At 37.5% G+C, this 57,671-nt stretch carries 60 protein-coding genes (1 of these 60 running past the window's edge); 44 read left to right on the top strand and 16 right to left on the bottom strand.

Going from position 1 to position 57,671, the window contains the following annotated elements; all coding sequences use genetic code 11:
* The 3 genes from cdaS to F7732_RS05135 all read left to right on the top strand — a co-directional run.
* Positions 1-584 carry the 3' portion of a sporulation-specific diadenylate cyclase CdaS gene (gene cdaS / locus F7732_RS05145; protein WP_151572757.1) on the top strand. The gene continues 16 nt to the left of window position 1, outside the view, so only the last 584 of its 600 coding nucleotides appear in the window; the start codon falls outside the window, past its left edge; the stop codon is at positions 582-584.
* Positions 585-752: 168 nt separating this feature from the next.
* Positions 753-2,345 (top strand): catalase, encoded by a 1,593-nt coding sequence (locus F7732_RS05140; RefSeq protein ID WP_151572755.1) that lies wholly within the window; start codon positions 753-755, stop codon positions 2,343-2,345.
* 175 nt (positions 2,346-2,520) lie between these two features.
* Complete coding sequence (locus F7732_RS05135) at positions 2,521-4,599, top strand: penicillin-binding transpeptidase domain-containing protein (RefSeq protein WP_151573659.1); 2,079 nt, start codon at positions 2,521-2,523, stop codon at positions 4,597-4,599.
* A 31-nt stretch (positions 4,600-4,630) separates the two neighbouring features.
* On the opposite strand, the gene F7732_RS05130 is transcribed toward F7732_RS05135, so the two are convergent.
* Complete coding sequence (locus F7732_RS05130; protein WP_151572753.1) at positions 4,631-4,828, bottom strand: hypothetical protein; 198 nt, start codon at positions 4,826-4,828, stop codon at positions 4,631-4,633.
* Positions 4,829-4,985: 157 nt separating this feature from the next.
* Between F7732_RS05130 and F7732_RS05125 the strand changes: the two genes are divergently transcribed.
* A complete protein-coding gene (locus F7732_RS05125; RefSeq protein ID WP_151572751.1) occupies positions 4,986-5,318 on the top strand; it encodes a hydrolase in 333 nt (110 codons plus the stop codon).
* A gap of 110 nt (positions 5,319-5,428) precedes the next feature.
* Here the strand turns inward: F7732_RS05125 and F7732_RS05120 are convergent, their stop codons facing one another.
* The gene (locus F7732_RS05120) at positions 5,429-5,638 is read right to left on the bottom strand and encodes a hypothetical protein (RefSeq protein ID WP_151572749.1); all 210 of its coding nucleotides are present in this window, start codon (positions 5,636-5,638) and stop codon (positions 5,429-5,431) included.
* A 203-nt stretch (positions 5,639-5,841) separates the two neighbouring features.
* On the opposite strand from F7732_RS05120, the gene F7732_RS05115 reads away from it, so the two are divergent.
* The 11 genes from F7732_RS05115 (at position 5,842) to F7732_RS05060 (ending at position 15,550) form a co-directional block, all read left to right on the top strand.
* Positions 5,842-6,918, top strand: coding sequence for a hypothetical protein (locus F7732_RS05115; protein ID WP_151572747.1), 1,077 nt, complete (start codon positions 5,842-5,844; stop codon positions 6,916-6,918).
* Complete coding sequence (locus tag F7732_RS05110) at positions 6,905-9,070, top strand: molybdopterin oxidoreductase family protein (protein ID WP_151572745.1); 2,166 nt, start codon at positions 6,905-6,907, stop codon at positions 9,068-9,070. Before F7732_RS05115 ends, F7732_RS05110 begins: the two co-directional genes overlap by 14 nt.
* Positions 9,071-9,075: 5 nt before the next feature.
* On the top strand, positions 9,076-9,636 hold the full coding sequence (locus F7732_RS05105; RefSeq protein WP_066444816.1) for a 4Fe-4S dicluster domain-containing protein: 561 nt from the start codon (positions 9,076-9,078) through the stop codon (positions 9,634-9,636).
* Between the two features lie 13 nt (positions 9,637-9,649).
* Positions 9,650-10,174 carry a Rieske (2Fe-2S) protein gene (locus F7732_RS05100; RefSeq protein ID WP_066444818.1) on the top strand — a complete coding sequence of 175 codons (525 nt, stop codon included), beginning with the start codon at positions 9,650-9,652 and terminating at the stop codon, positions 10,172-10,174.
* Positions 10,175-10,354: 180 nt separating this feature from the next.
* Positions 10,355-10,666, top strand: coding sequence for a hypothetical protein (locus F7732_RS05090; protein ID WP_151572743.1), 312 nt, complete (start codon positions 10,355-10,357; stop codon positions 10,664-10,666).
* Positions 10,653-10,937, top strand: a complete 285-nt coding sequence (locus tag F7732_RS05085) for a hypothetical protein (protein ID WP_151572741.1) — start codon at positions 10,653-10,655, stop codon at positions 10,935-10,937. Before F7732_RS05090 ends, F7732_RS05085 begins: the two co-directional genes overlap by 14 nt.
* A 210-nt stretch (positions 10,938-11,147) precedes the next feature.
* Positions 11,148-12,458: a NarK family nitrate/nitrite MFS transporter gene (locus F7732_RS05080; protein ID WP_151572739.1), complete on the top strand. Its 1,311-nt coding sequence runs from the start codon at positions 11,148-11,150 to the stop codon at positions 12,456-12,458.
* A 199-nt stretch (positions 12,459-12,657) separates the two neighbouring features.
* A complete protein-coding gene (locus F7732_RS05075; RefSeq protein WP_151572737.1) occupies positions 12,658-13,296 on the top strand; it encodes a sensor histidine kinase in 639 nt (212 codons plus the stop codon).
* A 44-nt stretch (positions 13,297-13,340) separates the two neighbouring features.
* A complete protein-coding gene (locus tag F7732_RS05070; protein ID WP_151572735.1) occupies positions 13,341-13,994 on the top strand; it encodes a response regulator in 654 nt (217 codons plus the stop codon).
* Positions 13,995-14,009: 15 nt separating this feature from the next.
* Positions 14,010-14,444, top strand: coding sequence for a GAF domain-containing protein (locus F7732_RS05065; protein WP_151572733.1), 435 nt, complete (start codon positions 14,010-14,012; stop codon positions 14,442-14,444).
* Between the two features lie 11 nt (positions 14,445-14,455).
* On the top strand, positions 14,456-15,550 hold the full coding sequence (locus tag F7732_RS05060) for a PAS domain-containing sensor histidine kinase (protein WP_151572731.1): 1,095 nt from the start codon (positions 14,456-14,458) through the stop codon (positions 15,548-15,550).
* A gap of 92 nt (positions 15,551-15,642) precedes the next feature.
* Here F7732_RS05060 and chrA read toward each other — a convergent pair whose 3' ends face one another.
* From chrA to fbpA, 4 genes are all read right to left on the bottom strand, one after another.
* A complete protein-coding gene (chrA, locus tag F7732_RS05055; RefSeq protein ID WP_151572729.1) occupies positions 15,643-16,821 on the bottom strand; it encodes a chromate efflux transporter in 1,179 nt (392 codons plus the stop codon).
* A 13-nt stretch (positions 16,822-16,834) separates the two neighbouring features.
* Positions 16,835-17,146, bottom strand: a complete 312-nt coding sequence (locus tag F7732_RS05050; RefSeq protein ID WP_151572727.1) for a PadR family transcriptional regulator — start codon at positions 17,144-17,146, stop codon at positions 16,835-16,837.
* A 270-nt stretch (positions 17,147-17,416) separates the two neighbouring features.
* Positions 17,417-17,551 carry a hypothetical protein gene (locus F7732_RS23210; protein ID WP_275670914.1) on the bottom strand — a complete coding sequence of 45 codons (135 nt, stop codon included), beginning with the start codon at positions 17,549-17,551 and terminating at the stop codon, positions 17,417-17,419.
* A gap of 26 nt (positions 17,552-17,577) precedes the next feature.
* Entirely contained in the window at positions 17,578-17,730 is a 153-nt protein-coding gene (gene fbpA, locus F7732_RS05045) for a Fur-regulated basic protein FbpA (RefSeq protein ID WP_151572725.1), read from the bottom strand.
* Between the two features lie 183 nt (positions 17,731-17,913).
* Here fbpA and F7732_RS05040 point away from each other — a divergent pair, with 183 nt between their 5' ends.
* From F7732_RS05040 to F7732_RS05005, 8 genes are all read left to right on the top strand, one after another.
* Positions 17,914-18,249, top strand: a complete 336-nt coding sequence (locus F7732_RS05040; protein ID WP_151572723.1) for a MerR family transcriptional regulator — start codon at positions 17,914-17,916, stop codon at positions 18,247-18,249.
* A gap of 196 nt (positions 18,250-18,445) precedes the next feature.
* Positions 18,446-19,204: a threonine/serine exporter family protein gene (locus F7732_RS05035; RefSeq protein WP_151572721.1), complete on the top strand. Its 759-nt coding sequence runs from the start codon at positions 18,446-18,448 to the stop codon at positions 19,202-19,204.
* A 15-nt stretch (positions 19,205-19,219) separates the two neighbouring features.
* Complete coding sequence (locus tag F7732_RS05030; RefSeq protein WP_151572719.1) at positions 19,220-19,660, top strand: threonine/serine exporter family protein; 441 nt, start codon at positions 19,220-19,222, stop codon at positions 19,658-19,660.
* 76 nt (positions 19,661-19,736) lie between these two features.
* Positions 19,737-21,455: an ABC transporter ATP-binding protein gene (locus F7732_RS05025; protein WP_151572717.1), complete on the top strand. Its 1,719-nt coding sequence runs from the start codon at positions 19,737-19,739 to the stop codon at positions 21,453-21,455.
* 200 nt (positions 21,456-21,655) lie between these two features.
* Complete coding sequence (locus F7732_RS05020; RefSeq protein ID WP_151572715.1) at positions 21,656-22,531, top strand: carbon-nitrogen hydrolase family protein; 876 nt, start codon at positions 21,656-21,658, stop codon at positions 22,529-22,531.
* Positions 22,524-23,201, top strand: a complete 678-nt coding sequence (locus F7732_RS05015; RefSeq protein WP_151572713.1) for a GNAT family N-acetyltransferase — start codon at positions 22,524-22,526, stop codon at positions 23,199-23,201. The genes F7732_RS05020 and F7732_RS05015 overlap by 8 nt, the downstream gene beginning before the upstream one ends.
* Positions 23,202-23,428: 227 nt before the next feature.
* Positions 23,429-24,334, top strand: a complete 906-nt coding sequence (locus F7732_RS05010; protein WP_151572711.1) for an HD domain-containing phosphohydrolase — start codon at positions 23,429-23,431, stop codon at positions 24,332-24,334.
* A 12-nt stretch (positions 24,335-24,346) separates the two neighbouring features.
* The gene (locus F7732_RS05005; protein ID WP_151572708.1) at positions 24,347-24,667 is read left to right on the top strand and encodes an 8-amino-7-oxononanoate synthase; all 321 of its coding nucleotides are present in this window, start codon (positions 24,347-24,349) and stop codon (positions 24,665-24,667) included.
* 341 nt (positions 24,668-25,008) lie between these two features.
* Here the strand turns inward: F7732_RS05005 and F7732_RS05000 are convergent, their stop codons facing one another.
* Complete coding sequence (locus F7732_RS05000; RefSeq protein ID WP_151572706.1) at positions 25,009-25,518, bottom strand: hypothetical protein; 510 nt, start codon at positions 25,516-25,518, stop codon at positions 25,009-25,011.
* A 392-nt stretch (positions 25,519-25,910) separates the two neighbouring features.
* A complete protein-coding gene (locus F7732_RS04995) occupies positions 25,911-26,426 on the bottom strand; it encodes a hypothetical protein (RefSeq protein ID WP_151572704.1) in 516 nt (171 codons plus the stop codon).
* Between the two features lie 281 nt (positions 26,427-26,707).
* On the opposite strand from F7732_RS04995, the gene F7732_RS04990 reads away from it, so the two are divergent.
* The 5 genes from F7732_RS04990 to F7732_RS04970 all read left to right on the top strand — a co-directional run bounded on the left by F7732_RS04990 (position 26,708) and on the right by F7732_RS04970 (position 32,136).
* Positions 26,708-27,919, top strand: coding sequence for a C40 family peptidase (locus F7732_RS04990; RefSeq protein WP_151572702.1), 1,212 nt, complete (start codon positions 26,708-26,710; stop codon positions 27,917-27,919).
* 452 nt (positions 27,920-28,371) lie between these two features.
* A complete protein-coding gene (locus tag F7732_RS04985; RefSeq protein ID WP_151572700.1) occupies positions 28,372-28,770 on the top strand; it encodes a GntR family transcriptional regulator in 399 nt (132 codons plus the stop codon).
* Complete coding sequence (locus F7732_RS04980; RefSeq protein ID WP_151572698.1) at positions 28,754-29,653, top strand: ABC transporter ATP-binding protein; 900 nt, start codon at positions 28,754-28,756, stop codon at positions 29,651-29,653. The genes F7732_RS04985 and F7732_RS04980 overlap by 17 nt, the downstream gene beginning before the upstream one ends.
* On the top strand, positions 29,628-31,586 hold the full coding sequence (locus F7732_RS04975; protein WP_151572696.1) for a DUF6449 domain-containing protein: 1,959 nt from the start codon (positions 29,628-29,630) through the stop codon (positions 31,584-31,586). Before F7732_RS04980 ends, F7732_RS04975 begins: the two co-directional genes overlap by 26 nt.
* Positions 31,587-31,614: 28 nt before the next feature.
* Positions 31,615-32,136 (top strand): RNA polymerase sigma factor, encoded by a 522-nt coding sequence (locus tag F7732_RS04970; RefSeq protein WP_151572694.1) that lies wholly within the window; start codon positions 31,615-31,617, stop codon positions 32,134-32,136.
* Between the two features lie 104 nt (positions 32,137-32,240).
* On the opposite strand, the gene F7732_RS04965 is transcribed toward F7732_RS04970, so the two are convergent.
* Positions 32,241-32,477, bottom strand: coding sequence for a hypothetical protein (locus F7732_RS04965; RefSeq protein ID WP_151572692.1), 237 nt, complete (start codon positions 32,475-32,477; stop codon positions 32,241-32,243).
* 177 nt (positions 32,478-32,654) lie between these two features.
* Between F7732_RS04965 and F7732_RS04960 the strand changes: the two genes are divergently transcribed.
* Positions 32,655-33,377 (top strand): class I SAM-dependent methyltransferase, encoded by a 723-nt coding sequence (locus F7732_RS04960; RefSeq protein WP_151572690.1) that lies wholly within the window; start codon positions 32,655-32,657, stop codon positions 33,375-33,377.
* A 77-nt stretch (positions 33,378-33,454) separates the two neighbouring features.
* Here F7732_RS04960 and F7732_RS04955 read toward each other — a convergent pair whose 3' ends face one another.
* Positions 33,455-34,063 (bottom strand): hypothetical protein, encoded by a 609-nt coding sequence (locus F7732_RS04955; protein WP_240056541.1) that lies wholly within the window; start codon positions 34,061-34,063, stop codon positions 33,455-33,457.
* 530 nt (positions 34,064-34,593) lie between these two features.
* Here F7732_RS04955 and pssA point away from each other — a divergent pair.
* On the top strand, positions 34,594-35,286 hold the full coding sequence (pssA, locus tag F7732_RS04950; RefSeq protein ID WP_066444906.1) for a CDP-diacylglycerol--serine O-phosphatidyltransferase: 693 nt from the start codon (positions 34,594-34,596) through the stop codon (positions 35,284-35,286).
* A gap of 92 nt (positions 35,287-35,378) precedes the next feature.
* Here pssA and F7732_RS04945 read toward each other — a convergent pair whose 3' ends face one another.
* Positions 35,379-35,747 (bottom strand): nucleotide excision repair endonuclease, encoded by a 369-nt coding sequence (locus tag F7732_RS04945; RefSeq protein WP_151572688.1) that lies wholly within the window; start codon positions 35,745-35,747, stop codon positions 35,379-35,381.
* Positions 35,748-35,833: 86 nt separating this feature from the next.
* Positions 35,834-37,876, bottom strand: a complete 2,043-nt coding sequence (locus F7732_RS04940) for a molybdopterin-containing oxidoreductase family protein (RefSeq protein ID WP_151572686.1) — start codon at positions 37,874-37,876, stop codon at positions 35,834-35,836.
* 372 nt (positions 37,877-38,248) lie between these two features.
* Between F7732_RS04940 and F7732_RS04935 the strand changes: the two genes are divergently transcribed.
* Complete coding sequence (locus F7732_RS04935; RefSeq protein WP_151572684.1) at positions 38,249-39,616, top strand: MATE family efflux transporter; 1,368 nt, start codon at positions 38,249-38,251, stop codon at positions 39,614-39,616.
* A gap of 411 nt (positions 39,617-40,027) precedes the next feature.
* Here F7732_RS04935 and F7732_RS04930 read toward each other — a convergent pair whose 3' ends face one another.
* Positions 40,028-40,243 carry a methionine aminopeptidase gene (locus F7732_RS04930; protein WP_151572682.1) on the bottom strand — a complete coding sequence of 72 codons (216 nt, stop codon included), beginning with the start codon at positions 40,241-40,243 and terminating at the stop codon, positions 40,028-40,030.
* 203 nt (positions 40,244-40,446) lie between these two features.
* On the opposite strand from F7732_RS04930, the gene F7732_RS04925 reads away from it, so the two are divergent.
* From F7732_RS04925 to F7732_RS04905, 5 genes are all read left to right on the top strand, one after another.
* On the top strand, positions 40,447-41,205 hold the full coding sequence (locus tag F7732_RS04925; protein ID WP_151572680.1) for a TerC family protein: 759 nt from the start codon (positions 40,447-40,449) through the stop codon (positions 41,203-41,205).
* A gap of 284 nt (positions 41,206-41,489) precedes the next feature.
* On the top strand, positions 41,490-41,840 hold the full coding sequence (locus F7732_RS04920; protein WP_151572678.1) for a DUF485 domain-containing protein: 351 nt from the start codon (positions 41,490-41,492) through the stop codon (positions 41,838-41,840).
* A complete protein-coding gene (locus F7732_RS04915) occupies positions 41,837-43,363 on the top strand; it encodes a solute symporter family protein (protein ID WP_151572677.1) in 1,527 nt (508 codons plus the stop codon). Before F7732_RS04920 ends, F7732_RS04915 begins: the two co-directional genes overlap by 4 nt.
* A gap of 329 nt (positions 43,364-43,692) precedes the next feature.
* On the top strand, positions 43,693-45,570 hold the full coding sequence (htpG, locus tag F7732_RS04910; protein ID WP_151572676.1) for a molecular chaperone HtpG: 1,878 nt from the start codon (positions 43,693-43,695) through the stop codon (positions 45,568-45,570).
* A 497-nt stretch (positions 45,571-46,067) separates the two neighbouring features.
* Positions 46,068-46,550, top strand: coding sequence for a GNAT family N-acetyltransferase (locus F7732_RS04905; RefSeq protein WP_151572675.1), 483 nt, complete (start codon positions 46,068-46,070; stop codon positions 46,548-46,550).
* Between the two features lie 140 nt (positions 46,551-46,690).
* On the opposite strand, the gene F7732_RS04900 is transcribed toward F7732_RS04905, so the two are convergent.
* Positions 46,691-47,878 (bottom strand): MFS transporter, encoded by a 1,188-nt coding sequence (locus tag F7732_RS04900; protein ID WP_151572674.1) that lies wholly within the window; start codon positions 47,876-47,878, stop codon positions 46,691-46,693.
* A 236-nt stretch (positions 47,879-48,114) separates the two neighbouring features.
* Here F7732_RS04900 and F7732_RS04895 point away from each other — a divergent pair, with 236 nt between their 5' ends.
* From F7732_RS04895 to F7732_RS04870, 6 genes are all read left to right on the top strand, one after another.
* A complete protein-coding gene (locus F7732_RS04895; protein ID WP_151572673.1) occupies positions 48,115-48,321 on the top strand; it encodes an IDEAL domain-containing protein in 207 nt (68 codons plus the stop codon).
* Between the two features lie 85 nt (positions 48,322-48,406).
* Positions 48,407-49,432 carry a DmpA family aminopeptidase gene (locus F7732_RS04890; protein ID WP_151572671.1) on the top strand — a complete coding sequence of 342 codons (1,026 nt, stop codon included), beginning with the start codon at positions 48,407-48,409 and terminating at the stop codon, positions 49,430-49,432.
* A 121-nt stretch (positions 49,433-49,553) separates the two neighbouring features.
* Positions 49,554-51,047: a spore germination protein gene (locus tag F7732_RS04885; protein ID WP_151572669.1), complete on the top strand. Its 1,494-nt coding sequence runs from the start codon at positions 49,554-49,556 to the stop codon at positions 51,045-51,047.
* Positions 51,048-51,071: 24 nt separating this feature from the next.
* Complete coding sequence (locus F7732_RS04880; protein WP_151572667.1) at positions 51,072-52,157, top strand: GerAB/ArcD/ProY family transporter; 1,086 nt, start codon at positions 51,072-51,074, stop codon at positions 52,155-52,157.
* The gene (locus F7732_RS04875) at positions 52,154-53,233 is read left to right on the top strand and encodes a Ger(x)C family spore germination protein (protein ID WP_151572665.1); all 1,080 of its coding nucleotides are present in this window, start codon (positions 52,154-52,156) and stop codon (positions 53,231-53,233) included. The genes F7732_RS04880 and F7732_RS04875 overlap by 4 nt, the downstream gene beginning before the upstream one ends.
* Positions 53,234-53,419: 186 nt before the next feature.
* On the top strand, positions 53,420-54,418 hold the full coding sequence (locus F7732_RS04870; protein ID WP_151572663.1) for a Gfo/Idh/MocA family protein: 999 nt from the start codon (positions 53,420-53,422) through the stop codon (positions 54,416-54,418).
* A gap of 231 nt (positions 54,419-54,649) precedes the next feature.
* Here the strand turns inward: F7732_RS04870 and F7732_RS04865 are convergent, their stop codons facing one another.
* Complete coding sequence (locus F7732_RS04865; RefSeq protein ID WP_151572661.1) at positions 54,650-55,678, bottom strand: SLC13 family permease; 1,029 nt, start codon at positions 55,676-55,678, stop codon at positions 54,650-54,652.
* 99 nt (positions 55,679-55,777) lie between these two features.
* Entirely contained in the window at positions 55,778-55,945 is a 168-nt protein-coding gene (locus F7732_RS22535) for a hypothetical protein (protein ID WP_161598836.1), read from the bottom strand.
* Between the two features lie 256 nt (positions 55,946-56,201).
* Between F7732_RS22535 and F7732_RS04860 the strand changes: the two genes are divergently transcribed.
* Together F7732_RS04860 and F7732_RS04855 are read left to right on the top strand one after the other, a co-directional pair.
* On the top strand, positions 56,202-56,462 hold the full coding sequence (locus F7732_RS04860; RefSeq protein ID WP_151572660.1) for a hypothetical protein: 261 nt from the start codon (positions 56,202-56,204) through the stop codon (positions 56,460-56,462).
* Positions 56,463-56,579: 117 nt separating this feature from the next.
* Entirely contained in the window at positions 56,580-57,476 is an 897-nt protein-coding gene (locus tag F7732_RS04855; protein ID WP_161598835.1) for a TetR/AcrR family transcriptional regulator, read from the top strand.
* Positions 57,477-57,671: the final 195 nt, after the last annotated feature.

The raw sequence follows: 57,671 nt of genomic DNA, 5'->3' as shown, positions 1-57,671 counted from the left end.
AACAATATAAAAATGATGTCGATCGCTATATCGTGAGTATTAAAGATCAACTGCTAAAATTATCTGGTACGTGGAATGTACAAAGCTGCTGTATATTGGAAGATTTTGAACTGCTCCAAAAACAAGTTATGGAAGCACACAACCTTGCTTCCACTTACTATTTACAATCATACCTTTTGCCATATACAGATGAAGCTGCGACATTAAGTCTGGCTGCTCAACATTTATCAGAGCGTAGGCACGGAGGCTTGATTGTTATTGAAAGAAAGGAAGATGTAACAGCCTATATGCATAACGGCATTGAAGTGGGGGCGAAAGTAAGCTACACAATGCTGGAAACAATTTTTTATGATGGCAATCCCCTGCATGATGGTGCCGTTCACATTCGAAAAGATGAAATTCTTTCTGCGGGTAACATATTGCCCGTTGCCAAATCAGAGCAGCAAGGAAAGAAGATTGGTACGCGGCATCGAGCAGCTATTGGCATTTCCGAAGTAACCGACGCAATTGCAATAGTTGTATCAGAAGAAACCGGTCGAATATCTTTTGCCTTACAAGGCAAGCTTTATACAGTGCGTAACTAATGTAATACGTTTACTTGTATTAAATGTAAAATGTCTAGCTCCAGTTAACTTTAACTGGAGTTTTTTCTGTTTGGATGAATCTTTAATAAAAGAGATAAAAGGAAATCTAATACATAAAATTTCATCTTACTGGAAATACTGTTATTAGTTACTAAAGGAGGAATAGACATGGATCATCAGAATGCTGAAAATCTAAATGAAGAAACAGCTGAAACATTAACGAACAGACAGGGCCATCCGATCACAAACAACCAAAATATGCGTACAGTAGGAAATCGTGGGCCAGCTACTCTTGAAAATTACGATTTTATTGAAAAGATTAGCCACTTTGACCGCGAACGTGTGCCTGAACGGGTCGTTCATGCCCGCGGTGCTGGTGCACATGGCTATTTTGAAGCATACGGAACATGTGGAAACGAGCATGTATCGAAATATACACGCGCCAAGCTTTTTCAGGAAAAAGGCAAGAAAACACCTGTTTTCGTGCGTTTTTCATCCGTTATACATGGCGGTCACTCGCCCGAGACATTGCGTGATCCACGCGGATTTGCTGTTAAATTTTATACAGAAGATGGAAATTGGGATTTGGTAGGGAATAATTTAAAAATATTCTTTATCCGTGATGCCGTGAAATTTCCTGATATGATTCATGCCTTTAAACCTGATCCTATTACAAATATTCAAGACAGTGAACGCTTCTTTGACTTCTGTTCTAATTCACCGGAAACCTTTCATATGGTAACCTTTGTATATTCACCATGGGGAATTCCAGCTAACTATCGCATGATGCAAGGCTCTGGTGTCAATACATATAAATGGGTCAATGCAGAAGGAAAAGCTGTGCTGGTGAAATACCACTGGGAACCAAAGCAAGGCATTAAAAATTTGACTCAAAAAGAAGCAGAGGAAATCCAAGCGAAGAATTTCAATCATGCTACACAAGATTTATATGATGCCATTGAAAAGGAAGATTATCCTGAATGGGAGCTACTTGTTCAAATCATGAGTGATGATGATCATCCTGAACTGGATTTTGATCCGCTTGACGATACGAAGCTTTGGCCGGAAGATCAATTTCCATGGATGCCAGTCGGCAAAATGGTCTTAAACAAAAACCCAGAGGATTATTTTACTGAAGTAGAACAGGTTGCATTTGGTACAGGTGTATTAGTTGATGGACTCGATTTTTCTGATGATAAAATGCTTCAGGGCAGAACATTCTCATACTCAGATACACAGCGATACCGTGTCGGTGCCAATTATTTGCAGCTGCCAATCAATGCGCCGAAGAAAAGGGTAGCAACAAACCAGCGCGGCGGGCAAATGCAGTATAAGGTTGATTTAGCACCAGGGCAAAATCCGCATATAAATTACGAACCTTCTACTTTAGGCGGTTTAAAAGAAGCAAAGCAGTCCGGCAAGGAATATACACCGAAAGTGGAAGGAAATCTTGTAAGAGAATCGATCGATAGACAGAGCAATACGAAACAAGCAGGCCATACGTACAGAAGCTTCGAACAATGGGAAAAAGATGAGCTAATATCAAACCTTGTCAATGATTTATCTGACTGTGATCCCCGTATTCAGGAAAAAATGATACAGCTGGCAGAAGAAGCTGACGAAGAATATGGACGCAGATTGCGCGAAGGGATTGTCAGCAAACCGAAGGATGGCACTTCTCATAAGCCTTTAGGAAATATTAATGGAGATAAAGCACCAGAACAAGCAATTAATAAAGGTCATGAAGCAGATCCTTATTAAATAGAAAGACGAGAGGAAAGCTGAGGGTGAAATTCCTTAGCTTTTTTTGGTTTTCGGGTGTACAATTAGGAAAAGTATGGCATTTAATTGGTAGGATTTATAAATTAAATATATAAATAGGTGTGTTTAAGGGGGAAGTTTCTTGGCTGAAACAAAAAGAGAAAAGAAAAGTCAGATGCCATTTCGTATCAACTTGTTATTCTTTGCTGTTTTTTTTCTATTTTCGATTTTAATCGTCCGCCTGGGAATTGTGCAGATTGTAAATGGAGAATCGTATAAACTCGAGGTGGAAAGTACCGAGGATGTAACAGTTTCTGATCCTGTGCCGCGCGGCAGAATGCTCGACCGCCATTTTAATATTATCGTCGATAATGTACCAAAGAGTGCGATTACCTATACAAATTCCAATGAAAAACAACAGGATATACTTGAAGTTGCCGAGAACCTGTCACTCTTAATAGACCAGCCTGTCGATAAAATTAGAGAAAGAGAAAAGAAAGATTTTTGGATTATGAGAAATCCGGAGCGTGCAAAAGAAAAAATTACAGAGGAAGAATGGGAAGAATTCGAAAACAATGAACGATCTGATAAGGAATTATATCAGCTTCAAATAGATAGAATTACAGATGAAGATCTAAAGGGACTGTCACTAGAAGATTTAGAGGTCTTGGCTATTTTTAGAGAGCTGACGAGCGGATATGCTTTTACAAAGCAGATTGTTAAAAATGAAGATGTCAAACCGGAGGAATATGCTGCAGTAAGTGAAAACCTTGCTTATTTGCCTGGAATAGATACAACTACTGACTGGGATCGAACCTATAACTTTGGCAATACATTAAAATCAGTTTTAGGCGGAATTACAGATTCATCGGAAGGGCTGCCGAAAGAAAGACTTGACTATTACTTATCAAGAGATTACAGCCTTAATGACAGGGTTGGCAAAAGTTATTTGGAGCTCCAATATGAAGAAGTATTGCATGGGCAAAAGGCAAAGGAAAAAGTCATAACAAAAGGAGGAAAGCTTCTCGGAACCGAAACACTTACTGAAGGGTCGAGAGGAAAAGATTTAGTGCTTTCTGTTGATATGGAGCTTCAGCAGAAAATTGAGAAAATAATTGAAGAGGAAATGATCAAGGCAAAAAATAGCGGCAGAACTCGGCTGCTTGACCGGGCATTTGTCGTGTTAATGGATCCCTATACAGGAGAAATCCTAACTATGGCAGGCAAACAGCTGGTGAGAAATAAAGAAACAGGAAAACAGGAAATGCAGGATTATGCACTTGGAAACATCTCCTCAGCATATGGAGTTGGCTCTGCGGTTAAAGGAGCAACTGTCTTAACAGGATTTAAAACAGGTGCTATTAATCAAAATACCGTGTTTTATGATTCACCAGTGAAAATTAGGGATACTCCTTTAAAAAGTTCTTGGTTTAATGGGAGTTTCCAAGGCAATATGAGTGTCTTAAGGGCTTTGCGAAAATCATCCAATGTCTATATGTTTAAGACAGCAATGGCCATTGGTGAGGGAAATTATGTCTATGACCAGCCGCTTACACTAAGAAATAAGCGTGCTTTTGAAGATATGCGGGACGGGTTTAGTGAATTTGGTCTTGGTGTGCGAACAGGAATTGATTTGCCTAATGAGATTCCAGGCTATATTGGGCAAGATAGACTGCCGGGAAAACTGCTTGACCTAGCGATCGGACAGTTTGATACCTATACACCTATGCAGCTGGCTCAATACGTATCTACTATTGCAAATGGAGGGTACCGTATTCAGCCAAGAATGGTAAAAGAAATAAGAGAATCATCAATTGATGGGGAAACGCTTGGACCAATCATTCAGGAGATGCAGCCAACTATATTAAACAAATTAGAGATGACAGAAAATGAGATTGGGATTGTGAAGGAAGGGTTTAGACAAGTTATGAACAACCCTGACGGTACTGCTTATAGAGCGTTTGCCAATGCACCTTATGCACCTGCGGGGAAAACAGGAACAGCTGAGGCCTTTTATGATGGACCGGATCGAAAAAAAGGAGATCCGCTGATTCCGGTAATGAATTTAAGTCTCGTCGCATATGCACCATATGACAATCCAGAGATCGCCATGTCGGTTGTCGTGCCATGGGCATATGAAGGAGAAACAGGTCATACAGCCAATTATGATATTGGCCGGAGAGTATTAGATACGTACTTTGCGTTGAAAAATGACCAGACAGAATCGGTCAAAGATGAATCAGAAGACCAGTAAAGAAGACCAGGGATTTTTTCCTGGTCTCATCTTATTCATGGTGTTTCCTCGGAAGGACCTGTCTTCCCTTAACCATGAATTTACTCCATAACTTTTTCAGTTTTATTAAAACACTATCTGTCTGTCGCTCCGTTTTTAATAGCTTTCGATAGAAAAAGAAATGTATAGCTTCCTCCAAAAGAATGAGAAACAGAAAGAGACCTCCAATCAGCATAAGCCAAAATGTCATCTCAATACCTCCTTATCTTTCATCCTATTGGAATTACAGGGATATTATGCAGCATTCTATTGCTATTTTCCCTATCCGATTCTTTCATAAACAGTCCAGGTTTAGTTATTTACTAGAAGGGAATAAAAAAGTATAGATCTTGATGAGGAGGATCGACATGACAGAACTACTGAAAACCTATTATATCGATATTGAGAACAGAGTCATTCATCAAACACCAGAAGCAGCAGAATGGCATTTTAAAATATTTGCTCCAGAAGAAGAGGCTGCTAAAATAAGTGACGAATTACGCAAAAACTATAATGCCGACTTGAAAACATATGTTAGATCTCATATTCCATTTTTAGAATATCATCATGACCCGCAAAATGATGAATATGATGAAGCAATAGAGAAAGTCTACGAAATGATTTATCGATTTGGTGATGAAGAAGCAAAAGAACATATTGAGCGGATGGGGATATTATCCGAAGAGCAAAAGCAGTCCTAATAGGGACTGTTTTTTTTCATGGAGAGATGATCTGACCTAGCTAATCAGCAGGGTGAAAAGGTTAACGAAAGCAAGCTGTTTTATATATGATCACCAGTCAATCGTTAGGTTTAAAAATAAATAAACAATAAAAAAGAACCATCATGATCTTCATCTAATGAATGGTTCTTGTGTTTTATTCGGTATAACGTTTCATTTTTTGTCTTTGTTTTTCTCGTACTCATATCTGTTCCAGCAAACGGACTGCGGCTTTGCTCGGGATTCCGTCTTCCTTCACGAACTAACTTTTCTCTTTTCTTTTTAGCAGCTGATTTGGCCATTAAATCCCACTCCTTTAATTTCGTTAGTCATATTTTACCATAAACAAAACCGAATTACATAGATCAGCAAAAAATAATTAAGGCACAGTAAATTAAGGGTTTTTCTCAAAAGAGATAGGGAAGTTCCCCGATATGGCGACAGCTCTTTCTCCTATACAATGAAATTATAAAGTATGTGAAGGTTGTAACAAGGAGGAGTAAACATGGAAACAGCCAAAACTGAGAAAGCTGTTACTTCAATTAATCAGGCATTTGCTTCAAGGTTCGCAAAATCAATGTTTCTTTCTGTAATAGGGCTTGCAGTACTATCATTTATCGGAACGAGAATGTTTACACATGTCGACTTAAATTTATACGGATACATGGTTGGTACGATCATATTTTTAGGAGGCTTCTTTTATCGCTTTATTGCTTGGGGAGAACGCCCGCCAACAAAAATCATTATTAAAAAGGGAATCAGGCTGCTTTTTAGAAAATCAACACCAAAAACATCTGTAGAACAGCTGGCAACCTACCGATTTATCTGGAATAGGGGAATTTACCGATGGACACAGCACATCATGATGGGCTGGGGAGTAATCTTGTCTTGTCTCGTCACATTTCCGCTAGTGTTCGGCTGGATGTACTTCACAATGGATGAGAACGGGATGTACAACATCATTCTAATGGGCATTCAAATTTTGACAGTGCCAGCGGATGGATTGATCGCTAACTTTTCTTATAATGCACTAAACATCTCAGCAACCATGGTCATTGTAGGAGTTTGCATGGCGCTTTACCGCCGTTTAAAAAATATGCAGGCACGGGCAGAACAAAAATTTCTATACGACTTTCTTCCATTATATATGCTGCTCTTTATCAGCATAACCGGATTAGCTCTTACATTCAGCAATGTATTCCTGCATGGATTTGGACACCCGGTTATGTCGCTCATTCATCAGTGGTCGGTCATAATCACCTTGATTTACTTGCCATTTGGTAAGCTTGCACATATTCCGTTTAGACCGTTAAGTGTCTTTGCAAGAAACTATCGAGAGCATTATATGGAAGCTGCACCAAAGCAATGTAAGGTTTGCGGCAGTGAATTCGTATCAGCAGAACAATCAAATGACGTTATAAATGTGCTTCAGACAAATCATATTCAATTTCAGACAGAGGATGGTCATCATCTTGCAGAGCTTTGTCTGCCATGCAGAAGGAAATACCGAATGGCGCAGTTTTCAGGGTTTCCTACTCACGAAGTAAAGGTTAAGGAGGCAAACCAAAATGCAAAGGGATAAGTTTTTTAAAGAAATCGAAAATGTGTATCACCCGAATGAAAAATTAATTAAAACACATTGCAGTTATTGTGGAATGCAGTGCGGCATGAACCTCCGTGTTAATACATCTACAAATAAAATCATTGGGGTTGAACCGAGATATGACTGGCCGGTTACAGTTGGAAAAATGTGTCCAAAAGGGGTTACAGCTTACCAGCAGACGAATCATGATGATCGCCTATTAAAACCGCTTATCCGTGATGATGCATCTTTAAAAGGAACAACAAAGGGTTTTAGAGAAGCCAGCTGGGATGAGGCATACGACCTGATCGCGAAAAAATTCACAGAACTTCAAGAGAATTACGGGAAAGACAGTTTATCCGTTTTTAGCGGAGTGTCAATGACAAATGAAAAATGTTATCTGACAGGTAAATTTGCACGTGTTGCACTGGGAACAAAATATATCGATTATAATGGGCGCTTCTGTATGTCAAGTGCTGCCGGCGGTTTCCTAAGATCATTTGGGGTCGACCGCGGTTCTACCCTGCCTTGGACAGATATACATGAAACAGATTGCTTATTCATCGCAGGCAGTAATACAGCAGAATGTCATCCGACCTCTATCTTCCGCTTGTGGAATGTACAGGAAAGAGGCGGTTATATCATCGTTGTTGATCCAAGGGAGACACCAATTGCCAGAAGAGCGGATGTGCATTTGGATATTCGTCCTGGTACTGATTTAGCGCTCGCAAATGGAATCCTTCATTTATTAATTGAAAATGGATATACTGATGAACAATTTGTGAACAATCACACAAATGGTTTTGAAGAAACAAGAGAGCTTGTTAAAGAATTTACTCCGGAATATACGAGTGAAATTACTGGTGTTGATCAGGAAAAGATTATTCAAGCAGCGGAAATCTACGGTAAAGCTCCTAATGCGGTTGTTATGTTTGCAAGGGGAATTGAACAGCAGCATAAAGGTGTTGACAATGTTTCTGCATATACAAACATGGCGCTTGTAACAGGTAAAATCGGCAGACCTAAATCAGGAGTAGCGACATTTACTGGACAGGGAAATGGTCAGGGCGGCCGTGAACATGGACAAAAATCAGACCTTCTGCCAGGTTACCGTAAAATTACGAATCCTGAACATGTTAAAGAAGTTTGCCAATTCTGGGGAATCTCAGAAGATGAAATGCCAAAGGCTGGTGTTTCTGCATACGAACTCTTTGAATTGATGGCTAAGAAGGAAATTCGCGGTTTATATCTGCTCTGTTCAAACCCAGCTGTATCCGCTCCAAATTTAAACTTTGTCAGAGAAACACTGAAAAATTTAGATTTCATGGTGTGTGCAGATTTCTACCTATCCGAATCAGCTGAATTTGCTGATGTGATCTTGCCATCTGTTACCTGGTCAGAAGATGAAGGTACGACAACCAACCTGGAAGGCAGAATTATTAAAATTAATAAAGCGCAAGAGCCTGTTGGAGAATCAAAGCCAGATTGGCAAATGCAGGTTGAGCTAGCAGAACGACTGGGAAGAGGGAAGTATTTCTCCCATCTAAAAACGGCCAGAGATGTTGCGGACGAATTTCGGGCAGCTTCTAAAGGCGGCTACGCGGATTACTACGGAGCAACGTGGGAAAAAATCGAAAAACAAGATGGAGTCTTTTGGCCATGTAAAGATGAAGAAGATGAAGGAACCCCCCATATGTTCCTTGATAAAAAATTTTATCACTCTGATGGAAAAGCTAAGATTTGCGCATTGCCATATCGAAAGTCAGCAGAGGAACCAGATGAAACCTATCCGCTGCGAATGACAAATGGCCGCGTAGTCTATCACTATCTATCTGGTAATCAAACGAGAAGAATTCCTTTTCTGCGTGATATGTGCCCGGAACCTTTTATAGAGGTTCATCCGCAAACAGCTGAAAAATATAAGATCTCCCATGAAGAAGAGGTACGTCTTTACACAAGAAGAGGAGAAGCGTTTTACAAGGTTAAAATAACGGAGGCAATTCGTCCTGATACGGTCTTTGTGCCTTACCATTTCGGCCATGAAAAATCTATCAATCTACTTACGATTGCTGCACTGGATCCTATGAGCAGAATGCCTGAATTTAAAGTTTGTGCAGCCCAAATCGAAAAGCTTGATCGAGAGAAGGTGTAACAGCAATGAAAAAGAGACTTTATATAGAGCTTGAAAATTGTATAGGCTGCAGATCTTGTTTAGCAGCCTGTACACAGTGCGGAGGGCATGAAGAAAGAAACAGAAACTACGTTTATGATGTGAATCCGCTTGTCAGCCGTCAGACTATGCCGTTAATGTGTCTGCACTGTGTGAATCCTGCTTGTGCCCGCAGCTGTCCGGCACAAGCCATTCAAATTCATGAAACAGGAGCGGTGCTTTCAGCGCTGGTTGAAAAATGCATTGGCTGCCAAAACTGTACGATCGCATGCCCATACGGTATTCCGAAATTTGACGAAGAGCAAAACCTAATGTACAAATGTGACCTGTGTATTGACCGTACGAAAGATGGAATACCGCCAATGTGTGCAAGCGTCTGTCCTTCAAACACACTGCAATGGCTAACAGAAGAGGAAATTGAACAAAAACAAAAGCAATACAACATGTCTAATGGAAAATGGGTAACAAGTCAGCCGTATTTAGAAGGAGAAACAAATGTAAAAGTAAATCTTCCTGGAATCCTCCAGGGAATCACAAAGCTTTATTAGGAGGTGGATGGTGATGAAAGAACGAAATAATAAGATTCCTTTTCCAGAAGATAACTATACTCATAACATTAATCGAGACAATGAAAGAAAGCTGGATCGCCGAGGGTTTATGAAAACCTTAGTAGGTGCAGCAGGAGTATTTGCTGTATCTTCCCTGCCATGGGGAGCAGTTGCAGCAAAAGAGCTGATGGGATTAGGAGAAAAAGAGTATCCTCATAAAAAAATTGCTGATCTTAACAACCTGCCTATTGGTGATGCGGTAGAGTTTAAATTTCCAGGGGAACACGATGACGCGATCCTCATCAGACTAGGTGAAGAAAAATTTGTTGCTTATCAAAATGCCTGTACCCACTTGCGATGTCCAGTATTTTGGGTGAAAGAGCAGGGAGAAATGGTATGTCCTTGTCATCATGGCAAATTTGATGTGGAAACTGGAGCACCTACAGCAGGGCCGCCAAGGCGGCCGCTTCCTGAAATTCAAGTAGAAGTAAATCAAGGTGCTGTATATGCAGTAAGGGTGAAGAGATATGAAGCGTAGTTATATTGGCGTTCTTCTCCTCAGTGCTGTCTTGTTTTTAAATATTATTTTCACTCAATATATGGTGCATCAATATTTCTATGAAAATTATGTAAACACATTGATCTTTTGCGGCTTAAATATCGTCATGTTCCCTATAGCTTTCTTTCTCTATAAAAAAACAAAAAAGGCGTGAGTGCTATGAATAGTGAAACATATATCGATTTTTGTTTTATAAGAGAAAGCAGTGGAAGGTTCAAAGAGGAAATTGATCAGCTGCTCCAAGAACTGTTCTCTAAAATACGGCTGAACTGGTACTTAGACGTAAAACAAAAAGATGGCCTTGAGATCATCGTTGCGGAAATTAAAGGGATGAGCAAATGGCAGTCCGAAGCTGAGCTGATACAGTTCATAGAGACAAATGCAAAAGAAGACTTCTGGACGTATCTGCAAGGATATAAAGCTTTTATCTATCCTCAAAGTAAGGGAGGGAAAAGCTGTGGAGTCCGATAAAAAGAATAGCTTGAGCATGTTCATACATGAAGATGTAGAAATAGCCATTATCGATACAGATGGAGAGGAACAGGCACCACTCTTAACAAAAAGAATTGAACGGATAGAAAATTGTCCTGATCACACTCATTTCAGAATGTATGTAAACCACCTTCAGTTTTTCGCCATTCCCATGGGAGCCCGATTTGAATGGGAGAATGATCGGCTGATTGCTACAGATGAAAAAAGTCAGCTGCAATATTGCATTCGAAAATTACGAATAACTGAGTGATAAGAATATCTCGCTTCCGGCATCTGATTGAAGGTAGTAATGCCAATAAGCTTATAGGGGTATCTGTACATGCTTTAATGATGACTTTGTTTAATAGAAGGCAATTTTAAAACTGTGACAGATCGTTTTTAAAGAATTGAATCAGTGATCTTTAACACACAGCAATGCCGAGTCTAATGAAAAGTATTGTAACAGGAAGGTGAAAAGAAAATGAAAACGAAAAGAATAAACGACTGGATGCCAGAAAATGAACAGTTTTGGCAATCACAAGGAAAAAAACACGCTAAGAGAAATCTATGGATTTCAGTTCCAGCATTAATGATGGCCTTTATTGTATGGCAAATTTGGTCTGTCGTCGCTGTACAATTAAATGAAATAGGCTTCTCATTTACGGATGAGCAATTATTTACTTTAGCAGCTGTTCCAGGACTTGTAGGAGCAACATTACGCTTCTTCTACACATTTGCTGTCGGAACATTTGGCGGAAGAAACTGGACCATTATCTCTACAGCAGTCTTAGCTATTCCAGCGATCGGTATTGGTATAGCTGTTCAAAATCCTGAAACTCCTTATTCAGTGATGCTATTACTTGCTGCACTATGCGGGCTTGGCGGAGGAAATTTCTCCTCTTCATCAGCAAATATAAGTTTCTTCTATCCTAAAAAAGAAAAAGGGACAGCTTTAGGAATTAATGGCGGCTTAGGAAACATGGGTGTCTCAGTCGTACAATTTGTAACACCGCTTGTCATCGCCAGCGGAGCATTTGCCTTCTTTGGAGACAGCCAAACCTTAGCCAGTGGTGAAAAGGTATGGCTGCAAAATGCAGCATTTATCTGGGTCATCCCAATTGCAGTTTTAACGGTTGCTGCTTATTTTGGAATGGATAATCTTCCAAATACGAAACAGTCAGTTGGCGCACAATTTGTTGTATTAAAGCGAAAGCATACTTGGATCATGACCATTCTATATGTTGCAACATTCGGTTCATTTATTGGGTATTCTGCTGCATTCCCATTATTATTAAAATCACAATTCCCCGAACACATGGGCCTGGCATTCCTTGGCGCATTTTTAGCGGCAGCTGCACGCCCGGTTGGAGGCTGGCTATCAGATAAATTTGGAGGAGCATTCGTTACAGCTTGGGTATTCGTTGTCATGAGTGCTGGTGCAGGCGGAGTGATCTACTTTACAAAACAAGCATCGTTTGCAGGATTTTTAACCGCGTTTCTAATCTTGTTTATTGCTGCGGGAATTGGTTCCGGCTCAACTTTCCAGATGATACCTGGCATCTTCCCTGTAAAAGAAGCTGCTCCAGTATTAGGTATTACAGCTGCATTTGCGGCTTACGGCTCATATTTTATCCCGCAACTGTTCGGCTGGTCTACTAAGTCAACTGGAACGCCAGTCAATGCATTATATATTTTCATAGTGATATATGTCATATCATTTATACTGAATTTCTTCTATTATCAGCGTAAAGCTAAGTTGAATACAACCTATCCTTTAAGGAAAGCTAACTAGATTTTATACTGAATTGGCCTGCCTCGCACTATCTGCGGGCAGGCCTAATGTCAATTTTAGATGACCTTCAAGGTCTGACTAAGTGCTGATGCTTGATCTTTGTAGTATTGAGTTTGCCAGCCGGCAAATTTTATTTTCAATGAAAACCCTATAAACATACTGGTTAAATATTTTATACTTATTGAAGGGAGTGTATTAAGTGGAAAAGGATACTGTAATCAGCCATTATATTATAGATTCACAAGAAGATGAAATTAAAAGGATCTCAAATGAATTACACGAAGGAGTAGGGCAGACGCTATATAGTGTATTTACGGGACTGGAGTACCTAGAAGGCAGTATGCAAGAACCGGCAATGAAAAGTTATACTGCAGAAATACGTGAGCAGTTAAGTAAAACGATACAGGAGATTCGGCTGTTATCACTTGAGCTGCATCCTCCGTCATTAGCCTCTTCGGGTATTACAGCCGCACTTAAAAGTTATTTAAAGTTATATACTTCAACCTATGGAATTATTACAGAATTAAAATCTGCTGGAAATGAAAGAAGATTACTTGAAAAACAAAATATTATGTTATACCGTGTTTGTCAAGAAGCACTAGGAAACATAGCTAAATACGCAGATGCAAATCTTGTTCATATGAAAGTAAGCTGGGAAGCTGAGAAGGTAATAATCGAAATAAAAGATTTTGGCAAAGGCTTTGATATTTATACAGGTTTAGCTAAAAGATCAGGGTTAGCAGCTATGTGTGAAAGAATGGAGTTAATTGGGGGTACATGCTTAATCACTTCAGCTATTGGGAATGGAACACTTATTACGCTATCATTACCATACTAGAAAGAGGCAGCTTTTATGGGGAAATGGACAAAGGGGGAAATGAAATGATTAAAATCTTGCTGTGCGATGATCATGCAGTAGTGAGAATGGGGTTAAAAATGCTATTAAATAATCATCCGGAACTCGAGGTAATCGGCGAGGCATCTGAAGGCAATGAAGCGATTGAAAAATCACTGGAGCTTGCACCTGATGTAGTGGTGATGGATTTAAGTATGCCGCACGGAAAAGATGGATTAAGTGCAACAATTGAGCTGAAAAAGAAAAAACCGGAAATTTCAATATTAATTCTAACGATGCATGATGATGAAGAATACTTATTTAAAGCCATTCAGGCGGGGGCATCTGGATGTCTGTTGAAAAGCTCTCCACATGATGAACTGATATCAGCAATCCGCAGTGTTGCTTCAGGTGAAGCCTATTTGCATCCTTCTGCAACGAAACGATTGATGGAAGAGTATTTAAATACAGTAAAAAGCGGAGATACCGATCATTTTGAACTGCTGTCAGAACGGGAAAAGGAAGTTTTAACGTTAATAGCCAAAGGATTCTCTAATAAAGAAATCGCCGAACAGCTTTATATCTCTGTTAAAACGGTTGAAACACATAAAAGTAATGTAATGGAAAAGCTGAAGATGAAAACAAGGCCAGAGCTTGTTCAGTTTGCGTTAAAAAAAGGACTGCTGGGCTATGGGATATAGGAGGATGGCCCAGTAATGGAAAACCAGATGATTCTTCAATTGTTACACGATCTGCTAGTTGATGTGCCATGTGAATTTGCGGCCATTGCGATTCAAATTCCAAAGGGTTCAGATGTTAAATGGAAGCATGCTGCTGGAAATTTGAACGACAAGTATAAAAGAATTACACTGCGTTATGGAAAAGGAATTGCTGGAAGAGTCATTTCAACTGGGACTCCCATTCACCTAGATCGTTTTCCGGATAATATAATTGGCAGAGACTTAGAGTATCCAATTATGCTTGCTGAGAAGCTAATCAGCGCTTACGCAGTTCCGATTCTTTTAAATGGCAGTGCAAAAGGAGTACTGATGGTCGGACGCCGTGTGAAAAAACCGTTCCAGCTTCATGAACAAAAGGCTGTAAGAGATTACACAAACAAGCTCGAAAAGGTGGTATTCAGCCATGATTAGGAGAGGTTCAGATGAAGAATACAAATAACCCTCAACAGCAAGCGTCAAAAAATGATAATAAAGCAGGATTACAGAGCAATCGGAATGCTGCTGTTGATCCATTAAGAGAAGAAGTGTCTTATCATAAAGAGCTAAGTGACATGAAATTTGCTCTAGATGCCTCTTCTATCGTAGCTATAACCGATCGGAAAGGGAAAATTACATATGTTAACGATGAATTTTGCAGAATTTCTAAATATAACAGAAGCGAATTAATAGGTGCCGATCATCGGATTATTAATTCGGGTTATCATCCCAAATCATTTTTTAAACAATTATGGGATACGATTAATCAGGGAGAGGTTTGGAAAGGCGAAATAAAGAATAGATCCAAAGATGGAAACAATTACTGGGTGGATACTACGATTGTTCCTTTCCTAGATGGAGATGAAAAGCCATATCAATTCTTAGCCATCCGCCATGAAATCACAAATCGGAAAAAAGCGGAACAAGAAATCAAGAATATGATGACGCGGATGATTAACTTACAGGAAGATGAGCGCAAAATCATTTCACGCGATCTCCATGACGGAGTAGGACAAAACTTATATAGCCATATGATAACTATTAACCGCCTGCAAGCAGAAGTTAACCATCCACTTCTAGAACAGCTTTACACGGAAACAGCAGAAATAATTGAAGAGCTGAGAGATATTTCAAGAGAGCTGCGGCCATCTGTACTGGATGATTTAGGTTTATTGCCTGCCATCCGTTCTTATTTGCATCGGTTTTCACAATATCATCAAATAGATGTGCAATTTACGAGTAATTTAAATGAACGGCTAAGCACAGATAAAGAATTGACCATTTATAGAATCATTCAGGAAGCATTAACAAATATCCGGAAATATGCAGGGACAAACGAAGCCTTTGTAACCATCCGCGAACATGATCATGAAATCAGAGTAGTAATTGAAGATCATGGTGCTGGGTTTGAATACGAAAAAATTCAGAAGGGTGTCGGGCTTTTTAGTATGGAGGAGAGAGCAAAAGTGGAAGGCGGCTCTCTGGATATCCTTTCTGAAAAAGGTCGCGGGACAAGGGTAGTATTGGTCATGCCCTTATAAAATAAAAAAACAGAAAAACTCTGCCATACAGCTGGCAAGAGTTTTTCTATTTAAAAGTAAACATCTGCTTATTAAGAGTACTGCTGAAAGTTTTATAGCATGTGCATTATTGCTCCAGCAACAGCACCAGTAACAACGACAATCCAAGGAGGGAGCTTCCAATAATTTAACATAAAGAATAAAATGGCAGCTAATGAAAAATCGGCTGCAGAATGAATGGTGCTCGTCCAAATTGGATCATATAATGCAGCAATTAATATGCCGACAACTGCTGCATTCACCCCATATAAGGCTGCTTTCATATTTTTGTTTTTGCTGATCTGCTGCCAAAAAGGCAATGTTCCTGCAATGAGCAGAAAAGCAGGCAAAAAGATAGCAAATGAGGCTAATAATCCTCCCTGCCAGCCATTAATGATCGTTCCAAGGTAAGCTGCGAAGGTAAATAGCGGACCAGGAACAGCCTGTGCGGCACCATAACCAGCAAGGAATGCTTCTTCAGAAAGAAAACCGCTAGGAACAAATTCCATTTCTAAAAGCGGAAGAACAACATGTCCACCCCCAAAAACAAGGGCGCCAGAACGATAAAATCGATCAAATACGGTGATCCATTCTGCAGTGAAAATTTGATTTATGATCGGCAGTAAAAACAATATAGCAAAGAACATGACGAGAGAGATTAAAGCGAATTTCTTAGAAACAGGCACATGAAGACTTGTTTCTTTATGATCCGCCACATTTTTATAAACGAAGAAGCCAATGATTCCCGCTATAATGATAATCAAAATTTGTGTCATTGTAGTTTGCCATAAAACAGCTGTGACCACTGCTATCAGAGTAATCGTTTTTCTTGGGAAATCTGGGGCTAGGTTCTTAGCCATCCCCATTACAGCCTGAGCAACAACAGCTACTGCAACAATCTTCAATCCTTGAATCCAGCCTAAATCAAACTGATTAAAGCTTTGCAATGTTAGAGCAAATAGTATAAGTGCTAAAACAGATGGAAAGGTAAACCCAATAAACGATATAATACCTCCAAGCCAGCCGGCCCGTACCATCCCGATTCCTATGCCTACTTGGCTGCTTGCCGGCCCAGGTATAAATTGACACAATGCCACAAGCTGAGCATAGCTATCCTCATCCATCCACTTTCGTTTAATGACATATTCATCTCTAAAATAGCCAAGGTGCGCAATGGGACCTCCGAATGACGTGAGTCCTAATCGGGTTGACACAAGCAGGATCTCCCATAAGCTTGCCAATTTGTTTTTCAATCATCTCCACTCCTTAAGAATCTTTTATTTCTTTGAATAGTTCAAAAGCTTTCTTTCTTGCTTCCAGTAAAACCTCTTTTCCTTTTTCGGTTGTTCGATAATACTTTCTAATCTTTCCATCCACTTTTTGCTTTTCCTGAAGAAGCAGGCCATCATTTGTCATGGAATGCAGAATGGGATAAATGGTACCGGCACTCATTGAATATCCGTGTTCCTTTAATTCATCTAACATCCATAGACCATAAATGGGCTCTTCATCAGCATGATGCAGAATGTGAATTTGGATAAAGCCTAAAAACAGTTTTCTAAGTACACGATCTTCCAATAAGATCACTTCCTTTCTGTTATCGAAAAGCAATATTGGAAATCGATAATATAAGTATATATTGGACGTTTGCTGAAATCAAACAAATTCATTGCATATAAAGGCATAAAGCGTTTATAAATTTAATGATTGGCTGGGGGTTCTATTTAAGGATAAGAGACAGATAAAAATGAACAACAAAAAAACACCGATCATACTTCAGTGTTTTTATATGTGGTCATATTGAATTGTTCTGAGAAATATTTCTATTCTTTATTTTAATGAACAGGTTTAGCTGTTTTGCACCTTCCTGATTAGTTCATAGGCCTTGTCTCCGGCCATTTCCGCTAAGTTCTCCCAAATCTTATCCCTTAAAAGGTCAAGTTCAATGATTTTTTTAGCGAGTTCGAGTGCATTATGTTCCATTTTTCCTTTCCTCCCTGTTTTAACCATTATTTAACGACCATATGTTTTTTTGAAAGCAGTTCAAGTTCCGTTAATGTTAGATTTTGTAATTGTTCGGTTTCTTTAGAAACACCTGCTTTTACGAGCAGCTGGATTAAATAGTTGCGTTTCTTTTCAACCGCTTTTCGTAAATATTGCATATTCCATCTCCTCATTTCGTATTATTTCTGTCAGTTTATATGATTAAAAGAGAAATTTCACTTAATTTGTAAGATATCCTAACATGTTTTTTATTAATGTTATATTTTATAACATATATAGTGAAATAATCTAACAAACATGTATAATAGTGTTAAAACCTTATCATTTGGGGTGGGCTCGGTATGGAAAATGAAGCATCATATAAAAATAGAAAGGTCATTTCAATCGGAACTGTAAGCGAGTTAACGGGATTAACTGAAAGGCAAATTCGATATTACGAAGAAAGAAAGCTAATTTCTCCAGAAAGATCTGATCGGGGAAATCGCAAATATTCTTTTATGGATGTGGAAAGGCTCATTGAAATTGCAAATAAAAGAGAAGAAGGTGTGAGGACAGACGAAATACTTCAGGAATTAAAGAAAAAGAAGAAGAAGGAAGATACAGCGACGAGAAATAAAATGATACAAGGGCAGTTGAATGCCCGATTTAATCATTCTAATCGACATCCAAAAAAATGACAGCAAGCAGTGGATTTAATTATGTTTGAAGATGAAACTCTCCATATCGGGGGGTCTTTTTTTTACATCAATTTTTCTCACAGTGTAAACGTTCTCTAAAATGAAAATATTGTATGATGTAATAAGGACTTTATTAAAGGGCATATTTGGATTAAGATGAATGAGCATTATGCATGACGCGGAAGGAGGCGGAAGAATGGAACATAAATTTCCTACCAGCTTGGAGGTAATTGATATATGCTTACTGGCGGGTAAAATTATGCTTCAATGCGGAGCTGAAACCTATCGGGTAGAAGATACAATGTCAAGAATCGCTGCAACATTTGGAATTCCCGATTCCCATAGTTACGTGACCCCAACGGGCATTATTTTTTCTGTTGACGGAACAGAACCTGCGAAGCTGATTCGAATTTCTGAACGAACTACTGACTTATATAAAGTAACGTTAGTGAATGGAGTATCGCGGAAGGCCGCCAGCGGGGAATTAACCAGCCAACAGGCATACATACGATTAAAAGAAATAGAAGAGGCTGATTTTACATTCCCTATTTATCAGCAGATTGTGGCGGCTGCTATTGCGAGCGGCTGTTTTATGTTGATGTTTTTAGGACAGTGGAGTGACTTTATACCAGCGGTGATATGCGGAGGGATTGGCTTTACCTCATTTATATACCTGCATCGTGTTGTTCAAATAAAGTTTTTTTCTGAATTTCTTGCTTCATTGATTATTGGACTAGCTGCGTTTTTATTTATAAAAAGTGGATTTGGAGCACAGCTGGACAAAATTATTATTGGCTCTGTAATGCCGCTGGTTCCTGGACTGCTCATAACCAATGCAGTCCGTGACTTAATGGCGGGGCATCTTGTTTCAGGGTTATCAAAGGGAGCAGAAGCTTTTTTAACAGCTTTCGCCATTGGAACGGGAATTGCCGTTATTTTTGCATTTTATTCATAAAGGAGGCGGAGATACATGCTTACACATCTGGTTACTAGCTTTATTGCCTCCGCAGCATTTGGTATTTTATTTAATGCACCAAAGAAATCATTGCTTCAATGCGGTTTTGTCGGAATGGTTGGCTGGATGATTTACATTATACTAGTCGATCGCTATTTTGATGCAGTTGTTTCTTCATTAATAGCTGCTTTTTCCATTGCAGTGCTGAGTCAAATGTTTGCGAGATATTACCGGACGCCCATTATCATTTTTAGTGTGTCAGGAATTATACCGCTTGTCCCGGGAGGGCTTGCTTATGATGCGATGCGGAACTTTGTTGAAAATGATTATAATACGGCTATTCAGCTTGCAGCCAAAGCATTTATGATTTCAGGATCGATAGCAGTAGGCCTGGTTGTTTCAGAAGTTCTTAACCAGCTGATTCGGAAAATACCATTAAGAAAGGTGAAAAGTTAGTAAAAGGCTTGTAACAGCCTGTTGATGGGCATATAATCCAAGTAGCATAAAAATCTCAAGAGAATAGGAGAACAGGATGATCCGTCGTTTTTTTACTTATTATAAACCTCATAAGAAATTATTTATCATTGATTTTTCGAGTGCGGTTATCGTAGCACTCCTTGAACTGGGCTTTCCTCTCGCGGTGCAATGGTTCATCGATGACCTTCTGCCGGATGAGAACTGGGCCATGATTGTTTCTGTTAGTGCGGGATTACTTGCCTTTTATGTAACAAGTACATTTCTCCAATATATCGTTAACTATTGGGGACATATGCTAGGCATTAATATAGAAACGGATATGCGCCAGCAGCTGTTTAATCACGTTCAGCGCCAATCCTTTCGATTTTTTGATAATACAAAGACTGGACATATTATGAGCCGGGTGACAAATGATTTAATGGACATTGGCGAACTTGCTCATCATGGACCAGAAGATTTATTTATTGCCATTATGACTTTCTTTGGTGCTTTTGGAATCATGCTGACCATCAATGTAAAGCTTGCCATTGTTTCAATTATTATCATGCCATTCCTCATTTGGCTAATTGCTTATTGTAATGTTCGGATGAACAAAGCTTGGAAAAAAATGTATGGTGAGATTGCCAATGTAAATGGTCGTGTGGAAGATAGTGTTTCTGGCGTACGGGTTGTCCAATCTTTTACAAACGAAAAATTTGAGATTGCCAGATTTATGAAGGATAACCAGACATTTCGCAAAGCTAAACTAGGAGCTTATAAAATTATGAGCTACAGTTCTTCAGGTATTTATATGATGACTCGCTTAATTACCTTGCTTGTATTAGTATATGGTGCCTGGTTAAGTTTTACAGGTGAACTGACTCATGGAGAGCTTGTCAGCTTTATCCTATATGTAAATGTATTGTTAAAGCCGATTGATAAAATAAGTGCGCTTATGGAACTTTATCCAAAAGGCATGGCTGGATTTAAACGATTTACCGAATTACTTGATACAGAGCCTGAGGTTGAAGATCGGAAGGATGCGATCGAAGTATCAACCCTAAGAGGGGATATCCGTTTTGAGGATGTCAGCTTTAGCTATGATGAACATAAATCTGTCCTTACGGATATTGACCTTTCGATAAGAGCAGGAGAAACCGTTGCGTTTGTTGGACCTTCAGGTGCAGGGAAAACAACGATCTGTTCTTTGATTCCACGTTTTTATGATGTTTCAAACGGCAGTATTAAAATCGATGGAATCGATCTGAGGGACATGACAAAGCAATCTCTTCGCTCACAAATTGGAATTGTGCAGCAGGATGTTTTCTTGTTTACTGGAACAATAAAGGAAAATATCGGTTATGGTAACCTCGATGCATCTGATGAAGAAATTTATGAAGCCGCAAAAAAAGCCCATTTAGAGGACTTTATTGCTTCACTTCCTTTTGGCTATGAGACACAAATTGGTGAGCGTGGCTTAAAACTTTCCGGAGGGCAAAAGCAGCGATTAGCGATTGCACGGATGTTCTTGAAAAATCCACCTATTTTAATATTAGATGAAGCAACTTCTGCTCTGGACACTGAGACAGAGCGAATTATTCAGGCGGCATTAACCGACCTCGCAAAAAATCGAACAACATTGGTAATTGCCCATAGATTGGCAACAATTCGAAATGCAGATCGGATTGTCGTTGTAACAGAGAACGGGATTGCGGAGGAAGGCAGTCATGATGAGCTAATTGAAAAAGGCGGCATATTCGCTAATCTTCACAAAGTTCAATTTCAAAAAGCATAGATTAAAGCAGTGAATCACAAAGATTCACTGTTTTTTTTGTGAGTAGAGTTGATGACTCAGAGAAAAGTTGCACTTTCAAGGGGAAATTAGGACTGCTTCTTATTGTTTTTTTTACGAAAAAGGGTACACATAGTGGTTATTATCCTGTAAAATCATTGATAATTCATGAGTTCCATTACGGTGGAGAAGGAGGACGATAAATGAAAATGAGAGTATCAGCTGTGCAATATCACTTGCATAGTATCAGGTCTTTTGAGGAATTTGCTGCCCAGTGTACACATTATGTGAAAACAGCTCAGGAGTTTGGAGCCGAATTCGTCCTATTTCCTGAATTTTTTACTACACAGCTGCTTTCCATAGGAAGTGAAGCGGGAGGAAGCTTAACGATCAATGAACTTCCAGGCTTTACAGAACAATATAAAAATCTGTTTATAACCCTAGCGGTCAATAACAGCCTTCATATTATTGGAGGTACACATGTTGTATCGCGAAATGGGAAGTTATATAATGTTGCCCATTTATTTTATCCGGATGGAAGAGTAGAAGAACAAGCAAAACTTCATATTACTCCAACCGAGGTAGATGAATGGAATATGTCTGCAGGAGATCATTTTCAAGTATTTGATACGGAGAAAGGCAGAATTGCGATCTTAACTTGTTATGATATTGAATTTCCTGAAATCGTGCGTATGGCTAAAGCGAAAGGTGCAGATGTCATCTTTTGCCCGTCTTGCACCGATGATCGTCATGGATTCCATCGGGTCCGTTATACCTCCCATGCAAGGGCTATTGAGAATCAAGTTTATGTTGTGGTGACAGGGACAATTGGCTCGCTGCCAACCGTGGATTTCATGAGAGCGAACTTTGGTCAGGCAGCCATTATCACTCCGAATGATATACCATTCCCGCCTAAAGGGATTATGGCAGAAGGCGAATTAAATGATGATATGATCATTACAGCCGATCTTGATCTAAACCTTTTATATGAAGTAAGGGAAAGAGGTTCGGTAACAACATGGCGAGATCGGCGGACTGATTTATATACAGACTGGGAAAAAGAGAATATTGATGGATAATACTAGTCACTATTTCAGCGACTTTTATATAAATGCCAATGGAAAAACCGTCTCCGCTGTTATTAGAAACTATAAAGATCAGGATTTTGATGATTTAATTCAAATCCAGGCTGAGTGCTTCCCGCCGCCATTTCCTTCCGATTTATGGTGGAGTGAAGAACAGCTAAAAAGCCATATTCATTATTTTCCAGAAGGTGCCTTATGCATAGAAGTAGATGGCGAGCTTGCTGGTTCTTTAACAGGTTTAATAATTAATTTTGACCCTGACCACCCTTATCATACATGGGAGGAAGTGACGGATCATGGTTATATCAAGACCCATGATTCTAATGGAGATACACTTTACATTGTTGATATTAGTGTGAAGCCGAAGTTCCGTAAATTAGGATTAGGTAAGATGCTAATGGAGGCCATGTATCATGTCGTCATTCAATTAAATCTAAAGCGCCTTCTTGGAGGCGGAAGAATGCCGGGATATCAACAGTTAGCCGAGAAACTAACACCTGATGAATATATAGCTGAAGTCGTCAGGGGGAATTACAAAGATCCCGTCATTTCTTTCTTGCTGCGATGCGGCAGAAAACCGATTGCTGTTTGTGAAAACTATTTAGAGGATAATGAATCATTAAATTATGGCGTGCTAATGGAATGGAAAAACCCATTTAAATAGGAAGAAAAAAAGCTGTCAAAAAAAGTTGGCAGCTTTTCTTTAGTTTCTATGGAAATAGTTCCCGAGAAATTTGTCATTTAGTTGTACTGACAAATTCTATCAGTATAAAAAAATATGTGGAAATTTGCCATTTTATATAATAAAATGTCATTATGTCTAAACTACTATATGACAAACATGTAACATTTTAGTCTCGCAAAGCGGAAACAGAGAAAGAAGGGTTTAGCGTGGGCAAAATAAATGAGGATAGCTTCATTGAAACCGTCCACATGAAAGGTCTGCAAATATCTCTTATTGCATCTGGAGATGGGACAGAGGTTATCTATCATAAATTAGAAGATCAAGCAATGTGGGGAATAGAGCCTCAGGAGGGCTGGGATGCAATGGAATATTTGCATGTGCTTTCCGGGCAGCTAAATATAAAATATTCAAATGAAGAAAGAACTATTAAAGAAGGAGATTCTTTTTTTAAAATTCCTGTAGAACATCATTATATTTTCCAAGCTATAGGCGTGACGGAATTCCTATATGTAAGTTCTCAGCCTATTTTTCACTATTATAGCAAAGCTACCAAACAATTAATGGAACTTTCAATCTCAATAGAAGAAAAAGATGGATATACGGTTGACCATTGTCAAAGGATTAATAAGCTTTCTATGATTGTTGGAGAAGCTATGGATTTAAATACAAAGCAGTTAAAAGGTTTAAATATTGCTTCTTTTCTTCATGATGTAGGTAAATTAAGAGTTCCATTAGAAGTATTACAGAAGCCTGGTAAGTTAAACCATGAAGAATGGGAATTAATGAAACAACATTCAAGACATGGCAGAGAAATACTAGAAGAGCTTGGGCTTACTTTCTTAAAAGAAGCTGGAAAGATTGTTGAGCAGCATCATGAAAGGTTTGATGGGAAAGGCTATCCTAACGGTTTATCAGGTGAGGATATACTTATTGAAGCTGCTATTATTTCAGTTGTGGATTCTTTTGATGCTATGACAACTAATAGAGTCTATCAAAAAGCACGATCAAAGGAAGAAGCATTTAATGAGATTTTGAGATGTAAGGGAACTATGTATCACCCAAAGGTGGTAGATATTTTTCTTGCATTAAAAAATAAAATTATAGAAATATAGGGGGGAAAATTAATGAAAAAAATTACTGTCATGTTTACAGCATTTTTGCTAGCGGCTGTAATCAGTGTAAGTTCAGCAGAAGCGGCTTATTTACCAGAGCATGATCAATATGTTGAGGTTACTTTTGAACAAGCTAGATTTATTGCTGATCTAGTCGGTTTAAAAGATGTTGAACTAGGTGAAGAGACAGCAAGAATCTCATTTGAAGTACAAGAAGCTATTATTGCAAAAATTGAAAAACTTCTAAATACAGAAATTGATCATTTTTACATTTGGCTAACTGTAAATGGAGAGCCTGTAATAGGAATTGATCCACCATTTGCATTATATTAAAAAAAAGAGGCTGGGACATAAGTATTTAACACACCTATTGAACCGAATGATAAGAAAGGTCATCTTTCTAATCATTCGGTTTTTTATTTATAATTATAAAATATATTTATTTTATTTACATGAGTGAAATGGAGCGGAGGGCCCTCGACTCCTGAGGGCTGCAGAGCAAAGGGTGAGACCCCGCAGGAACGAAGTGACGAGGAGGCTCAGCTTGCTCCCCGCGGAAAGCGAGGGTCCGCAGCGCAATGGAACGGTCTTGATTAAATACCGAAACCAAGATATTGAATATTCGTGTTTTAGAAATATTAATTTCGTTTTGTCCCAGCCTCTTTTCATTAAGTTCAACTTCCTTCCGCCAAATCCTTCACATACCCATCAGCATATTCGCGATACTCATGAAACTTTCCATCCTGATCAATATAATAAATCGCAATATTACTAACTGTTTGTTCATCCTGTTCAAAACTGATATAGATAATGTACTCAAGTTCCCCTGATTTAAGTGCATCCACGTCAATGGCATCGAGGTCATGAGTAAATACATAGTTTTCATTATTTTTAAAATCATAGCGCCATAATAGATTGTTATCCATCGCGCCCCTTAGAACATCATCGGGTTCACCAAAAGTGCTGATTATTTCATCTTTCGAATGTGCAGGGTTGCTCATTTCCTTTAACGTCTTAATATCTGGATGAAAACTCAATGATATGTTTGATGTTGATGTTTTCGATAACACCTTCGTCTCTGCTGCATACACATTATTTGATTGAACATGTGCCTCGGATAATTGTAATGGTGAGAAGAACAGGCTTCCGGAAAGAATGCAAATAGATAATATCGTTTTCTTCATTTTAAAAATGTCCCTCCAATAGTTCAGTTACTTATTAGACGGATAGAGATGGAAAAAAGTTTCACTTTTATTACAAAAACATTACAAAGATTTCAGTTTGATATATTCCAGGATTTATTGACTTAGTTTCAAGGGTTAAATACTTATGCGTAAATGCTAAATAGTAAAGAAAAATAAAAATGCCTCGACGAAAACGCCGAGACATTCATAGAAGGAAATAAAATTACGATTATTGGCATTCAGCCATCCATTGCAGTAGTTGGGGATGGGTTAATGGTAAAAGAGTAAATGGTAAATGGTCATTGGTTAGCCATTTGCATTTATTCAATTGTACTTATATGCACACCAGGTTTTCCTTCTACGCCTTGAAGAGGAGTCTCACCCCTCCAAGGTTAAAAATATTGATCACCATTAAAATCCAGTAGAATGCTGTAATTCTTTGCATTAATTGCATTCGAAAGACGATTAGCCTGTCTTTCGGTTTCTAAAGCTTTTAATCGATATTCTTCAGGTTCGAAAGTTGCTACTCTAAGCATGGCTGAAGAATCTCCAACTGCATAAAGAAATTCTTCTTTATGAACCGATCCATATACTTTATATTTTCTCGCTTGAGCTCTAAGTTGAGCTGCTAGTTCAATCGCTTCTACGATTGTATAATGATTGCCATCGAATTCAATTTCGTTTATGCTATTAGCCTTATACATTAATACATCAAGCAGGCGGAAATCCTTGCGAATGGCTGCAAGATCGCTTTCTACTTGTGCTAATGTACGGGATTGCTTAGGCGGTTGAGTTCCTTTTTCTATTTCAACAAAAGCAGTTCGATCCATTTCTTCTTCTAATTCATGAATTCTTTTAGATAAGACACTTTTTAATTTTACAGCTTCAGCAAGCGATATATTTGGCATACAAAAGCTCCTTTATTGAATGAATTACAAATAAAGTACCATTTTTGTTAATGATTAAACAAGTATTAGAAGAAAAAATAGGAAATTAATAGGATGAAAACTCGTAATCTGTCGTATTTAGTAATATATTTGTAATATTATTATTACACGGTTGTCAAAAAATGATGTTATAATCCCATTTGTATAGAATTAGTACTGGTTAAATTGTCATAAAATATAAAATAGTGTCTGATATTTACATATAGAGATAATCGTTACATACATAGTGAAAGCAGGGGAATATGTTGAAGAAAAAGCTAGTTGTCTTAAATACTACTATTATGCTCGGATTAGGTTCATTAGCACTACCTGCAGTACAAGCAGAAACAGTTGATAGCATCCAAAAACAACGTTCTACACTGCAATCCAATCTTTCAGCAGCTGAAAAAGAGCTTGCAGCTGTCCTTACAGAGCTTGCTAAGTTAGATGATCAAGTTAAAAGAGTAGATCAGGCTGTAGCTGATAATAATGAAATGATAATAAAGACAGAAGCGGACATAAAAGCAGCACAAGAGCAAGTTAAAAAACTTGAATCTGAAATCGCAGTAATACAAGAGCGAATTGATAAACGTAATGAGATATTAAAAGAAAGAGCTCTTGCATTTCAAGAAAGCGGCGGAAGCAATGTAGGTTACATTGAAGTATTATTAGGTTCTACAAGTTTCGGTGATTTCATTGATCGTATTGGTGCTGTAAGCAAAATTGTAGAAGCAGATCAGAGCATAATTGCTGAGCATGATGCTGATAAACAGGAAATCGCTGATAAAAAAGTAACTGTGGATGAAAAACTGGCAGATCTAAATAGCATGAAAGCTGAACTTGAAGGTATGCGTGCGCAATTAGAGGAGCAGAGTCAACAAAATGATGAGCTGAAAAAGCAGCTTGATCAAAAGAAAAAATCTGCAGAAGCTAAAAAAGCAGAATTAAATACAGAAGATCAAAAACTTGCTGCAATGCAAAGACAAATTGAAGAAAGCATTACACGTTCTGCTGCTGCTTCTTCTTCTAACTCAGCTGTCAGCAGCAATGTATCGTATTCAGGCGGGACTTCTTCTGCTAAGCCAAGCGGCGATATTAGTACGGTTATTAATGCTGGATACAAATATATTGGCAACTCAGTTTATGTATTTGGCGGCGGCAGAAATGCATATGACATCGCAAATGGCCGTTTTGACTGTTCAGGATTTGTTTCTTGGGCTTTTGCTCAAGCAGGAATTAGTGTAGGGGCAAGTACAGATTCACTAAAGAACACAGGTACTCGTGTACCAACTAGTCAAATGCAGCCTGGGGACCTTGTATTCTTTAATACTTATAAAACGGACGGACATGTAGGTATTTATCTTGGCGGCGGCAAGTTCATTGGTTCTCAGAGCAGTACTGGCGTAGCGATTGCTAACATGAATAGTGGATATTGGGCAGACACATTCAATGGCCGTGTTATGCGCGTACGTTAATAGAATTAAAACCTGACTTCTTCAAAGTAGTCGGGTTTTTCTATTATATAGATACCCGCTCTTATTGATTCTAATCCGTTTCAATATAAAAAGATGAGACAAGATCCTTAGTTGAAAAATTAAGGATCTTTTTTTGTTCAAATCTATCATTAGCTATATTTGGCATCATGTTATGACATAAGGATGACAACTACTTAATCCTGCATTCCTGTGTATACTGGGCAGTATCTTTGCTTCTGCTGGCTGAACTAAAATTCATATCTAAAAATATATTACTTTGTGATTATATTAGAAGATGTTCTAATTAATGAGTGTTGTTTAATTAACGAAATAACTAACGTTTAAGATATTTTCTAAAAATCTCTTTCCATTTGCAGGATATTATAATATAATCAATCTGTATTAACTGTATTATGTAACGTAGTACACTACATACAGTTGGGAGGGTGCTTATGTTTGAGCTTGATGTGAGAAGCCGTAAACCGATATATGAACAATTAGTTGAGCGGCTGAAGGAGCTAATTATTTCAGAGATACTTAAAACCGACGAGCAGCTTCCTTCCGTTCGCACGCTTGCTCAGCAATTAACCATCAATCCGAACACCATCCAAAAAGCTTATCGAGAGCTCGAAACACAAGGCTATATTTATTCCATAAAAGGGAGAGGCAGCTTTGTCAGCCCTCCAAGTTTACATATTCAATCAGAGAAACTTGAAAAGGTAAAAAGTGAATTAAATAAACTGATGTCTGAGGCTCTTTTTTTAGGTATGAATGCTGAGGACTTAATAAAAATGGTTAATAATATCGAAATCGCGTCCAAAGGGGGGCTCGAAGATGATCAAAATCAGTAATGTGCGTAAGGAATTCCAAGAAATTGAAGCAATTGAAAATGTAAGTATTCATGTAAACAAAGGATCGATCTACGGGCTTCTCGGTTCAAATGGGGCAGGGAAAACGACCCTCTTAAAAATGATTGCAGGCATTTATGAACAAAGTGAAGGAAGTATTCTCATAGACGGACGAGAAGTTTATGAGAATCCGTCTTTAAAGCAGGAAATTATTATCATACAGGATACACCTTTTTTTATTCCGCAGTATACCTTGAAACAAATGGGAAAGGTGTATAGCAGTTTTTATCCAAACTGGTCCGAGGAAAGATTCAAACAGCTCGCCGCAGACTTTAACTTAGACGTTACGAAGAAAATTCATAAATTTTCAAAAGGAATTCAGAGGCAGGCAGCATTTATTTTAGCATTATCTGCGCAGCCAAGTGTCCTAATTTTAGATGAGCCTATGGATGGATTAGACCCAGTTATGAGGAAAAAAGTAAAAAGCCTTATTTTCGATGATGTTGCAGACAGAGAAATGAGCGTATTAATCTCTTCTCATAATCTAAAGGAAGTTGAGGACATTTGTGATCATGTTGGTATATTGCATAAAGGGAAAATGATTTTAGAAAGAGATTTAGATGACTTAAAATCAGATACTCACAAAATCCAGCTTGCTTTTAAAGGGGAAATTCCGAAGCAATTAATCTCATCTTTAGACATTGTTCATCAAGAAAAGCGCGGCAGCATTTTCATCTGTATTGTTAAAGGGTTGGAAGAAGAACTCCTGACAAAAATACAGGGATACCATCCAGTTATATTTGATATATTGCCACTAACACTGGAAGAGATCTTTCTTTATGAAATGGAGGATGCAGGCTATGCCGTACAAAACATCCTTGATTAATAGAGAATTGCAAAAAATGATTTTTAGAAGTGTAGGGTGGATTTCAATTTTGCAGTTTGCTGGATTATTCTTTGCACTGCCATTACAGCTAATGGCGTTTACAGAGGAAGAGCGTCAATACATTTTTATCGACAATTTATTTTCTTTTCAGCAGGGTGTGCAAATCGTTTTTACAATGGGAATTCCTGTGCTTATGGCAATCTTTTTATTCCGTTTCCTGCATGTCCGGCAGTATAGTGATTATGTGCACAGTTTACCTATTACGAGAAAAGCTTTGTTCCACCAATATACAATAACAGGTATTTTATATTTAATATTACCATTAGTTTTTATAACATTGATTCTTTTAGCGATGTATGAGCCTTTTCAATTAGAAGAATTATTCTCGTTGAATGATGTTGGCAGTTGGATTTTAATCATGCTGCTGTTTCATATATTATTCTTTTTAATGGGAGTATTTATTGGAACCATCTCCGGTATCTCGGCTGTTCAAGGGGCGCTCACATATATCGGGTTATTATTGCCTCTAGGCATGCTGATGTTAATCACCATCAATCTTTCCTATTTTCTTACTGGTTTCTCAGCAGATTACATACTGGATACCAAGCTGGAAAGGTTTTCGCCGCTTGTGCTATTTGCACAGATAAGTTATATAGAGGTGGATTCATTAGAATTAATCTTATATAGCATAGCAGCTGTTTGCTTATATATATTAGCTCTTTTCTCTTATGTTAAAAGGCCAATTGAAGCTGTTTCACATGCACTTGTTTACCCATTTTTAAAGCCGGTGTTTAAATATGGAGTAACCTTTTGCATGATGCTATTAGGCGGTTTGTATTGTGGAGAAATACAGCAAAAGACTTCTTGGATCGTAGCGGGATATGTAATTGGAGCAATCATCGGATATGTAATTGCTGAGATGGTGCTTCAGAAATCTTGGCGAATAACATTTCAGGTAAAAGGACTTCTCATATTTGCTATTGTAATGGTGGGGGCTGCGGTTTTATTTAAACTTGATTTAACACAATTTGAAAAAAGAATTCCTTCCTATGATGAAATACAAGGTGTCCACTTAAGTGAAAGTTATTACTATTACCAAGATTCTCTAGAAAATGAAATGCCAGTCTTCCTCAAGGAAGCTGATAATATTGAAGCAGTTCGTGACCTGCATGCAAGTATTATCAAAAATAGAGATTACACTGGACTGGGGCATGACCCAACAGTCTATATGACATATCTGCTGAAAAATGGAGAAAAAGTTGTACGAAGTTATCAAGTTGATCTTAACCTATACGAAACCTACTTTAAGAAAATTGAAGAATCGCAGGAGTATAAAACGAATACAAATTCAATTTTTCAAGCAGATCCAGAGAACATCAGTGAATTAATAATTGATGCAAATGGGACTCTTCCTAAAAGAACTTCCATTACTGATAACAACAAAATTCAGGAAGCGATCCGAGCTTTGAAAGAAGATATTCAATCTGCTAGCTATGAAAATATGATATCCAGCAAAGAGCCAATTGCTTACATTGAATTGCGCATAAAAAATAGTGACAATTCTATTTATATGGAATGGAAGACATATGATCAGCATTTCAAGAACTGGCTTCAAGATCAAGATTTACTGGAACAATCACGTATTACAGCTGAAGATATTCAATATGCTTACATTTTGAAGAAAGAAATGATACCTGAAGATTTATGGCTTGGCTACACCTATTCAGATGTTTTTAAAGAAATGAATAAGCATGAAAATGTACTTAAATTGACAAATAAGCAGGATATTGACTTTCTCTTAAATAACGCTTCATATTCACCACAAAATGAATATATCATTTGTTATGTATACGCTAAGGGTGAATATGATGTTAAGGAGCTGGCAGGCAAGGATGCACCAGCAAGCATTGTAAGACACTTTGAAGATAATTAAATTGATTGGTAGAGGGGAGGCAGCAGAAATGTCAAAACATCTTGAAATGAGAGAGATTTGTGATCTGCATCAAAAGCGTCTGTTTCAAATTGCCTACGGTGTTACAAGAGACTATTATTTAGCACAAGATGTTGTACAGGAAGCACTGATTAAAGCCTATAAACATTTGGATTCTGTTGCCGACCCTGCAAAGCTAGGTGCTTGGCTTGCTTCGATCACGACTCGAACAGCAATTGACTTTTTGCGGAAAGAAAAGAAAACTAGAGAAAAAGTTGACGGATATACTGAATTGGAAAAGGTATATGCAGTTATGGCGCAGAATGTTGAAAAAGAGGCTGAAGCAAACGAGCTGCAAGCAAAAATATATCAGTATCTTAATTCACTTTCTCCAGAACACAAGCAATTGTTTCTTTTAAAAATGAAAGATGGTCTAAAAGAAAGAGAAATAGCAGAAATCTTAGAAATGAATCCAAATACGGTGAAAACAAGACTGTATCGAATGCGGAAACAATTAAAAGAGCTGCTTGCCGAACAGGATACAGCATCTTAAATTGTAAAGAAAATTATTTAGAAACGCAGGATCATCTCATATACAGATGATTCCTGCGTTTTTTGCTATAAATAAAATTAATTCCTTTAAAAAGAGATTTAATTTTACCAGAAAAACGGAAGAAAGGCTATTGCAGCAATCGCACCAATAGCAAGTCCAGCCCCGAAGCCACCCCAGCCATAGCCATAGCCATAACCTCCATAATTACGGCCGCCTAAAGGTCTAAGGAATACACGACCAGGAGAAACACGATCGATCACTCCACGGTGAACGGCTCCATTGCTCATTCTAATTTGCACAGGCCTTCCAATTCCTCTTCTGCAAGTTTCATAATGACCCATAAATACACCTCCACGCTCATATTTCCAGTACAAGATTAGATTATGTCCAAAAAATAAAAATGGTTAGGTTTTTGCTGTGGTGCATTTGCGGAAGTTTTTAGGCGTAAAACGACAATCAAAAACATTTGGGGACTCATACTATACATCAGATCTTAAACAAAGAAGGGAAGTTGTCACGTGTCCTACACTTATCATGATATGCTAGCTGCTTATGAGATAGGAAATGCACATCCAGGCGGCCGCAGACTCACACAGGAACTTATAAAAAGCTTACCGATTACATCATCTTCTTCCGTACTTGACCCTGGCTGCGGTAGGGGAGAGACATCCATTTATTTAGCTGAAAACTTTCACTGTCATGTATCGGCAATTGAGCAAAATAAACAGATGGCAGATCTAGCACGGAAAAATTTTCATGAGCATTCTGTTTCAATTAATCTGCATATAGGGAATGTAGAAAGTATGCCTTTTAAAGATAAATCTTTTGACTATATTTTGGCTGAATCTATCACAGCTTTTACAAATGTAAAACAAACGTTATTAGAATATGAGCGAGTCTTAAAGTCGACAGGAATCTTATTGATGAATGAAATGACAATTGAAGAGGAATTACTAGATATAGAGAAGGAAGAACTAACACAATTTTACGGAATGAAGAGCCTGTACACAGAAAATGATTGGAAGAAAGAATTAGCGGAGGCTGGGTTTAAAACAGTCGATATTATAGAGGGAAAAACCATACTGCAGGAGCTTGAAGAATATATTCCCGGAGAAGAAGACAGCAGTCCTCCAAGAATTCACTTAAATAAAGAGTTAGAGGACAAGATGTCTGTACATCAAGAACTTACTTTACATTTTGCCGAGGTGCTGGGCTATAGAGTTTTTAAGGTGACAAAATAAAAGTAAAAGTTGTGCTTAAATAGAAAACTGTCTCATATAGTTAACTAAAAAAGCAAAACAAATAAAGTGGAGAAAAATTAAATGCTCCAAATTTTTCTCCATAATAATCCAAACCAATCATGATTATCACTGAGTGCAGTCTGATAATGATGTTCGGACACATTAATGAAATCAGACATCCTTCCTTGGAAGACAAGCTGAAAAGGATTGCTGTGCTGTAAATCATGGGGCGTAACAAAGCATGCAGGTTTATTCAGGTTAACAACATTTCCCTCAGAAAGAACGGTAGAGACAAACTGAGAACAGAAAAAGGCATGAGATCGATTAATTTTCATATGAAACGGCAACGCAAATACCCCTAGCAGATTATACCTATATCTGTGCTTTTCCATTTCAATCTTTGAGATAAATTCCTGCATTTTCTGATATTGTTCTTCTGTAACATGGCAGGAATATATTGCACATGATGCATTTTGCAATAAACCTTTCGAAACACTTTCCTTAACAAATCCTCCGATAAATGGATTTCTTTGACGTTTTCGCCCGAAACTGTATACTTGCAGAAAATGCGGATCAAAGGAAAGGGAAGCATGATTGTAAGGCTTTCGCGTATACATTTTTATTAATCTAGTAAACATGGTTCCTGTATCAGTTAAAATCAAATAGATTTTGCGTTCCACAATCATATCTCCTTTTAAGGCAATTTATTCTGTATGTATTAGGATTACTACTGATAGTTTAATGAATACTATAATGGAAAGAAAATTTCTAAGTAAAATGGCACTTATCAGTTAGATCGTAAATTACCCTGTCATATTATATTAACATCCTATCAATAGACCTTAATGTGAAAAAGGAGCCAGAGATTTAATATAGTCTAAGACTTGAGGCTTATTGAGCAGCAGAAGTGTTTGTATGTATGACGATCGAAGTACTTGTTTTGTTTCATTTTTTTCATATTTTACAAAAAATTAATAATATAAAAACATTTAATCTGTCTTTCATCACAAAGAAAAGGGTAATTAGACCTATGTTTTCCTTTGTCATATGTTCTATTTCTGATTATTTTCATGAAACAGGAAGATCTCAGTAAAATAATGATTATATAAATGGTATAATATTTGAAGGAAAATGTTGCTGAGTGAGAAAGTGTATATTGGTAAAGAATAAAGAGTATTGCATTTATAAGTACGTGAAGGGAGCTAGTTGATACAGAGTGAGATTTATTAAAATGATCCCGAATATGATGACACTCGGGAATTTATATTGCGGTTTTTTATCTATAGGGTTTGCTGCATATGGACAATACAACAATGCTGCAATCTTAATTATAATTGGTATGATGCTTGATAGTATGGATGGACGTGCAGCCCGAATGCTAAAGGCAGATAGTACATTAGGGAAAGAGCTAGATTCTCTTGCAGATATCGTAACTTTTGGGGTTGCACCTTCATTTCTGGTTTATTATACATATTTTTCTCAATTTGGCATGCTGGGTATGGCTATTTCAGGCCTATTTCCGTTATTTGGGGCATTTAGACTTGCTCGATTTAATATTAGTACGAGTAAAACCAATATGCACTATTTTATTGGAGTCCCCATAACAGCTGCTGGTGGTATTTTGGCAATTCTCACATTGTTTGGTCATAACCTTCCCAACATTGTCACAACCGTTGTATTTACCGCCCTGTGCTTTCTTATGGTAAGCAGAATCCGAATCCCAAGCTTTAAAGAAATACCTTTGCCTAAATACGGAACAATTGTGACGATCTTTTTGGGATGCTTGTTATTTGTCCTATATAAAGGAACATACAATTCATATCCATATTTAATTTATATAGCAACCCCTCTATATATTGCTTATATTGCTTATATGTTTAAAAAGGGGAAAGAGAGAAAAGAAGAATAATGAAAATGCCTTGCATTCATATATGCAAGGCATTTTTTATGTGCTTAATAAGTAAGTTTTAAACTTGTCCCCAAATTCTAGCGTTCGTTCTTTTACTTATAAAAAACTTTATCAATATTGTATTCAGCATGTAATGTATTGATGATATAAGTTTCATAAATTTCACGTTCCATTGCATCTTCTACAAGGATGATCGCAATTTTATAGACATCATCACGGTACTTTTTAATTGGAGAAACATTATCTTCAAAATGCTTTTTCACACGCTGTCTTAATTTACGTGCTTTACCTACAAACATTAAATTTTCATCTGCATCTAAAAATAGAATGAGACCGCCTTTATCTCTTGGGATTTTATGATAATCAACAAATCCGTAGTCATTGCTGATGACTGAAGAAGATTGATCAGGCTGCTTTTTTGTAATCACTAGGTTTGGTTCTGGGATATCAATTTTTATCATTATTATCACTTCCTATTCTGTTGTAAATAGTACCATAAAAATGAAAGAAATAAAAATCTCAGAAAAGAAAATCAACTTGCATTACGTTAAACCATCTTACTTACATTTACCCGTCCGGAGAAGAAGGTTGCACCGTCGCCCATATCAGAGAGACGATCAGGTGTTAATGCGTTAACGAGCTGTATTTTTCCATCCTGATCTGACCATAGCCCTTGTGTAACAGCGACACCTGGTAAAACAGTTTCTCCTACAGCAGCTTTTAATTCACACATTCCTCTGTCATTCCATACCTTTACCATTTCTCCGTCTTCTATATGCAGTCTGCTCGCATCTGCACTATTTAAATGAACCTTTGGTTCTTTTTCAAGTTTCTGGTGTTTGTCATTATTCGAGAAAGTACTGTTTAAAAAGTTATGGTTTGGTCCTGGTATAAACATAAACTCATAGTCACCATCAGGCTTTATAGGTACGTATACTGGCAATGGATCATATCCATCTTCGATCATTTTTTCAGAGTAAAGTTCAATTTTGCCGCTTGCAGTCGGAAGGTTTTCCAATAGTGCCAGATTTAGATCAGCCTTCATAAATTGATGTTCCTTTAATCCTTCAAATGTAATATGACTGATATAAGGATTTTCCTCATAGTTTAAAGACATCTGAATAAGTTCTTCATCGGTTGCTGTAAAAGCTTCATTAGTTATGCCCATTTCTGCGGCCAGCAGTCTGAATACGTCAGTATTGGATTTTGCTTCACCGAACGGTTCAATTACTGGCTGCTGCAGCTGAACATAATGATGCCAATAGGATGCTAAGAAATCAGTATTTTCATAGGATGAAGTGGCAGGCAGTACAATATCTGCCATCTTCGCCGTTTCAGTCAGGAACAAGTCATGAACTACCAAAAACAAATCGTCACGCTGCAGACCTTCCCGCACTTTATTTGCACTTGGTGCGACAATTGCCGGATTGCTGTTATAAACAAACATGGAACGCACTGGATCAACTGTTTGAAGCAAGGCATCACCGATTTGGTTCATATTGATTACACGTGTATTTTTGTCTGTAAGTAAATCCGGACGCTGCAGCTGATCTTCATTGTGTGCAAGAAAACCTGAATTCGATTTAATGGCTCCTCCGCCTTTTTTAGCCCAATGGCCAGTGACAGCAGGCAAACAGGAAATAGCCCTTGTTGCCATTCCTCCATTATCATGATGCTGAAGGCCGTTTCCAATCCGAATAAAAGCGGAATCAGATGTTCCGTACAATTCAGCAAGCTCATAGAGGTCTTCTAATGGTACACCAGTGATCTCAGCTGTTTGTTCAGGAGAATATTGTCTGACATGTTCTCTGAGCTGTTCGTGGCCAATTGTATGCTCCTGCATAAATGCTTCGTCAACTATATTTTCTTTAAAAATAATATGCATAAGTCCTAATGCAAGCATTCCATCTGTACCTGGCTTTATGGGAATAAACCAATCAGCAAGCCTGCCGGTTTGGTTTTTGTGCACATCAATGACCACAATTTTTGCACCGTTTTTTCTGGCCTTCTGAGCAAGCATGACCTGGTGCATATTGGTGCTCACTGCATTAATTCCCCAGAAGATGATCAGTTTTGCATGAACCGTATCCTCTGGGTCAACGCCAATATTTCCTCCCATTGTATACGAATAGCCTTTTGTTCCGGCTGATTGGCATATCTTGCGGTCAAGTTGTGAAGAACCTAGTGCGTTAAAAAATCGCCGGTCCATTCCCTCGGAAGTAATAAGACCCATATTGCCATAAAAACTATACGGCAAAATACTTTCAGAGCCATGGTCCTCAATGAGTTTTTTCCAGCGGGAGGTTATCTCGGAAATTGCCTCATCCCATGAAATACGGGCAAACTTGCCTTCTCCTTTTTTTCCAATTCGTTTCAAAGGGTATTGCAAGCGATTTTCATCATATAAGCGGTTTGTCATATGTCTCACTTTATTGCAAATACTTCCCTGTGTTACTGGGTGATTGGGATCACCTTCAATTTTCGTAATTTTTCCGTCTTCCTTATGAACAAGCAGTCCGCACTGATCTGGACAATCGAGAGAGCATACAGATGGAAAGACGCCATTTTTTTGATCAATATATGATGACATAAGAATGTACTCCTTTACTGAATGTCAGACTGTTTTATTTATGAGGTCAAAACGGAAGTTGAATTATGTTTGCATATGATGAAGAACCATCATTTTTATCACAGAATAATTCAGGTCGCTGTTGAAAGAGGAGATTGTTAAAACTCATAAAGAATTAGTGAAACAGCCTAACACATCTAGATAAAATATAAATTATTACTATCATAAGATAGTTTATTGCAACCCGCAATAAGAACGTTTTGGATAAAAGGGGGGACTCTAGAATTTCGTATATTTAAAAGCTTTTTATTCTCTCTTTCCAAAGGAGAATAGCTTATAAGATAATATAGGTTGTTTCGAGATCCTAAATAAGTTCTAAACAAGGAGTGTACCATGCATCAGACAAATTCAACGATGGAAAAAATTAAACAAATCACGGTTCTTTTACTTCCTATATTAATAACTCAGCTTGGGATGTTTTCAATGGTGTTTTTTAATACCATTATGTCTGGAAAGTATAATTCAGCTGACCTTGCTGGAGTTGCCATTGGCACATCTATTTGGAATCCGATCTTCACAGGTTTAAGTGGTATATTAATAGCCGTGTCACCGCTAGCTGCACAAAAATTTGGTGAAAAAAAGAAGGATGATGTTGCCTCCATTGTTAAAAATGGTGTGTATTTAGCCATAATCATTGCTTTAATTGTACTTACAGCTGGCAGTTTATTTTTAAATGAATTACTGCTTTTTATGAATTTGGAGCAGCATGTTCATCAGACGGCTTACCATTACTTAATTGGTCTTAGCTTTGGGATTCTGCCGCTTTTTCTCTTTAATGTATTACGTTCATTTATATATGCACTTGGTAAAACCAGAGTCATTATGGTCGTTTTATTATTGGCATTGCCAATCAACTTAGTTTTAAACTATGTTTTCATTTTTGGAGCTTTCGGTTTTCCAGAATTGGGAGGTGCTGGAGGAGGATATGCAACAGCCATTACATATTGGTTCATTCTAGCCATGACCTTGTTTATCGTTATTAAACAAGAACCTTTTTCACAGTTTAGGATTTTGAAGAATATGAGCGGCTTTGATCCTAAAGGATGTGCAGAGATTTTAAAAATAGGTGTGCCAATGGGATTATCAACTTTTTTTGAAACGAGCATGTTTGCTGCTGTAACCATCTTAATCAGCAAGTTTAGCATCACAACTATAGCTTCCTATCAGACAGCATTAAATATAGTCTCTTTCTTATATATGATTCCGATTAGTGTATCAATGGCATTAACGGTCTTAGTAGGTTATGAAGTGGGGGCTAAGCAGTATAAAGATGCAAGAATTTATAGCTGGCTGGGAATTAGCATGGCCATGCTTGTTGCGTTTTTTACTGGATTATTAGTCGTTTTATTCCGAGAGCAGGTAGCAGGACTATACTCAAATGAACCAGCAGTTATAGCGTTAACAGGCAGTTTTCTAATCTACGCTTTATTTTTTCAAGTATCAGACGCTCTGCAGGTTACCGCATTGGCAGCGTTACGCGGGTACAAAGATGTGAATATAGCATTTGTAATTACTTTAATTGCCTATTGGGGGATTTGTCTGCCTCTTGGCTATTATCTTTCACATTTTACAGAGATGGGGGCGACAGGCTACTGGATTGGTTTAACTGTGGGGCTGCTGGCTGCCGGGATTGCACTTATGGGAAGATTGCTTCTTATTCAGAAGCGTTTTAAAATTAGAGCCAGTATAAGTAATGCTTAGAATGAAAACTGAGATATTACTGTGAAATTAGTGGAATTAAGGTAGTTTAAATATAAAAAAAGTGAACAACAACCTGGACTTTACGAAGCCAGAATAGTGGCAGCGGCTTCTTATATATGAAGCTAAAAAAAAAGGCTGGAAAATATTAAACCTAACAACTTAATCAAGAGAGGGAATTCTCTCGTCTTTAACTGTTGCTTGAGATTGAAATTATTAAACAAGATTGAAATGAAGCGGAGGACATTTGACTCCAGAGGGAAATAAGGGAAAGAGTAACACCCGCCATTCCGAGGAGAGTCAGCTTCTTCTCTTCGGAAAGCGAGTGCCCGATGTGTAATGGAACGGACTTGTTTTATTTAAGCAATACTATTATATTCTTTTTTGCAATAGTGATTAAAGTTTTGTCCCATTTTATAATTCGCCAGATTGTCCCCAATCTGTATATAAACCAGTTCCATTGCAGCCATGACAATTTATAGATTCACTATTATACAGATACATACTTGCCGGAAAAATTAGAAATCCTCTGCCATTGCAATCTGGGCATTTATTATCTTCTTTCATTCTAGACATATGTTCTTCATACTTTGCATTTTTCCATTTTTGAAAGGAACCAAACAATCCCATTGCTATGCACCTCACATTTTTCCTTATTTTGTATAATAAATGTTGATTTTATACATTATATTAAGAGTAAAACAAAATGGTTTATGCTCATGAGGTGTGATTGAAAATTTTATATGCAATTTCAAAAAAATAGGAGTATAATATCCCAATAATAGCTATAAAGCTAGAGGATAAACATACTCGTTAAAAAAGGAGTCTTTGTAATGGAGATATTGCAGCAGTTATTGGACACATATGCCTCATTTTTTGACTGGAACATGTGGGGAGAAGTATTAACCGATCCAGTGTCATGGGGATACATTGGCACATTGGTTGTGCTGGAAGGGCTACTATCGGCAGATAACGCTCTTGTCCTGGCTGTAATGGTTCGTCCGCTGCCAAAAGATCAGCAAAAGAAAGCATTAACATATGGACTTTTCGGTGCATATTTTTTCCGGTTTTTATTTATAGGATTAGGCATGCTGCTTATTAAGTTCTGGTGGATTAAAGTACTTGGTGCGGCATACTTAGCGTGGCTTGTTGTCAAACACTTTTGGCTTGGAGAGAATGATGAAGAGGTTACAGAGAAAAAGAACAAAGGCTGGCTCACTAGAACCTTCGGTGTTTTTTGGGCAACCGTAATCTCAGTAGAATTATTAGATTTAGCGTTCTCAGTTGATAGTATTTTAGCAGCATTTGCTGTTTCTGAAGAGGTTTGGATCCTCCTGATTGGCGGTATGCTTGGGATTTTAATGATGAGAACAGTTGCAAAAGGGTTCTTATACTTAATAGAAAGAGTTCCTGAACTTGAAAACACAGCTTTTATCCTTATAGGAATTATTGCAGCAAAAATGCTTCTTAGCGTTTTTGGGATTGAAATAGGTCATATGGTATTTTTCTCAATTATCATATTAGCCTTCTTATGTACCTTTGTTGTTCATTTCTTAAATAATAGACATAATCACCATGATAAAACGGTTTAAATACAATTAAATTTAGATTGTATCTCTTATAAAATAACCATTTTAACCAGAACAGAACGGCGCCACGCAAAATGGCGCTGTTCTGTTTTTTTCAATGATCATCTGTTTTCCATTATCCAAACTAAAAATAATCTTGCACATGTTCCTATGATTTGAAGCACAATCACTTAATAGAGAATCAATTGGAAAAGCGCTTACAAAATAGGAAGTCTGTACTATTGTAAACTTATGTCAAACTTTTTAGAATAATTATATATTTCAGAAAAAGGAGAGGTGAAACGAAAATGGAAAATACGGCTAAAGAGCTGCAGAATAATGAAGAACAAATAAACTATGACCAAATTGCCAATAGTTCCGAATTTAAGCAGCTTATAAAGCAAAAGAAAAAATTCCTCGTCCCAATGACCATATTCTTTTTAGTCTTTTATTTTACTTTGCCGATCTTGACATCCTATACGACAATACTGAATCAGCCAGCCATCGGCTCAATCACATGGACATGGGTTTACGCTTTCGCACAATTCATTATGACATGGGCTTTATGTATGATTTATGTAAGAAAAGCTGCAGGTTTTGATCAGAAGGCAGATGAAATTGTTGATCAGTATACAGGCAAGGGAGACCAAACAATATGAGTACGATTGGATTAAGCTTATTTGTTTTAATCGTTGCTGTGACGCTAGTGATTACTTATTGGGCTGCCAAAAGGACAAATACAACTAGTGAATTTTATACGGCTGGAGGTGGCCTGACAGGCTGGCAGAATGGGCTTGCTATTGCAGGTGATTATTTATCTGCAGCATCATTTCTGGGAATCGCGGGAGCAATTGCCTTGTTTGGCTTTGACGGTTTCTTTTATTCAATTGGTTATTTAGTTGCCTATTTAGTAGTTTTATATATTGTAGCGGAACCTCTGCGCAACTTAGGGAAATACACCATTGCAGATATGATCAATGCGCGTTTTGATCAAAAAAAGGTACGCGGAGTAGCAGCATTGAGCACAATTACTATCGTCATTTTTTATATGATCGCACAGCTGGTTGGGGCAGGTGCACTTATACAATTACTGTTAGGCATTGACTATTGGATAGCAGTATTGTTGGTTGGCGTTATGATGACCACATATGTTTTATTCGGCGGAATGACAGCAACGAGCTGGGTGCAGATCATTAAAGCGGTTTTGCTGATGCTTGGTACTGTTATTATTTCGGTTCTTGTATTAGCCGAATTCAATTTCAACATATTTTCTATGTTCGAACAAATGAAAACGCTGACAGAGCATGGAGAGAGCTACTTAAATCCTGGAGTCAGATATACGAATTCCTTAGACACGATTTCAATGATGGCAGCACTTGTGCTCGGTACGGCTGGTTTGCCTCATATTTTAATGAGATTCTTCACCGTAAAAGATGCTAGAACAGCAAGAAGCTCTGTTGTAACGGCTACATGGGTAATCGGTATTTTTTATATTTTAACCATTTTCCTAGGTTTTGGAGCAGCAGCGTTTGTAGGTTCAACAGACATTATGGCAGCCAATTCAGCTGGAAATATGGCAGCTCCACTGCTTGCGCAGGCACTTGGCGGCGATCTGCTCATGAGTTTTGTCGCAGCAGTTGCATTTGCCACGATATTAGCAGTAGTTGCAGGATTAGTATTATCAGGTGCTTCAGCTTTTGCCCATGATATTTACGGACAAATTATTAAGAAGGGCAAGATTACGGAGAAAGAGCAAATGCTGGCTGCCAGATATGCGTCTGTTGCGGTATCCGTTTTATCTATTTTGCTAGCCCTCTTTGCGCAAAAGATGAATGTTGCTTTCCTTGTTTCATTGGCGTTCTGTGTAGCAGCAAGTGCGAACTTGCCAGTGATCATCTTTACGATTTATTGGAAGCGGTTTAACACTGCTGGCGCCATGACTGGTGTAATCACTGGATTAGTCACAGCGTTAGTGCTTGTTGCGATTAGTCCAAGTGTTCTAAGTCCAGAAGCTGGGGCTGCGATCCTTACGGGAGAACCAATTTTCCCATTAACAAATCCTGCTATTGTATCCATACCAGCAGGTTTTCTCGGAGCTTACATTGGCACGATAGTCTCCAATAAGAGGGATGAGAAGAAATATGCAGAAGTCATGGTAAAGGCTAATACAGGATTAAAATAAGTCAAAAGAGGTTGGGTCATAAGTATTTAATACTCTTATTGAACCGAATGACTAGGAAGATGATCTTTCTAATCATTCGGTTTTTATTTATCATTATAAAATATATTATATTTACTTGAGTGAAATGGAGCGAGGGACCGCAGCGCAATGGAACGGTCTTTGTTATAAGGTGGTTATTTTAGTTTTGTTTTACCCTCTTTCCGCTTTAGATGTAATTTCCTAAAATTAGTGAATCCCTATTGACTTACCTTAAATAAGTATGATAAATAATTTATGTTAGCACTCTTGCTTTTAGAGTGCTAACATAGAATGAGAAAGGGGAGATTATAATGGAAAAAATGCAATTCCAGGCAGAGTCTAAACGTCTTTTAGAAATGATGGTTAATTCTATTTATTCTCAAAAGGAAGTTTTTCTGCGAGAATTGATTTCAAATGCAAGTGATGCGATTGATAAGATTTACTATAAAGCTCTAACAGATGAAAATCTAACATTTTATAAAGACAGCTATTACATAAAAGTAATTCCTAATAAGGAAGATCGTACATTAACGATCCGTGATACTGGAATAGGAATGACAAAAGAAGAACTTGAAAATAACTTAGGTGTGATTGCTAAAAGCGGCTCCTTAGCATTTAAGTCTGAAAATGAAATCAAAGATGGTTTTGATATTATCGGCCAATTTGGAGTTGGCTTTTATGCTGCGTTTATGGTTGCAGATACTGTTACGGTGATTACAAAATCTCTGAATAGTGACGTGGCGTATAAATGGACATCTGAGGGTGCAGACGGGTATACAATCGAGCCTTGGACAAAAGAAGATGTAGGAACAGAGGTTATCTTAACTATTAAAGATAATGCCGAAGAAGAAAATTACGATGACTACTTAGAAACATATCGACTGCAATCTATCATAAAGAAATATTCAGACTTTATTCGTTATCCAATCAAAATGGATACAGTCAAAAGTACCCTCAAGGAAGGCACTGAGGATGAATACGAAGATGAAACAATAGAAGAAACCATTAATAGTATGGTTCCAATCTGGAAAAAGAATAAAAGTGAGTTAACAGAAGAAGATTATGAATCTTTTTATCATGAAAAGCGATATGGATTTGATCAGCCGCTAAAATCCATCCATATTAACGTTGATGGAACGATCAGATATAATGCTATTTTATATATTCCTGAAACCGTTCCATTTGACTATTATTCAAAGGAATTTGAAAAAGGACTTGAGTTATATTCCAGCGGTGTATTGATTATGGATAAGTGTTCAGATCTGCTCCCGGACCATTTTGGATTTGTTAAAGGGCTGGTCGATTCTGAGGATCTTTCTTTAAATATCTCCCGTGAAATGCTTCAGCAGGATCGTCAGTTAAAGCTGATTGCCAAAAATATCAGTAAAAAAATTAAAAGTGAATTGCAAAGCCTATTAAAGAATGACCGGGAGAAATATGAAAAATTTTATCAGTCATTTGGCCGCCAGCTTAAATTTGGCGTATACAATGATTTTGGTGCTAACAAGGAAGCATTGCAGGATTTGTTAATGTTCTTTTCTTCTAAAGAAAAGAAGCTCGTTACGTTGGATGAATATATAGCCAGAATGCCTGAAGATCAAAAATACATCTATTATGCTACAGGTGCGACAAATGAACGCATTAGCCGATTACCGCAAACAGAGCTTGTAGCCGATAAAGGCTATGAAATTTTATATTTCACTGATGACGTGGATGAATTTGCGATTAAAATGCTAATGACCTATAAAGAAAAGGAATTTAAGTCTGTATCCAGTGCAGATCTTGGGATTGAAGAAGACGAGCAGGATGACAATGAGGAAAATAACCAGCAATACGCAGATCTTTTCGAAAAAATGAAGCAATTGCTGGAAGGAAAGGTAAAGGATGTCCGTCTATCTAAAAGATTAAGAACACATCCAGTCTGCCTCACTGCTGATGGAGAAGTAACGATTGAAATGGAAAAAGTCCTTAGCATGATGCCGGACAACCAAAATGTACAAGCTGAAAAGGTATTAGAAATTAATCCGAACCATGAGGTAATGAACGCACTGCAGCAGGCATTCAGCCAAGATCAAGAAAAACTGGCATTGTATACAAACCTTCTATATCATCAAGCATTACTTATTGAAGGCTTGCCAATTGAAGATCCAGTGGAATTTACCAACAATATTTGTAAGGTAATGATTTAAACAGCACACTGGCAAGAAACTTAGACTAAGTGTTTCAGTCAATAAGTAGCCCGAATTATTAGCAGGTCTTATGATCTGTTTAATGGTTTGGGTTTTTTGTGTTTGATTGAATTAAATTAGGTGGATTGGAGCAGAGGACACCCCATTCGGATAGAAGCTGTGAAAAGATAAGACCCAGCATGCCTGCCGATGAAGCAAGGTAGAAATTTCGACTTTTGTTATCTGGGTGATCTTGCTGTAACGCTGAAGACAATACACCAAACCGGTATAAATAAAGTCAAGTAAACATTAAAATGAAAAGGCAAGAATTCATAAGACTTTTTACCCTGAAAAGGTTTAAGGTTTAAACATAGATGAGCCAATAGTTTGAATTGACTAAAAAATGGATTAAAATAGTGTGAAGATCTAAGAAATGAAGCTAAAATATGAAGAGAAGAATGGCAATGAAGAAAGGGCACTCTAATGAGACAGCTTTTGTAAAGGGGAGTAAATGACAGATGAATTTACTTATACGCAGCATGACGGAGGGATATGCCAAAGAAATATTAGAATGGAGCTACGAAAAACCATATGATTTTTATAATATCGAGCAAGAGGAAGGTCAGTTAGAAGAGCTATTAGATGGCACTTATTTTGTGGTTGTGAATAATACTGATGAATTATACGGATTCTTTTGTGTAGGCAATGCTGCAAAGGTTCCTGCAGGTCACCAGGCTAATGCATATGCAGATAACTGTGTGGATGTCGGATTGGGAATGAAGCCAGATCTAACTGGGCAGGGTCATGGAACAGCCTTTTGTACACTGATTTTGGAATTTATCCAGCGTGCCAATCCTTGTTTGCCGTTAAGGTTAACAGTTGCTCATTTCAATAAGAGAGCTATTAAACTATATAAAAAACTTGGCTTTGAAATGGCAAGATTCTTTAATACAGACAATGGACTTTTTGTAACAATGATTAAGAATGATACGATTGAATAATCATATTCCTTTTCAATTACTGCAGAACTTATAACATTTCTAGATATAATTATAATCGAAACATAGCCTTTCATTTTTCATCCTTTATAATACGATACAAAAAAGTGGCGTCCATTGCAGACGCCACTTTACTTAATTTATTAAGCTGTTTTCTTCACAATAAAGCTTATATATAATAGTAATGATATAAAAACAGATATAGCGGACACAACATAAATACTGCTGTAACCAAGCCAGTGTGCTACTTGGCCAAAAGTTATGGCACCAATTCCCACACCCAAGTCAAAAAAGGAAAAGAACGTGGCATTTGCCATGCCTCTGCGATTTGCTGGTGCTTCCTTAACAGACCATGCTTGAAGAGCCGGCTGAACGGTACCGAAACCTAAACCATATAAAACAGCAGCTGCATACAGAATAAAACTATTTGGCAGCCATGCAAGCAAGATCATTGCTGCAATAATCAGCAGCGCTCCGGGAATAAATACGGCCCGATGCCCTTTTTGATCATATAATCTGCCAGCAAATGTTCTGCTTATTAGCAATGCCACTGCATATAGCAGGAAATACCATTCAATTCCAGTCACCTTGCTTTGCGCTGCATAGATCGGCAAAAATGACGCGATGCCCCCGAAAGTCACTGTAATAAAGAATAATAACAATGAAGGCTGAAGCGCACTCTTTTCATAAACATCCCATTTTCTTTTTTCAGTAACAGGCTGCTCTTCCACTTTTTTGTAATTAATATTAACTGCGAGTAACAGTGCAGTTAATCCTAAAGCGCCGCAAATGAGAAATAACTGCTGAAAGGATAAAACCCCTACAAACGCTAGGCCTAACGTCGGTCCAAAGGCAAGGGCGATATTACCGGACAGCCCATAATACCCCATTCCCTCACCACGGCGTTTAGCAGGTATGATATCAGTTGCAATTGTGCCTGAAGCAGTGGTGGAAAACCCCCAGCCTATTCCTTGAATAATCCGAATGGCAAGCAAAAGAGTTAAGCTTGCTGCAAAACCAAATGATCCAACAGATAAAACAAAAATAGCTAGACCAATTAAATAAACATATCTTCTCCCTTTCGTTTCTAATGCATGACCAGCATAAGGTCTCAGCAATAAAGCAGAGAAAGTAAATATGCCTACAACAATTCCGATAAGCTGATCATTTCCGCCTAGCTCTTCAACAAAAAGCGGCAATGTTGGCAATGTCATTTGAAATCCGAGGAATACAAAGAAATTGGCCAGACAAATAAATACAAAGTCTTTTGTCCAGATTTTCTCGGGCTTTCCTTGTGTGCCTGCATGTTCTGCTTGTTTTGATTGCCCCATACATACTCCTCCTATTGGAAACATTTGTTTAATGTATTTAGCTTTCCTAAATACAACAAACACTATTTTACATGAAACTGCTAGAAAAGCATATCTAAAAACCAAAAATATCCTTGATTAATCTAAATGTTTAAGTACAAGACTGCTGTGGTAACTTATAAGTACAGGAAGAAAAAAGAATTGAAAAATCAGAAAACTTTTGCTATAATTGAAAAAAGTCAAGGGGTTGATTTCAAATGGAAAAGCACACGCTCTATTCACCGCATCAGTCTGAGGAAAACATGGTCTCACACCTAGCGGAAAAGGTGTTAAATGAAGCATTGCTGACGTATAAAATCCAAAAGCTTCGCAATGAAATTGATAAGACCCTCGAAAATCGCGACCAGGCATTATTCATGAAATTGACAGAAGAATTAAATGACCTTACAGAACAATTAAATTAAATCTAATCAAACAGCCCCAAGCTTTAGAGGGGGCTGTTTTTCTGTGTGTGATGGATTACATCAAAATGATAAAAGGGGTATAAGCATGAGTACGATAAAAATTGGAAGTTATAAAAGCGGGGCGAAAAACTGTATAACTGATGTGGAGGGAGTAAAGGTCGGACACGTGACCATTGACGAGCAGTATAACTCCTCTAATAATTATGCCTGTACAGGTGTGACGGCCATTTTGCCGCATAGCGGCAATCTATTTAAAGAAAAAGTAATCGCTGCAAGTTATATTATAAACGGTTTTGGTAAAACAACTGGACTTGTACAGCTAAATGAGCTTGGCTTATTGGAATCGCCTATTATGCTGACAAATACATTCGGTGTTCCAGCTGTAACACAAGGAACATTACAATATATGCTGCAGCAAAACGAGGAGATCGGTGATACAACAGGAACAATTAATATTGTTACAGGTGAATGTAACGACAGCTATTTGAATTCAATTCGAATTTTCCCGGTAAAACCGCATCATGCCATAGCTGCAATTGAGGAGGCAAGTGATATATGTGAAGAGGGTGCAGTCGGGGCAGGCAAAGGGATGGTTTGTTTCGGGTACAAAGGAGGGATTGGCACTGCTTCCAGAAGGATTCCTTATACAAGTGATCAAGATTTTATGTTAGGCTGTCTCGTGTTAAGTAACTTTGGAAATCCAAAAGATTTTAATTATAGTAAATACATACATGATATAAATCAAGATTCAATACATAAACCTGAGGATGGTTCCATCATTATAATCATAGCGACAGATGTACCCTTAAGCGACAGACAGCTTAAACGAGTTGCCAAAAGGAGCACTGTAGGGCTTAGCAGGACGGGGAGCCATATAAGCCATGGAAGCGGAGATATCGTCATTGCCTTTTCAACCGCTAATAAAGTGCCCCATTTTTCAGCCGATTCATTTGCTGAACATGGTAAGGTAATCCGGGAAGAGCAGGGAATGATGGATGATATTTTCGCAGCTACTGCGGATATGGTTGAAGAAGCAATTATATCTTCATTGTTAAAGGCAAAAACAACGATTGGAAGGAATGGAAGGACTGTTAAATCAATAATCGGATAAATAAGTACTTCTTGCCGGAAAATCTGCTGATTTTTCCGGTTTTTTTTATGGTAATTATCTCATACTAACGAATGTAAATATTGGCATTACTGCTAACATTCTCTTTCTGGAGTGTGGATATATGTTTAAATCAAGAAAAAAGGATAAATCTTCAGCAGAGAATAAGAAGCCTGCAGAAACCATCCAAACGGTATTTAATGATTTAAGTGTGTCAGATGACTTTAAACAATCATCTGTGGCTAATCGCAATAGATCTTTTTTTATTGGATTTTATGAAACCCTTACCGATGCTGAAATACTTCACAATGATATTCTTCCGAATGTCCAAAAAGCGATGGCGATTGATGAATTCACAGCTTTGCTTCCTTTTGAAGAGATCATTATATCAGAAGATGTGACAATTGTTCGAGATGCTGTGCTTCAAGGTTCTGTTTGTATTTATAACAGTAATAATATGCAACAGTTTTGTCTTGTTAAAGCCAAATCTGCGAAGGAGAGGCAAGTAGCTCCTCCAGAGGTAGAATTCAGTGTGGTTGGTCCTAAGGAATCTTTTGTGGAGAGCTATGGAACGAACATTCATTTGATCCGAAAAAGATTGCCGATTTCAAATTTGGTTGTAAAGGAAAGAACAGTTGGAAAGCTTTCAAAAACCAAGATAGGTGTATTGTATATTGAGGGAATTGCCAATAAAGAAAATTATAATACCGTTCTTCAGAGGATAGAAGACTTGAAAATAGATCAAATAGTGGATAGTTCATACCTAACACAGCTTATTCAGGATAATCAGCATTCTCCTTTTCCTCAATTTATTGATACAGAACGGCCGGATCGTATTGCGAGTGTGCTGGGGGAAGGAAAAGTTGTCATTATAGTGGACGGAGCTCCGCATGCGTTAATTGGACCAACAACCATTTTTGAATTCTTCTCAGCATTTGAGGACTATTATTTAAATTGGCTGGTGGCGTCGTTTTTCAGATTAGTCCGTTTTTTTGCCGTATTATTCTCTATCCTTGTTACACCTCTATATGTAGCAGTTTTAACTTATCATTATGAGCTGATCCCAAAGGATATGGTTAGTACACTTGTAACATCACGGACGGCTATACCACTTCCGCCCATTCTGGAAGCTCTTATACTTGAATTAGCGATCGAATTACTGCGTGAAGCAGGTGCGAGACTGCCAACTAAGGTAGGTCAAACAATTGGTATCGTTGGCGGGATCGTAATTGGAACTGCTTCTGTAGAAGCAGGTTTAACAAGTAATGTTCTATTAATTATTGTCGCTTTGGCTGCCTTGGCTTCATTCACCACCCCCGTCTATCAAATGGGCAATACGATCCGATTAATCCGATTTCCGTTTCTGCTTATGTCTCATTATATTGGACTAATCGGTGTGGCTATTAGTTTTTGTTTTTTACTGATTCATCTTTTGCGTCTTTCTTCATTAGGAAGACCTTTCCTTGAACCTCTTTATCCTTTGCGTGTTTACGATTTAAAGGATGCCCTGATCCGTTTGCCCTTTTTGTTTCAATCTAAGCGCCCGATCGAAACACAAACTGAAGATACACTTAAATTTGATTCATCTAAAGCAAAACACAAAAATGATGAAAATTGACTTCATGAGAAATGAGCGATTGTAATGGAACAAAAAGAAGTACAAGTTTCACCTTTTTTAGTTTTCTTTTTAATACATGGAATTCAAGTTGGAGTGGGAATCTTAGGTTTTCAGCGAATAATTATCAAATCAGCCGGCAATGATGGCTGGATTGCTGTTATTGCAGCAGGGATTATTGTGAGTTTAGTTATTGCCATTCAGTATAATCTGTTAAATCGTCACAAAAATGATATCTTTCAAATTCAGAAGGAGTTATTTGGAAAATTTATTGGATCATTGTTCGGGTTAATCTGGATTGTTAATTGGATTGTACTAACAGTTACGGTTTTAAGAAGTTTTATTGAGGTTGTAGAAGTATGGGTTTTCTCAACCATAAACATATACCTATTTGCCTTAATCTTTGTTATTTTGATCTATTATTGCTTAACAGGGGGATTTCGAGTAGTTACGGGAATATGTGTATTAGGAACTATTATTCCGCTGTATTTATATTTGACTTTTTTATTTCCTCTTAAATACACACATATGCACAATTTGCTTCCCATCTGGAATCATTCAATAAAAGAAATGAGCGTAGCTACAAAAGATATGGCGTTAAGTTATTTAGGATTCTCCACGCTTTTGATGTATTACCCTTATATTAAACATGCTAAAAGTTCGCAAAAATGGGCTCATTACGGAAATATACTTACATGTTTCATTTACCTTTTCCTCATGATTATTACAATAGGTTATTTTAGTGAAAAACAAATTAGTCATCATATCTGGGCGACATTATCTCTCTGGAAAATTGTTGAACTTCCTTTTGTCGAAAGGTTTGAATATATTGGGATAACCTCGTGGGTTTTAATGATTTTACCTAATATTTGTTTATTCGTTTGGGCAGCAGCACAAGGGATTGGGAGAATAATTAAGATCAAACAAAAGAAGGTTGTTCTGTTTATTTTATTAATTGTTTATATTTTAACGGTTTTAATCAATGGACGAGATCAAATAGATTCACTTAATCATCTTACGGCAAATCTTGGTCTTTACATGTTATTTGGTTATATACCAATTATATGCCTCTATTCTTATGTTAGATCCAAGTTCAAGGAGAAGAAAAAATGAAGAGAGTCCTAACTTTTATTATAGTTCCAATAGCTGCCTTTTTATCCGGCTGTATGGATATAGATACCCAAATACTAGATGAAATTCAGTTATCTTCCGCTACAGGTTATGAATTAGCAGGGGAAAATCAATTTGAAGTTACAGTTGTTTATCCAGTTTACGAAAGCGGCGGTATCGTAAAAAATAAAACGCTAACAACCACTGGTGATTTAAGTAAAGAGGTGCGTGATAAACTGAATTTAAAATCAGAAAAACCGATGGTAAGTGGGAAAATTGAAGTAGCTCTATATAGTAATGAATTAGCTGAAGAAGGAATCTCATCTATTCTAGATACACTTACTAGAGACCCTTCAGTTGGATCGAATGTGATGATTGGTGTGGTAGATGGCAGTCCCAAAGCCATTTTAGAACAGCAATATGGAGAAACAGACAATGGGATTTTTTTATCTGACTTAATTGAACAAAATACAGAAGCGGGCATAATCCCAAAAACAAATTTGCATCTATTTATGTATGGTCATTATGCAGAAGGAAAGGATCCAATCGCACCAATAATTGGCTTATCGGAAGGGGAATTAACATTAAAGCAAATTGGCTTATTTGATAGTTATCGTCTAGTTGGACGTGTTGGAGAAAAGGATTTTTCACTCTTAAGAGTATTGATGGAGCATAAAAGTAAAAAGGATTCTTTTTCACTCGACTTAAATGAGCACGAAAAAGTATCCATTTCAGTTATTGGCAGCACTCTTACTTACAGCATTCCAAACCCGATGGAAATGAAAGATATTCACCTTCACTTAAAAATGGATGCCTTTATTCGCGAGTATATTGATGGCGGATTAAAAGAAATCAAAATTAAAGAAATTCAAAAAGCTTTTGAAAAGGATATTAATGATAGAGGAGAAGCTCTTGTTAAGTATTTTCAAGAATTAGGCATTGATCCACTGGGAGTGGGTGAAGAAGTGAGAACTAGAACCCGCAAATGGGACGTGAAAAAGTGGAATGATATCTATTCCGCCATTACTATTCAATTGGAGACTGAGATCAATATTGTTGAAACGGGCGTGTTAGAATAGGTGCATTTACTGCTGCTCCAATGATTTTAAAGTATTAAAAAGCTGTTTAAGGCCAAAGAGGCCAATAATACATTTTTATGCTTAATTGTTCTTGATCTAATGTGTAAGCATTGAGGAATATGTTAGGATAGGTTAGGGACAGTTTTAAAAAATAGTATTCTGAACAGACAATTGGAGGGGTGGATGATGATTAAATTCGGTGTGATTGGTACAAACTGGATCACTGAAAGTTTTCTAAGGGCAGCAGGAGAGATCCAGGATTTTAAATTACAAGCTGTTTTTTCCAGGACAGAAGAAAAGGCCAGGAAATTTGCAGAACAATATGGTGCAAGCACGATTTTTACAAATTTGGAGGAAATGGCTAAAAGCAATGATATAGATGCTGTATACATAGCTACTCCTAACTCTTTGCACGCAGAGCAGGCCATTCTGTTCTTAAACCATCAAAAACATGTACTATGTGAAAAGCCCATTGCATCCAATGCCATAGAGTTTAAGCAGATGGTGCAAGCCGCCAAAGAAAATAACGTGCTGCTTATGGAAGCTATGAAATCTACATATATGCCTGTTTTCAACGAGGTAGAAAAGCAATTAGAACGAATTGGACAAGTTCGTAAATATTTCGCCAGCTATTGCCAATACTCATCAAGGTACGATGCATATAAAAATGGTCAAATTCTAAATGCATTTAATCCAGCATTTTCGAACGGTTCCTTAATGGACATTGGCGTATATACCATTTATCCTCTTGTTAGATTGTTTGGAAAACCAAAGGAAATACAGGCTTCATGTATAAAGCTAGATACTGGTGTTGATGGTCAAGGCAGCATTATTATGAAGTATGATGATAAAGAGGCAGTTGTCTTCTTTTCGAAGATTGCTGATTCTAATCTGCCTGCTGAAATACAAGGAGAGAAAGGCAGCATTATGATTGATCGAATCAGTTCTCCTCAAAAGGCTGGAATCGTCCTTAGAGGCGGCGATGCACAAGATCTTACGGTATCACAAACGTTTGATCCTATGTATTATGAAACAAAAGCGTTCATTGACTTGATTAAAAATGGGGAAACAGAATCTAAAATTAATTCATTTAAAACATCTCTTGAAGTGTTAGAAATCATGGATGAAGCCAGAAAGCAGATGGGGATTGTTTTTCCAGCTGACGAGAAGGCAATAAATATCTGAAGTGAAGCAACCGTCTCGTAGATCGTTATAAGGTAATGAGAACCTGAAATATCACATTAAAACCTGTTATATAGTAAGCTTAAATGGAAAACCCAAATGATTAAAAGACTTTGAATTTATCGTCTGTCTAATCGTTTGGGTTTTTTATGTTGAATTAGTTAAGACTGCTAAAATAGCGTTCTAATAAATCAATAATTCTATAAAGCAGTTTTTCTATGCTAACAGACACTTCTATGTTGCTGCTGCAGTTATTAGGACAAATATAAAGAATCCGAGCATTGCAGCAAATCCTACAGGCAGTCCAAATTTAGCCCATTCCTTGCTTGTAATCTGCAGTTTGCCTGCAGAGATGATATTTGGAATATTTCCAGGTATCAACATGCCACCGCTTAATAAAAGCCCCATTAAGATCATTTGCACGGTAAAATGTGACATGGAAGAACTAATTTCAGCAGCAGCAAGTGTGGCATTATCCAGGAGAGCAGAAATAATATTAATCCAATACAAATAGTAAGGATCAAGATTAAGTAAATAGTGATTGATTAGTGGTTCAAAAGCTGCACCAAGGAAGGTTAAACCCATGACAAAAAAGTAAATCTTTAATGCACGAACAAATATCTCTTCATAGTTTTCTGTGTTCGGTCTCTTGCTGAATGACGCTTTACCATCCGCTGGAGGATGAACAAAAAGTATGGTCAGAAAGGCAAAGAAGATAATAACAGCAATCACCTGAGGTCCAATTAAGGTGAACAATAAGAAAAAGTCCCCCTTTAATTTGCTCACGGCAATGGTGGCTAATGGTTCGCCGATAGGAGTTAAGGCTGCCCCAGATCCAATCGCAAAACATGCCAGTACAACAAATCTAACTTCAGAAGCTCTGTCCAGCCTTAACGCACTTACAACAACGACAAGAACTAATGCAGCAATAATAGCTGTTATAAAACTTGAAATAATACCAAGTAAGATCACAACACTTGCAGCAAATAAACGGAAAGGCATTTTCTGACTAAAACGGATGATTGATTTTTCCAAAGGAACCTGCAGCCATTTAAATAATAATCCTGCAATAAATACGGCAATGGCAATATTAATTGGATCACTAGCTGCCTTAACAAAAAGGGCGCCGTCAAACACTCCGCTCACGAAAGCTGCCAGTAATCCCATCAAGAATAAGAAATATTCTAAGTTTTCCTCAACGACTCTTACAGTAAACGGTAATAACATAACGAGCGCAAAAATAATGAGCAATCCAAAAAACATAATCAAACTCCAATTATTTGTATTTCCACACTAGTACGCGGATGTTTGATATATATGTTTTAAATTGGACAAACTTTACAACTAGTTCATTTTATTCTCTTATATACTGTTAAGAGCTGTACCGTTAATATTGAATTCCGGCTCTTTCATCGCCAGCTTTGATGTTTGACGTTCAATGCCTTCTTCTGTTGAAATTGAAAAGCTTTCAGTTTGTGCTGAGGTGGCCCCTTTCTGCTCATCTAAACGTGAATAAATGAATGTATCCATCATGCATCTCCTTTCATAGTTGAACAAAAGAGGCTGTGCATCCTTCTGCTCAGTGTGTTTTTTTATTATATTTATATTCTTTACCTAGTGTGTAATAAAATTAGGGATTTTTTCTAATTAATTTAATTCTTTATGCTTCTGTTATGCTTAAAGGGTACGAAGATTTGAATAGAGATACTGAATATTATTGTCATATAACGAAAAGTCCTTGTATAATATTAATAATGGTTTTTAAAACAAAGAGGAGTTTTTATATATGGAAATTTTAATATCTTTTTTAGGACATGTAGCAATCGCTATCTTTCTGGCACTTAACGCTCCTAAATACGGGAAGAGTCCTGTTTTATGGGGGATATTTGGCTTTTTCTTCGGAATATTGGCTTTAGGTATTTATTTTGTACAGACAGGAAAGAAGTTGATTGGATGGATTCTTATTATCATCTTCTCTATGATTATAATTTTAATCTTCATATTTTTTTCAGTCCTCATAGCCTTTATTTTTAGTTCATTCAGTTAACCTATGCTGCCTAAAGCTTAGGTTTTCTTTATATAAGCTTCTTAAATTATTGTTTGTGCAATGCTCCATCACTGCGGTAGAATAAAGGGTATGAATTTCGTTGAGTAGGTGATGTTTTTGAATAAGAGAAAGCTGCATGTTATGGATATAGCTCATCATCTCTTTATTGAAAAAGGCTTTCAGGCAACTTCTATACAAGAAATATTAGAAAGCAGCAGGATTTCTAAAGGTACTTTTTATAATTATTTCTCCTCTAAAAGCGAATTATTAATTGAGATTATAAAATGGCTCCATGAAAAACTCGAAGACGAACGAAGTGCCATGCTTATAGGAGAGGATCTGAAGAATAAAGAGGTATTTTGCAAGCAAGTGGTTATTCAAATGAAGAATAATAAACGAAATAAGCTTTTGAATTTATATCGTGAAATTTTTGCAAGTAAGGATGCTGATCTTGTCCGTTTTATTAAGCATCGTCAAGTAATGGAGATACGCTGGTTAATGAAACGATTCAGTGATATTTGCGGTGAAGATAAAAAGCCATATTTACTTGATTGTGCAGTCATGTTTTTAGGAATCGTCCATCAAAATATTCAATATAACAGATTAGATGAAGACGCAGATAACGATCATATAGAAAAAGTAATAGAATATAGTGTAAATCGAATCTTATATATGGTTGAGGAAGTATCAGTTCATGAAGCACAGCTGTTGGATCCTGCGATTATAAATAAATGGCTTCCGACACATTCACAGGAAGAGCTGGAACTCAATGAACGTATTGATTTGCTTCATGCACAGCTTCAAAATATTATCCATAATTCCCATTTTAGTGCTGAAGAAAAGGATCGGCTGACAGAGCTGATCGAATTTATTAAAGAGGAATTATTTGAAGTAAAGAAGGTAAGGCATTTTGTAATTGAAAGTGCACTGGATTCAATATCGGCTAATGAGGTTATAGCGCAGAATGTTTATTTTCAAAGATATATGGATGTCATCAGGCAGAACATTCATTGACGTGAATTACACATTGATTAGGTATTCAGTGATTATAATATTTCATAGAATACATAAAAAACCAGCAGATGTTGTGAACTGCACCCCAATTGTTAGACACCATCTAACAATTGGAGGTGCAGTTTTTCTATGGCTAAATTTACTGCTGAAGATAAATTAGAGGCTGTTCAACGATATTTAAATGAAAATGAGAGT

It is taken from the genome of Bacillus mesophilum (assembly GCF_008923265.1).
Taxonomy (GTDB): domain Bacteria; phylum Bacillota; class Bacilli; order Bacillales; family Cytobacillaceae; genus Cytobacillus; species Cytobacillus mesophilum.
The sequence above is the reverse complement of the archived record's forward strand: the minus strand, read 5'-3'. Positions and strand labels throughout refer to the sequence as shown.

What these genes read in the sequence shown, in the direction of transcription:
- F7732_RS05030 (WP_151572719.1), top strand. Translation starts at nt 19,220, where the DNA reads ATGCTTACACATCTGGTTACTAGCTTTATTGCCTCCGCAGCATTTGGT.
- F7732_RS05005 (WP_151572708.1), top strand. Translation starts at nt 24,347, where the DNA reads ATGAAAAAAATTACTGTCATGTTTACAGCATTTTTGCTAGCGGCTGTA.
- F7732_RS04945 (WP_151572688.1), bottom strand. Translation starts at nt 35,747, where the DNA reads ATGATAAAAATTGATATCCCAGAACCAAACCTAGTGATTACAAAAAAG.
- F7732_RS04935 (WP_151572684.1), top strand. Translation starts at nt 38,249, where the DNA reads ATGCATCAGACAAATTCAACGATGGAAAAAATTAAACAAATCACGGTT.
- F7732_RS04995 (WP_151572704.1), bottom strand. Translation starts at nt 26,426, where the DNA reads ATGCCAAATATATCGCTTGCTGAAGCTGTAAAATTAAAAAGTGTCTTA.
- F7732_RS05035 (WP_151572721.1), top strand. Translation starts at nt 18,446, where the DNA reads ATGGAACATAAATTTCCTACCAGCTTGGAGGTAATTGATATATGCTTA.
- F7732_RS05135 (WP_151573659.1), top strand. Translation starts at nt 2,521, where the DNA reads ATGCCATTTCGTATCAACTTGTTATTCTTTGCTGTTTTTTTTCTATTT.
- F7732_RS04980 (WP_151572698.1), top strand. Translation starts at nt 28,754, where the DNA reads ATGATCAAAATCAGTAATGTGCGTAAGGAATTCCAAGAAATTGAAGCA.
- F7732_RS05090 (WP_151572743.1), top strand. Translation starts at nt 10,355, where the DNA reads ATGAATAGTGAAACATATATCGATTTTTGTTTTATAAGAGAAAGCAGT.
- F7732_RS05065 (WP_151572733.1), top strand. Translation starts at nt 14,010, where the DNA reads ATGGAAAACCAGATGATTCTTCAATTGTTACACGATCTGCTAGTTGAT.
- F7732_RS05015 (WP_151572713.1), top strand. Translation starts at nt 22,524, where the DNA reads ATGGATAATACTAGTCACTATTTCAGCGACTTTTATATAAATGCCAAT.
- F7732_RS04860 (WP_151572660.1), top strand. Translation starts at nt 56,202, where the DNA reads ATGGAAATTTTAATATCTTTTTTAGGACATGTAGCAATCGCTATCTTT.
- F7732_RS04920 (WP_151572678.1), top strand. Translation starts at nt 41,490, where the DNA reads ATGGAAAATACGGCTAAAGAGCTGCAGAATAATGAAGAACAAATAAAC.
- F7732_RS05120 (WP_151572749.1), bottom strand. Translation starts at nt 5,638, where the DNA reads ATGGCCAAATCAGCTGCTAAAAAGAAAAGAGAAAAGTTAGTTCGTGAA.
- F7732_RS05020 (WP_151572715.1), top strand. Translation starts at nt 21,656, where the DNA reads ATGAAAATGAGAGTATCAGCTGTGCAATATCACTTGCATAGTATCAGG.
- F7732_RS04915 (WP_151572677.1), top strand. Translation starts at nt 41,837, where the DNA reads ATGAGTACGATTGGATTAAGCTTATTTGTTTTAATCGTTGCTGTGACG.
- F7732_RS23210 (WP_275670914.1), bottom strand. Translation starts at nt 17,551, where the DNA reads ATGGAACATAATGCACTCGAACTCGCTAAAAAAATCATTGAACTTGAC.
- F7732_RS05125 (WP_151572751.1), top strand. Translation starts at nt 4,986, where the DNA reads ATGACAGAACTACTGAAAACCTATTATATCGATATTGAGAACAGAGTC.
- F7732_RS04985 (WP_151572700.1), top strand. Translation starts at nt 28,372, where the DNA reads ATGTTTGAGCTTGATGTGAGAAGCCGTAAACCGATATATGAACAATTA.
- F7732_RS04900 (WP_151572674.1), bottom strand. Translation starts at nt 47,878, where the DNA reads ATGGGGCAATCAAAACAAGCAGAACATGCAGGCACACAAGGAAAGCCC.
- F7732_RS04965 (WP_151572692.1), bottom strand. Translation starts at nt 32,477, where the DNA reads ATGGGTCATTATGAAACTTGCAGAAGAGGAATTGGAAGGCCTGTGCAA.
- F7732_RS05105 (WP_066444816.1), top strand. Translation starts at nt 9,076, where the DNA reads ATGAAAAAGAGACTTTATATAGAGCTTGAAAATTGTATAGGCTGCAGA.
- F7732_RS04970 (WP_151572694.1), top strand. Translation starts at nt 31,615, where the DNA reads ATGTCAAAACATCTTGAAATGAGAGAGATTTGTGATCTGCATCAAAAG.
- F7732_RS05110 (WP_151572745.1), top strand. Translation starts at nt 6,905, where the DNA reads ATGCAAAGGGATAAGTTTTTTAAAGAAATCGAAAATGTGTATCACCCG.
- fbpA (WP_151572725.1), bottom strand. Translation starts at nt 17,730, where the DNA reads ATGCAATATTTACGAAAAGCGGTTGAAAAGAAACGCAACTATTTAATC.
- F7732_RS05070 (WP_151572735.1), top strand. Translation starts at nt 13,341, where the DNA reads ATGATTAAAATCTTGCTGTGCGATGATCATGCAGTAGTGAGAATGGGG.
- F7732_RS04895 (WP_151572673.1), top strand. Translation starts at nt 48,115, where the DNA reads ATGGAAAAGCACACGCTCTATTCACCGCATCAGTCTGAGGAAAACATG.
- F7732_RS05140 (WP_151572755.1), top strand. Translation starts at nt 753, where the DNA reads ATGGATCATCAGAATGCTGAAAATCTAAATGAAGAAACAGCTGAAACA.
- F7732_RS04880 (WP_151572667.1), top strand. Translation starts at nt 51,072, where the DNA reads ATGGAACAAAAAGAAGTACAAGTTTCACCTTTTTTAGTTTTCTTTTTA.
- F7732_RS22535 (WP_161598836.1), bottom strand. Translation starts at nt 55,945, where the DNA reads ATGGATACATTCATTTATTCACGTTTAGATGAGCAGAAAGGGGCCACC.
- F7732_RS05100 (WP_066444818.1), top strand. Translation starts at nt 9,650, where the DNA reads ATGAAAGAACGAAATAATAAGATTCCTTTTCCAGAAGATAACTATACT.
- F7732_RS04865 (WP_151572661.1), bottom strand. Translation starts at nt 55,678, where the DNA reads ATGTTTTTTGGATTGCTCATTATTTTTGCGCTCGTTATGTTATTACCG.
- F7732_RS04925 (WP_151572680.1), top strand. Translation starts at nt 40,447, where the DNA reads ATGGAGATATTGCAGCAGTTATTGGACACATATGCCTCATTTTTTGAC.
- F7732_RS05000 (WP_151572706.1), bottom strand. Translation starts at nt 25,518, where the DNA reads ATGAAGAAAACGATATTATCTATTTGCATTCTTTCCGGAAGCCTGTTC.
- F7732_RS05130 (WP_151572753.1), bottom strand. Translation starts at nt 4,828, where the DNA reads ATGACATTTTGGCTTATGCTGATTGGAGGTCTCTTTCTGTTTCTCATT.
- F7732_RS04870 (WP_151572663.1), top strand. Translation starts at nt 53,420, where the DNA reads ATGATTAAATTCGGTGTGATTGGTACAAACTGGATCACTGAAAGTTTT.
- F7732_RS04875 (WP_151572665.1), top strand. Translation starts at nt 52,154, where the DNA reads ATGAAGAGAGTCCTAACTTTTATTATAGTTCCAATAGCTGCCTTTTTA.
- F7732_RS05115 (WP_151572747.1), top strand. Translation starts at nt 5,842, where the DNA reads ATGGAAACAGCCAAAACTGAGAAAGCTGTTACTTCAATTAATCAGGCA.
- F7732_RS04990 (WP_151572702.1), top strand. Translation starts at nt 26,708, where the DNA reads ATGTTGAAGAAAAAGCTAGTTGTCTTAAATACTACTATTATGCTCGGA.
- F7732_RS05060 (WP_151572731.1), top strand. Translation starts at nt 14,456, where the DNA reads ATGAAGAATACAAATAACCCTCAACAGCAAGCGTCAAAAAATGATAAT.
- F7732_RS04885 (WP_151572669.1), top strand. Translation starts at nt 49,554, where the DNA reads ATGTTTAAATCAAGAAAAAAGGATAAATCTTCAGCAGAGAATAAGAAG.
- F7732_RS05080 (WP_151572739.1), top strand. Translation starts at nt 11,148, where the DNA reads ATGAAAACGAAAAGAATAAACGACTGGATGCCAGAAAATGAACAGTTT.
- F7732_RS04905 (WP_151572675.1), top strand. Translation starts at nt 46,068, where the DNA reads ATGAATTTACTTATACGCAGCATGACGGAGGGATATGCCAAAGAAATA.
- F7732_RS04940 (WP_151572686.1), bottom strand. Translation starts at nt 37,876, where the DNA reads ATGTCATCATATATTGATCAAAAAAATGGCGTCTTTCCATCTGTATGC.
- F7732_RS04975 (WP_151572696.1), top strand. Translation starts at nt 29,628, where the DNA reads ATGCCGTACAAAACATCCTTGATTAATAGAGAATTGCAAAAAATGATT.
- htpG (WP_151572676.1), top strand. Translation starts at nt 43,693, where the DNA reads ATGGAAAAAATGCAATTCCAGGCAGAGTCTAAACGTCTTTTAGAAATG.
- F7732_RS04955 (WP_240056541.1), bottom strand. Translation starts at nt 34,063, where the DNA reads ATGATTGTGGAACGCAAAATCTATTTGATTTTAACTGATACAGGAACC.
- F7732_RS04930 (WP_151572682.1), bottom strand. Translation starts at nt 40,243, where the DNA reads ATGGGATTGTTTGGTTCCTTTCAAAAATGGAAAAATGCAAAGTATGAA.
- F7732_RS05025 (WP_151572717.1), top strand. Translation starts at nt 19,737, where the DNA reads ATGATCCGTCGTTTTTTTACTTATTATAAACCTCATAAGAAATTATTT.
- F7732_RS04890 (WP_151572671.1), top strand. Translation starts at nt 48,407, where the DNA reads ATGAGTACGATAAAAATTGGAAGTTATAAAAGCGGGGCGAAAAACTGT.
- F7732_RS05040 (WP_151572723.1), top strand. Translation starts at nt 17,914, where the DNA reads ATGGAAAATGAAGCATCATATAAAAATAGAAAGGTCATTTCAATCGGA.